35 protein-coding genes, 1 tRNA gene and 1 rRNA gene (1 of these 37 running past the window's edge) are annotated in these 43,994 nt (G+C 61.4%); 23 read left to right on the top strand and 14 right to left on the bottom strand.

Going from position 1 to position 43,994, the window contains the following annotated elements; all coding sequences use genetic code 11:
• Positions 1–290 precede the first annotated feature (290 nt).
• A 5S ribosomal RNA gene (rrf, locus tag ACR0EZ_RS16835) occupies positions 291–405 on the top strand.
• Between the two features lie 53 nt (positions 406–458).
• A tRNA-Met gene (locus ACR0EZ_RS16830) sits at positions 459–535 on the top strand.
• A gap of 215 nt (positions 536–750) precedes the next feature.
• Here ACR0EZ_RS16830 and ACR0EZ_RS16825 read toward each other — a convergent pair.
• The 3 genes from ACR0EZ_RS16825 to ACR0EZ_RS16815 all read right to left on the bottom strand — a co-directional run bounded on the left by ACR0EZ_RS16825 (position 751) and on the right by ACR0EZ_RS16815 (position 4,011).
• The gene (locus ACR0EZ_RS16825) at positions 751–1,014 is read right to left on the bottom strand and encodes a hypothetical protein (protein WP_480615233.1); all 264 of its coding nucleotides are present in this window, start codon (positions 1,012–1,014) and stop codon (positions 751–753) included.
• The gene (locus tag ACR0EZ_RS16820) at positions 1,011–2,378 is read right to left on the bottom strand and encodes an arylsulfotransferase family protein (protein ID WP_480615231.1); all 1,368 of its coding nucleotides are present in this window, start codon (positions 2,376–2,378) and stop codon (positions 1,011–1,013) included. The genes ACR0EZ_RS16825 and ACR0EZ_RS16820 overlap by 4 nt, the downstream gene beginning before the upstream one ends.
• A 544-nt stretch (positions 2,379–2,922) precedes the next feature.
• Entirely contained in the window at positions 2,923–4,011 is a 1,089-nt protein-coding gene (locus ACR0EZ_RS16815; protein ID WP_480615229.1) for a hypothetical protein, read from the bottom strand.
• Positions 4,012–4,193: 182 nt separating this feature from the next.
• Between ACR0EZ_RS16815 and ACR0EZ_RS16810 the strand changes: the two genes are divergently transcribed.
• From ACR0EZ_RS16810 to ACR0EZ_RS16800, 3 genes are read left to right on the top strand one after another with little or no spacing between them, the layout of a single operon-like run.
• Positions 4,194–4,850: a PepSY domain-containing protein gene (locus ACR0EZ_RS16810; protein ID WP_480615227.1), complete on the top strand. Its 657-nt coding sequence runs from the start codon at positions 4,194–4,196 to the stop codon at positions 4,848–4,850.
• 34 nt (positions 4,851–4,884) lie between these two features.
• On the top strand, positions 4,885–5,544 hold the full coding sequence (locus tag ACR0EZ_RS16805) for a response regulator transcription factor (protein ID WP_480615225.1): 660 nt from the start codon (positions 4,885–4,887) through the stop codon (positions 5,542–5,544).
• Complete coding sequence (locus tag ACR0EZ_RS16800) at positions 5,544–6,890, top strand: ATP-binding protein (RefSeq protein WP_480615223.1); 1,347 nt, start codon at positions 5,544–5,546, stop codon at positions 6,888–6,890. Before ACR0EZ_RS16805 ends, ACR0EZ_RS16800 begins: the two co-directional genes overlap by 1 nt.
• 17 nt (positions 6,891–6,907) lie before the next feature.
• On the opposite strand, the gene ACR0EZ_RS16795 is transcribed toward ACR0EZ_RS16800, so the two are convergent.
• From ACR0EZ_RS16795 to ACR0EZ_RS16760, 8 genes are all read right to left on the bottom strand, one after another.
• On the bottom strand, positions 6,908–8,644 hold the full coding sequence (locus ACR0EZ_RS16795) for a Mur ligase family protein (RefSeq protein ID WP_480615221.1): 1,737 nt from the start codon (positions 8,642–8,644) through the stop codon (positions 6,908–6,910).
• Positions 8,645–8,658: 14 nt separating this feature from the next.
• Positions 8,659–11,463: a cyanophycin synthetase gene (cphA, locus tag ACR0EZ_RS16790; RefSeq protein WP_480615220.1), complete on the bottom strand. Its 2,805-nt coding sequence runs from the start codon at positions 11,461–11,463 to the stop codon at positions 8,659–8,661.
• Positions 11,464–11,486: 23 nt separating this feature from the next.
• Entirely contained in the window at positions 11,487–12,374 is an 888-nt protein-coding gene (locus tag ACR0EZ_RS16785; RefSeq protein ID WP_480615218.1) for a cyanophycinase, read from the bottom strand.
• A 235-nt stretch (positions 12,375–12,609) separates the two neighbouring features.
• On the bottom strand, positions 12,610–13,620 hold the full coding sequence (locus tag ACR0EZ_RS16780) for an Ldh family oxidoreductase (RefSeq protein WP_480615217.1): 1,011 nt from the start codon (positions 13,618–13,620) through the stop codon (positions 12,610–12,612).
• Positions 13,621–13,631: 11 nt separating this feature from the next.
• Entirely contained in the window at positions 13,632–14,261 is a 630-nt protein-coding gene (locus tag ACR0EZ_RS16775; RefSeq protein WP_480615215.1) for a DUF3726 domain-containing protein, read from the bottom strand.
• Positions 14,258–15,943 carry a hypothetical protein gene (locus ACR0EZ_RS16770; protein WP_480615213.1) on the bottom strand — a complete coding sequence of 562 codons (1,686 nt, stop codon included), beginning with the start codon at positions 15,941–15,943 and terminating at the stop codon, positions 14,258–14,260. Before ACR0EZ_RS16770 ends, ACR0EZ_RS16775 begins: the two co-directional genes overlap by 4 nt.
• Complete coding sequence (locus ACR0EZ_RS16765) at positions 15,940–16,917, bottom strand: membrane dipeptidase (RefSeq protein WP_480615211.1); 978 nt, start codon at positions 16,915–16,917, stop codon at positions 15,940–15,942. Before ACR0EZ_RS16765 ends, ACR0EZ_RS16770 begins: the two co-directional genes overlap by 4 nt.
• A complete protein-coding gene (locus tag ACR0EZ_RS16760; RefSeq protein ID WP_480615209.1) occupies positions 16,917–18,362 on the bottom strand; it encodes an aldehyde dehydrogenase family protein in 1,446 nt (481 codons plus the stop codon). Before ACR0EZ_RS16760 ends, ACR0EZ_RS16765 begins: the two co-directional genes overlap by 1 nt.
• 102 nt (positions 18,363–18,464) lie before the next feature.
• Here ACR0EZ_RS16760 and ACR0EZ_RS16755 point away from each other — a divergent pair, with 102 nt between their 5' ends.
• The 11 genes from ACR0EZ_RS16755 (at position 18,465) to ACR0EZ_RS16705 (ending at position 30,619) form a co-directional block, all read left to right on the top strand.
• Positions 18,465–19,367: a LysR family transcriptional regulator gene (locus ACR0EZ_RS16755; RefSeq protein ID WP_480615207.1), complete on the top strand. Its 903-nt coding sequence runs from the start codon at positions 18,465–18,467 to the stop codon at positions 19,365–19,367.
• A gap of 115 nt (positions 19,368–19,482) precedes the next feature.
• Positions 19,483–19,998: a ferredoxin-type protein NapF gene (gene napF / locus ACR0EZ_RS16750; protein WP_480615205.1), complete on the top strand. Its 516-nt coding sequence runs from the start codon at positions 19,483–19,485 to the stop codon at positions 19,996–19,998.
• Positions 19,995–20,285 (top strand): chaperone NapD, encoded by a 291-nt coding sequence (locus ACR0EZ_RS16745; protein WP_480615203.1) that lies wholly within the window; start codon positions 19,995–19,997, stop codon positions 20,283–20,285. The genes napF and ACR0EZ_RS16745 overlap by 4 nt, the downstream gene beginning before the upstream one ends.
• Entirely contained in the window at positions 20,285–22,777 is a 2,493-nt protein-coding gene (gene napA, locus ACR0EZ_RS16740; protein WP_480615201.1) for a nitrate reductase catalytic subunit NapA, read from the top strand. The genes ACR0EZ_RS16745 and napA overlap by 1 nt, the downstream gene beginning before the upstream one ends.
• 27 nt (positions 22,778–22,804) lie before the next feature.
• Entirely contained in the window at positions 22,805–23,626 is an 822-nt protein-coding gene (gene napG / locus ACR0EZ_RS16735) for a ferredoxin-type protein NapG (protein ID WP_480615199.1), read from the top strand.
• Positions 23,623–24,540, top strand: coding sequence for a quinol dehydrogenase ferredoxin subunit NapH (napH, locus tag ACR0EZ_RS16730; protein WP_480615197.1), 918 nt, complete (start codon positions 23,623–23,625; stop codon positions 24,538–24,540). The genes napG and napH overlap by 4 nt, the downstream gene beginning before the upstream one ends.
• A 12-nt stretch (positions 24,541–24,552) precedes the next feature.
• Positions 24,553–24,990, top strand: coding sequence for a nitrate reductase cytochrome c-type subunit (locus tag ACR0EZ_RS16725; protein WP_480615195.1), 438 nt, complete (start codon positions 24,553–24,555; stop codon positions 24,988–24,990).
• A 29-nt stretch (positions 24,991–25,019) separates the two neighbouring features.
• Positions 25,020–25,721 carry a NapC/NirT family cytochrome c gene (locus tag ACR0EZ_RS16720; RefSeq protein ID WP_480615193.1) on the top strand — a complete coding sequence of 234 codons (702 nt, stop codon included), beginning with the start codon at positions 25,020–25,022 and terminating at the stop codon, positions 25,719–25,721.
• A 13-nt stretch (positions 25,722–25,734) separates the two neighbouring features.
• On the top strand, positions 25,735–25,992 hold the full coding sequence (locus ACR0EZ_RS16715) for a hypothetical protein (protein WP_480615192.1): 258 nt from the start codon (positions 25,735–25,737) through the stop codon (positions 25,990–25,992).
• Between the two features lie 159 nt (positions 25,993–26,151).
• The gene (locus ACR0EZ_RS16710) at positions 26,152–29,427 is read left to right on the top strand and encodes an adenylate/guanylate cyclase domain-containing protein (RefSeq protein ID WP_480615190.1); all 3,276 of its coding nucleotides are present in this window, start codon (positions 26,152–26,154) and stop codon (positions 29,425–29,427) included.
• A 19-nt stretch (positions 29,428–29,446) separates the two neighbouring features.
• On the top strand, positions 29,447–30,619 hold the full coding sequence (locus ACR0EZ_RS16705; protein ID WP_480615188.1) for a hypothetical protein: 1,173 nt from the start codon (positions 29,447–29,449) through the stop codon (positions 30,617–30,619).
• On the opposite strand, the gene ACR0EZ_RS16700 is transcribed toward ACR0EZ_RS16705, so the two are convergent.
• Positions 30,616–34,263: a flavoprotein gene (locus ACR0EZ_RS16700; RefSeq protein WP_480615186.1), complete on the bottom strand. Its 3,648-nt coding sequence runs from the start codon at positions 34,261–34,263 to the stop codon at positions 30,616–30,618. The genes ACR0EZ_RS16705 and ACR0EZ_RS16700 overlap by 4 nt on opposite strands.
• Before the next feature lie 390 nt (positions 34,264–34,653).
• Here ACR0EZ_RS16700 and ACR0EZ_RS16695 point away from each other — a divergent pair, with 390 nt between their 5' ends.
• Together ACR0EZ_RS16695 and amaB are read left to right on the top strand one after the other, a co-directional pair.
• Entirely contained in the window at positions 34,654–35,760 is a 1,107-nt protein-coding gene (locus ACR0EZ_RS16695; RefSeq protein ID WP_480615184.1) for a saccharopine dehydrogenase family protein, read from the top strand.
• An 18-nt stretch (positions 35,761–35,778) separates the two neighbouring features.
• Positions 35,779–37,275: an L-piperidine-6-carboxylate dehydrogenase gene (amaB, locus tag ACR0EZ_RS16690; protein WP_480615244.1), complete on the top strand. Its 1,497-nt coding sequence runs from the start codon at positions 35,779–35,781 to the stop codon at positions 37,273–37,275.
• 32 nt (positions 37,276–37,307) lie between these two features.
• Here the strand turns inward: amaB and ACR0EZ_RS16685 are convergent, their stop codons facing one another.
• Positions 37,308–38,885, bottom strand: a complete 1,578-nt coding sequence (locus tag ACR0EZ_RS16685) for a DUF5928 domain-containing protein (protein ID WP_480615182.1) — start codon at positions 38,883–38,885, stop codon at positions 37,308–37,310.
• Between the two features lie 143 nt (positions 38,886–39,028).
• Between ACR0EZ_RS16685 and ACR0EZ_RS16680 the strand changes: the two genes are divergently transcribed.
• Together ACR0EZ_RS16680 and ACR0EZ_RS16675 are read left to right on the top strand one after the other, a co-directional pair.
• Complete coding sequence (locus ACR0EZ_RS16680) at positions 39,029–39,847, top strand: sulfotransferase family protein (protein ID WP_480615180.1); 819 nt, start codon at positions 39,029–39,031, stop codon at positions 39,845–39,847.
• Positions 39,848–40,001: 154 nt separating this feature from the next.
• Positions 40,002–40,397, top strand: coding sequence for a hypothetical protein (locus ACR0EZ_RS16675; RefSeq protein WP_480615178.1), 396 nt, complete (start codon positions 40,002–40,004; stop codon positions 40,395–40,397).
• A 134-nt stretch (positions 40,398–40,531) separates the two neighbouring features.
• Here ACR0EZ_RS16675 and ilvD read toward each other — a convergent pair whose 3' ends face one another.
• Positions 40,532–42,364 carry a dihydroxy-acid dehydratase gene (ilvD, locus tag ACR0EZ_RS16670; protein WP_480615176.1) on the bottom strand — a complete coding sequence of 611 codons (1,833 nt, stop codon included), beginning with the start codon at positions 42,362–42,364 and terminating at the stop codon, positions 40,532–40,534.
• Between the two features lie 106 nt (positions 42,365–42,470).
• Here ilvD and ACR0EZ_RS16665 point away from each other — a divergent pair, with 106 nt between their 5' ends.
• The 3 genes from ACR0EZ_RS16665 to sseA form a co-directional block, all read left to right on the top strand.
• Entirely contained in the window at positions 42,471–43,025 is a 555-nt protein-coding gene (locus ACR0EZ_RS16665; protein ID WP_480615174.1) for a helix-turn-helix domain-containing protein, read from the top strand.
• Between the two features lie 33 nt (positions 43,026–43,058).
• On the top strand, positions 43,059–43,328 hold the full coding sequence (locus tag ACR0EZ_RS16660; protein ID WP_480615172.1) for a CBU_0592 family membrane protein: 270 nt from the start codon (positions 43,059–43,061) through the stop codon (positions 43,326–43,328).
• Between the two features lie 79 nt (positions 43,329–43,407).
• Positions 43,408–43,994, top strand: partial view of a 3-mercaptopyruvate sulfurtransferase gene (sseA, locus tag ACR0EZ_RS16655; RefSeq protein WP_480615170.1) — the 5' portion only. Its footprint extends 268 nt past the window's final position; the window shows 587 of its 855 coding nt (coding positions 1–587); its start codon is at positions 43,408–43,410; its stop codon lies off the right edge, out of view.

The raw sequence follows: 43,994 nt of genomic DNA, 5'->3' as shown, positions 1-43,994 counted from the left end.
ATAGGCCGGAGATGTAAGCGCAGTAATGCGTTCAGTTGACCGGTACTAATCGCCCGATAGGCTTGATTTGATCCAGTAATGGAAAGACAAAATCAAACCAAAAGCATACACCGACCTTGAATTGGACAATTACGTCGCTTTTGCTACGCAAACAGCGACGGTGTTGATTGATGTGAAACCCCGTAAGGGGTGACATAACAACCGAGTGGCACCGCGCATCCGCTTCGCGAATACGCTGCCTGCCACCTGTCGCTTTTGCTCCGCAAAAGTCGACATGGGCTTTTCCTCGGTTTGGTGGTCATAGCGCAAGTGAAACACCCGGTCCCATCCCGAACCCGGAAGTTAAGCACTGCCGCGCCAATGGTACTTGGGCTTAAGCCCCGGGAGAGTAGGTCACCGCCAAACCTAGAAAAAGCCCACACAATCTCTCTAACGATATCGCACTTATTCGACCCTGCCGCGGGATGGAGCAGCCCGGTAGCTCGTCAGGCTCATAACCTGAAGGTCGTAGGTTCAAATCCTACTCCCGCAACCAAACTTCTCAGCAAGATATCAAACACTTAGCACCCAAAGGGGCGATTCACGTGTTTAGGTCTGCAGCTCTTGGTGCTACACCAGTGCTACGCCACGCAGCAAAGATTAGATACATTGCACGCCCGTACGGACGCCCATGTGACCGGACAATTTCAAAGGTCGGGCATTGCAACGCTTAGCCCGACCTGTCGGGCGCAAAACGACCTTCGTTTTTTGTCAATGCGCCGGGTCGGTCTCGTTCCCCGCGTCAGCCCGGCCTTTCTTGCCGCTCAGCAGCCGCTTGAGCGGAAACCAGACCAGTCCGACCAGAAGGAAAAGACCGCCCAGCACCACGGCAATCGTGACCGCTATCGCGCCCAGCCCGGCACCGGGGCCGATATAGGCGTGTGCCGGGTTTGCCAGTGTCAGAAATGGCACCCCTGCGAGCAGCCACAGCGCCATCACACGTCCCGCCACCCGGGCTTTCATGAGCCATTTCATTGCGTGCATTCCTTCCAATCGGTTTCAAAATAGGTCAGGGGGTAGAGCTTCGCATTGGTGATCTCACCCACAAACGCATCGTCGTATTTATTGACAAACTCCCAGACCACATTGCCGGTGCGATCCACTTCCAGCACCCGTCCGGCGTCGAATTCGGTGATCAGAATGCCGCCGTCGTCCAGTATCTCGTGCTGTCCCCGGATAACCGAGAGCATTTCCTGACCGGGCTTGCTGCCGAAAACAACCTCGGTCTGCCGGCTGACCGGGTCGATGGTGATAATGTTGGTATCCCGGGCCGCATCCAGCCGGGTTTTGTCGCTCCGTGTGTAGGAGGTTAGATACGCGTTGTTGTTGAAGACAGAGATTTTGCCATCCGGGCGAAACTCGGGGTCGTGTTGCCGGATCCAGGGGCCGGTCTGATGCCATTTCACTTTCCGGGTGGCGGGGTCCACCACGATGACCAGATTCAGCCCCCGCATTGAAATAACCCAATCCCCGGCCTCGAACAGGGGAAACCTGTCGGCCAGGTGCGATGGCAGCTCATCGATCTTGTTGGCGTGAAGTAATTCGCTGCGGACGACCCCCTTCGTTTCGAAGTCCTGATTGTTGGCGGTCAGCAGCGCGGTCAGGCCGCTGCCGATGATCATGTCGGGGATCGATATCCGTTCCAGAACCTGACCCTGATCATCAAGCCTTAATACCACGTCTTCCCAGATCGGCTGGTCCTTGGCCGCTGTGAAAAACGGCGGGAAGCGGTCGACAACCTCGGCGGCGGTCCAGCTGTCGCGGCCCACGGTCAGATACCCGCCCCGTTCGGATGCAACCATCGAATGATGGGAATTTTCATCAAGCGTCCAGAGCAGGTTGGAACACTGATCCAGCTTGGCCGCCCCACAGTATTCGTAGCTGAACACAAGCTCGCCCTTCGGTGTGAGCAGCGCCCCGTGCACATCTGTTTCTAACGGGGTGACAAGATTGCTGCAGGGGCGTGTCTGAGCGTCGGGGTAATGGTCGAAGTAGTTCAACGACCATTTGCGGATCACACTGCCGTCACGGTTAACCAACCGGGCCTGGTTTTCCCCGTCAAAGAACCCCATCAGCAGGATGGCGTCCTTGCGGTCAGGCCTGTCGTTGATCATGACGCCGTCACCTTGCCCGCGCGCGGGCTGGAGGTGCTTGTGATAGGCCGCGCCTGTCAGGGACTGATCGACAAATATCGCCCTGTAGGCCATTCGAAACTGCGGGGCCGGTGGCCACTGTTTCGTTTGCGCTAGAATTCCGTAAAGGACCGATGCGCAAATGATGGTCAGAAACAGGCAAATCCAGAACAGCCGCTCGGGCAGGTTCTCAAGGGAACGCTTCATTCTTCACTCGTTGAACTCTTTAACACAAAACTAAAAACTACCCTTTCAAATTAAGGGTCTAAGTGGAGGTTCCTGGCTTGAGACAGCTGTTTGTTCCTAAAAATGCTGATGAGCGCTGTTTCGATAGGGGGAAAGCGATTTCCATCCGGTTGCGCGGTGCGCGGCAGCTGGCAGGATGCTGCGGAACCCGATGGCTTTGCCCCTTCTGAACTGTTTCGACGTGCAACCAACGTGGTGGTCTGGTCCATGCCTTTCCCCTTCGGTTTGATCGAACAAAAGTCTTGTTACCCGAAATCTCGACCTTCAGTATGCCCCAGCGTCGTTGAATGCTGAGAGAATGTGCCGTTCACTTTCGGTTAATCTTGTTCTTTGCCGGTGAAACCGGACGCCGCGGAGATTGCACCGGCAGGACACAAGCCAGGCTCAACGCGTATGCGGGCGGAAACAAAAAAGCCCGCTCCCTGGGGGAGCGGACCCGCCCGGACATGAGGGTAGAATCAAGCCGGGCTTGCACCGCCGTAAGTGGTGGCTTCGGTGCTCTTGATCAGTACAGACCCAAAAGCGCTTTGACGGTCGCTTCAACCTCGTCCGTCACCGGTTTGTTCGCCGCATTCTCAAGCGCCTCGCGTTCGGTGAGCGCCTGATCTTCGACCTGGTCTTCCAGATCGGCGACTTCCGTAAGCGCGTCTTCGTATTCGACAGCCTCGCGCCGTTCATCGGCCAGAGCTTCGGCCTCTTCGACCGAGTCCTGCAGATCGGATCTGGCGGCATCCAGTTCAGCCTCGATATCCGGGTCGGTGCCGCCGATATCTTCCAGCGCCTCTTCAAGTTCGGTGACACGGTCCTGGTTGGTCTGAACATCCGACAGGGCGTTTTCAAGATCGGCGTCGATTTCACTTACAGGCCGGTCCGGCCGGTTCAGACCTTCGAGCCGTTCCTTGGCGTCTTCAAAGTCTTCCCGCAGCGCATCCCCGGCCAGAACCGTATCACGATAGGTTGCGATGCGGCCGACCCGGGAATTGGGTGATGCATTCTGCAGCGCGGTTTCGCTGGCATTGGCGGCGTTCAGCGCACCCAGTTCAGACGGGTGAGCGCCCAGAAGCGCGGCGATTTTGTTGCCTTTCGTCCGGGCTGTGGGTCGAACAGATTCCGTTACGTGGGCGGATTTCGTGGATTTGCGCGTCGTAGTTTGGGTTTTGTGCCGCGTTTTCGCGGTTTGGGTGCGGGTCTTTTTGCCACCAAACAGGCCTTTCAGCGAAAACCCTTTGCCTTTCGAAGCCCCGGCCCGCGCGCCGCCGGATTTCGAGCTGCGGCTGCCGGACTTGCCGGCGCGGGACTTGCCTGCGGATTTCTGGCCGTCGTCCTTGGCAGCGGCTGATCCGCCGCCCTTGCTGTTTCCTTTGCCATTGCCGCCGCCATTGCCCTTGCCGTTCCCACCACCTTTGCCGCCATCATTTCCCTTACCGCCGCCGTTCCCGTTCCCGCCGCCATTTCCATTGCCGCCGCCGTTGCCCTTACCTTCTTTCGCGTAGGCGAAATCAGGAACGACGACGGTCGCGACAAATGCGGCGGACCCGAGCAGGGCGATTGCGATGGCAGAGGTTTTCAGAAGGCCGGTTTTCTGGGGTTTCATAACGGTTCTCGCAGATCAAAGGCTGGTTTCATTGACTGGGTTCAAATGGCTTGCATTGCGCTTACACAGCGTCTCTATTTCACCGCATCTTGGTTGAACTCACGCGGAACCGGTTGTTCATCGTCAGTTCATATAGAAATAGGTAGGCTTGTAAGAGGTTTGTGCGGTTCAGAGTGACAGAAATGTGGAAGCTCCTGACGATGGTGATGGTGGCAGGCCTTCTTCTGATCGGAGAAGGGCAGGCTGCCACGCGCGAACTGAACCAATCCGAGCTGCGCAAGGCCACAACCTCAGGCGATGCCATTCGGCTGAACCGGGTGATCCGGGGCGTTGAAAAGGTCTTTGGCGGCACCCCAGTCGATGCGCGCGCGTTCCAGAATGACAAGGTTTACTACCGTATTCTGGTGAAGAAACCGAACGGCAAGATCGTCAGCGTCATCGTCAATGCTCAGACCGGTGTTGTTGTTCCGAACCGGTCCAGTGTTGGCCGTCAGATCACCGAGGCCGCCCGTTCGAAACCGGGCAATTCTTCCAGTTCCAGCTCCCAGGGAAACAGCGCTTCCAAGAGCAACAACAGTAGCAACAGCAACCGCGGTGGGAACGGCGGCGGCAATAGTGGCGGCAATGGCAACAGTGGCGGCAATAGTGGCGGCAACGGGAACGGTGGCGGCAATGGTGGCGGCAACGGAAACAGTGGCGGCAATGGCGGTGGCAACGGGAACAGTGGTGGCAATGGCGGCGGCAACGGAAACAGCGGCGGCAATGGCGGCGGCAACGGGAACGGCGGTGGCAATGGAAATGGCGGCGGGAATGGGAACGGCGGTGGCAAAAATAAGTGATGAACCAACGCCCGAACGCCTGTAGTTTCAAACCATGAGAATACTGCTGGCAGAAGACGAGCCGCACCTGTGCGAGCAGATCAAGAAGCTGTTGAATGCCGAAGGGCGGGTTGTGGATGTCGTCCATAGCGGGGTGGACGCCTTGCATCTGGGATCGACCGAGCCTTACGACATGATCATCCTCGATATCGGCCTGCCGGAACGCGACGGCATTTCCGTTCTGCGTGAATGGCGCAGCGCGGGTGTAAAGACGCCAGTGCTGATCCTCACCGCCCGCGACGGCTGGAGCGAGCGGGTCGATGGGCTGGATGCCGGGGCCGACGACTACATGACCAAGCCTTTTCACATGCCGGAACTTGCCGCGCGCGTACGCGCGAATCTGCGGCGGCAAAGCGGCCAGATGAATACGGTGATCGAGATGGGCAGCGTGGTTCTGGATACCAGAAACGGGCGCGTCACCTCGGACGGCGTTCCGGTCGATCTGACCGCGCAGGAAATCGCCGTGCTGACCTATCTGGCCCATAATCCCGGACGGCTGATTTCACGCACGGAACTGTCCGACCACATCTACGAATATGACGGCGACCGGGATTCGAACACGATTGCCGTTTTCATAACCCGCCTGCGTAAGAAACTGGGTCCCGATCTGATCACAACGGTGCGGGGCCGCGGATACATGATCGATTCAAACTGATGCTGTCACTCCGACAACGGGCATTGCTGGGGGGGATCGCATCCGGGGCAGTGTCCGTGGCTGTCGGCACGCTTGCGGTTTTTTCCTATATCGATTCCCGCGTATCGGACCGGTTCGACAACACGCTGCGCGACCGTCACACGCAGCTTGTCGTGGGGCTGAGCGTCACCACCGACACCCCCGAGGCGCTGCGTGATATGATCTTCGATCCGGCCTATGGAACGCCGTATTCCGGGCGATACTGGCAAGTGACCAACAGTGATGGTGAGATTTTCACCTCGGCCTCGCTGTTCGACGAAACGCTGGCCGAGCCAGACGGATCCCCCGATACCCCGACATTCTGGAACACAAGGGGCCCGGAAAACGACCGGGTTCGCAGCATTTTCCAGAAAATCACCTATGAAGACGGGTCTGTCTGGGGCATCAGCGTGGCCGAAAGCCGGGCGCAATTGGTCGGCGAACGGCGCGCGGCGCAGCGAAGCCTGTTGCCGGTCTTCGCGCTGGTCGGGGTGATCGGTGTCGGCGGCTCGCTGCTGCTGATGTCCGCCATCCTGGGCCCGCTGCGAAAGCTGCGATCGGATGTTGCCCATCGATGGGACCGGGACGAGGATCTGAAACCCTCGGACTACCCGGAAGAGGTGGCGCCGCTGGTCGAAGACCTGAATCGGCTTTTAAGCCGAAACCGGGACATCATAGCCGGGTCGCGCCGACAGGCGGCGGATCTGGCCCATGCCCTGAAAACGCCGACCGCCGTTCTGCGAAACGAGCTGACCAGCCTGGCCGCAACCGACGCGGCGACTGAGGCCGCACAGGACGCGCTTGATCGGATCGACGTGCAGATCAGCCGCTCGCTGGCCCGGATGCGGGCCATGAACACCGCAGAACTGACCCATTCCCGGACTGACCTGTCAAACTCCATCGACCGGCTGGCGCGGCTTTTTTCCAACATGTCCGAGCGGGAAGGCAAGTCCTTGACCGTGACACGGGATCCGGGCCTTTGGGTTCGCATGGATGCACAGGATATCGAAGAGGTTCTGGGAAACCTTCTGGACAACGCACTGAAATGGAGCCGCAGGACCGTCACCCTGACGGCCGGCCTCTGGGGTGACGCAATCGAAATCTGCGTCGAGGATGACGGGCCGGGCGTCCCGGAAGACGCGCGTCGCGAGGCGTTGCGATCCGGGGGGCGGCTGGACACCTCGGTCGCGGGCAGCGGATTGGGGCTGACGATTGCCGTCGATCTGCTGACGGCCTATGGCGCAACGCTGGATCTGGGGGCGTCGGAGGCGCTTGGCGGCTTGAAATGCCGGGTCGTGATCCCGCCTGTATCCGGCGCAGACGGCTAGGGCGCCTGACTTGGCCGTCACCCGTCGAGCATGGCGAGCACCGCGTCACGCTCGGAAAGTACCAACAGCAGGGCAAGATCACCGGGCTGCAGCCGTTGCAATATCATCGATGCCGCCTCAGAGGGTGAAGACGCTCTGAGCGCCTGTTGCGGGTCATAGCCCCGATCCGACACCGTTTTTTCGATCAGATCGGGGATTTCTCCCAAAGCGCGGCCCCTCAGATAGCCTTCCAGTTCGGCGGCGACGATGAAGTCGGGTTGGAAATTCAATGCGGTTGCAGTGACGTCTCGGATGTCCTGATCGGACCGGTCGCCGGCATGGCTGAGCATGATGAACCGCCGCTTTGCCGGCAGGCCGGACAGCGCGTCGCAGACTGCCGCAATCGAATGCGGGTTATGGGCGAAATCGACAAAAACCCGCGCGCCGTTATGGCTGAACTCGTTGCACCGGCCCGGATTGTCCTTGGCGTCGGGTTTGAACCCGGCCAGACCAGCGCGAACCGCCTGCTGGGGCAAATCCAGCGCCAGCGCAAGGCACAGGGCTGCCAGCGCGTTCTGGATGTTGTATTTCGCGGCCCCGCCCATGGTCAGGGGTACGTCGGCGACAGGCAGGATCACCTGCTCAGCCGTGCCGTCGAAAAAGACGATATTGCCCTGCTGCACATAGGCGCAGCACCTGCCCGCGTCGCGCGCCTGACAGATCAGATCGTTCTGCGCATCCAGCGAGAACCACCAGATGTTTGCCTCTGTGCGTTCCGCCTCGGCCCGGACATAGGCGTCATCGGCGTTCAGGGCCAGCACGCCGCCCTTGGCCAGCGTGCGGTAGACGGCGAACTTGGCCTGCGCCAGTTCCGGCACCGTGTTGACGCCGAACTGGCCCAGATGATCATTCGCCACGTTGGTCACCGCCGCAGCCGTCGCGGCCCGGGTCGGCAGGCCACGGCGCAGGATGCCGCCACGGGCCACTTCCAGACAGGCGACCTCGAGCCGTTTGTCGCGCAGCAGCATCCGCCCGCCGCCGGGGCCTGAATAGTCGCCCCGGTCCAGAATGTCGTCGCCGACCCGCACAAACTCGGTCGAGGTCAGCCCCGCCACCTTGCCCGAGGCGCGGGCGATTGCTTCAAGCAACCGGGTCGTCGTGGTTTTGCCATTGGTGCCGGTGATGAAGGCGACCGGGATATTGTGAAGGCTGGGCCAGTCCACATCTGCCGGGGCGGGCAGGGCATCGACCGGCCAGACCTGACTGCCGGTGCCGTGCCCGATTGAAATCTCGTCATCATCACACAGGATATCGACGCCATGCGCTTCGGCGGCCGCAATCAGGGCGATCAGAGGGGGGTTGGCCTCTTTGGCCATGACACTTTTGACATCTGCCACCATCTGATCGAAATCGCCGGGGGTGGCCCCCAACAGTTCGGCGGCGCAGAAATGCCAGGCGGTCTGCGCTGCGAAAATCGCGGAATAGAGCTGATCCATCGGGGCCGAGATTGCCAGATTGACGCCGCCGGTGAAGGTGCGGTGGGTCAGGTTCTGATCCTGCCAGCCAAGCGCATCCAGCACCCGGCGGGCATGCACCTGCCACAGTCCGGTAACCTGCGCTGCGTCGATATCGGTGAAAAACACATCCATTACCGCGCCGGGCCTGTCCCATAGCAGGCCGGGGCCGGTCAGGCGTCTGGCATCGCCCACGCGGATATGATCGGCGGTCGCGCTTTCGATGGGCAGCGAGGTTTCAAGCTCTTCGATCCGGTCCATTCCGGTGCCTCCGCCTAGTCCGCGTCTTCGCTGATGTCACGGGCCAGACGCACGCCGCGTTCGTCCCGGATCAGGGTCTGGTCGCTCTCGATCATATCCTCGAACGAGGTCTCGGCCGGGCGGGCCGCTGGTGTCGGCTCGGCCTTTGGGGCGTCGCCTTCCGAGTTGAAATAGATGATCTGTTTCCAGCACCGCGCGGTGTCGTCGCCGAAAATCACCAGCAGATCGCCGGGCGCGGCCATGTTCAGCACGGCGTTCACCGCCTCGACCTCATCGGGAATGATCGAGATCCTGTCTTCGGGCGTGGCATTGTCGATCAGCGACTGGCGCAGCATTTGCGGAACCTCGTCATGCCCGCGTCCGCGGCGGCGGTCATCGGCCTTGCAGATGAAATGGTCGAAATGCCCGGCCAGCGCGGCGGCGGCGTCGGCAATATCCTCGTCCCGCCGGTCGCCGGGCATCGAGGCCACGCACAGCCTGCGGCCTGCGACCTCCATCTGATCGGCCAGAGACGCCAGCGCCTTGAGCGCGGCGGGGTTGTGGCCATAATCCAGGATCACCTTGAAAGGATGTTCGTCATAGACATTCATCCGCCCCGGCGCCTGGAAATAGCTGGTGTCAAAGGTCCGCAACCCGTGGCGGATATTGTCCAGATCCACCCCGAAACTATAGGCCATCGCGGCGGCGAACATGGCGTTCTGCACATTGAAGACCGCCTTGCCCTCAAGCGCGGCGGGGATGAGATGCGACCACAGAACCGGGATATGCAGCCCGTGATCATAGATCGTCAGCATGTCGCCATTCATGCCCTTTTCCAGCACGATGGCCTTGCCGCCCGCCTTGATATGCTCTTTCACCAGGCTGTGGCCGGGGTTTGTCGTGACATAGAAAATCTGATCGGCCCCGGCGTAATCGGCCATTTTCAGACAATTGATATCATCGGCATTCAGCACCGCCGTATCCGTCGCGCTTTCGACGACGACGCGCTTGACCACGGCCAGTTCCTCGACCGTGTTGATGCCGCCAAGGCCCAGATGATCCGCCGAGACATTCAGACAGGCCGCCACGTTCGAGCGCTGATAGCCCAGCCCCGAGCGCACCAGCCCGCCGCGCGCGGTTTCCATCACCGCGAAATCGACCATCGGATCGCGCAGCACGATCTGGGCCGACTTGGGCCCGGTCATGTCGCCCTTGACGCTCAGCTTGCCATCCACATAGACGCCGTCGGTCGAAGTCATGCCAACGGTCTTGCCGCTGGTCTTCATGATATGGCCCAGCATCCGCGAGGTTGTGGTCTTGCCATTGGTCCCGGTGATCGCGGCAATCGGGATGCGGGTTTCTTCATTGGCGGGGAACAGCATGTCGATCACCCTGCCCGCCACATCGCGCGGTTCCCCTTCGGACGGGGCCACGTGCATCCGGAAACCGGGGGCGGCGTTCACCTCGACAATCGCGCCGCCGATATCCTTGTAGGATTTGGTGATGTCATCGATCAGGAAATCGACACCGCCCACATCCAGCCCGACGGCCATGATGGCACGCTCGGCCATGTCGCGGTTGTCGGGGTGGACCACATCCGTCAGGTCGATGGCGGTGCCGCCGGTCGACAGGTTTGCCGTGGAGCGCAGATAGAACACCTCTCCATCCGGCAGAACGGTCTGGTCGGTCACGCCTGCATTTTCCATCAGGCGCCTGGCCTGGTTGTCGATCTCGAGCATGGTCAGCACTTTTTCATGTCCGATCCCCCGCCGGGGGTCTTCGTTCACGATGGCGACCAGTTCGGCAATCGTGTGCATACCGTCACCGACCACATGGCCCGGCACCCGTTTGGCCACCGCGACCAGCTTGTTGTCCACAACCAGCATGCGGTGATCGAAGCCGGTGATGAAGCTTTCCACCAGAATGGCCCGGCTGCGGGAGTGTTCCCGGGCTTCAGCGAAACCGGCCTCGACCTCGGAGGCCGAATTCAGGTTGATCGAAACGCCGCGCCCATGATTGGCGTTGAGCGGCTTGACCACGACCGGAAACCCGATGCGCCCGGCCGCCTGAACCGCTTCGCGTTCGGTGTAGACCATGCGCTGCTGCGGCACCGGAAGGCCCAGATCGTTCAGCAGGTTGTGGGTGTCTTCCTTGTCGCATGAAATCTCGACCGAGATATGCTTGGTTTCCGAGGTTATGGTCGCCTGAATGCGCTTTTGAAACTTGCCGTGCCCGAACTGCACCAGCGAGCCGGAATTCAGCCGGATCCACGGGATATCGCGCTCCTGCGCCGCCTTGACCAGCGATCCGGTCGAGGGGCCGAATTCCTTGCGCTGCGCCCGCAGGACAAAGCTGCGCAGCTCGTGGTCCCAGTTGAACTCGGGGTCGAACTCGTAATCATCCACCTGATCTTTCAGGGATTGCGGCAGCAGATGCATCAGCAGCCGCAGCGCCAGCTTGCCCGCCGCCAGACCGACATCGCGCTGGCGGTATTCATAGACCATGTTGTACTGGCCGGGTTCACCCGTGCCACGGGTCCGGCCAAAGGTCACATCGGTGCCCGCCACATTCTGTATCTCGATGGCGCAATGTTCCAGCACGTGGCCCAGCCAGGTGCCGTCATCCTCGCGCAGGCGGCGAATGAAGCCGCCAGGTTCGCGATAGGAACAGCCATGTTCCGCCAGTCCGGGCAGCGCCTCGATCAGTGCGTCGACAAACTCGGAACCAATTCTTGCCGAGGGCCATTCTTCCAATACGCCCAGATCGATGACGTGGCGGATGACCGGAAAACTTGCCCAGACATTCGGGCCGACAAAGACATTGGTCGAGATGATTTTCATGAGGCTCCCCGTTGGTTAGCGTGTTATCCCCTCCCGCCGGCGGTCTCGTCGCCGGATAAATTCGGCAACGTGCAGAACGCCAGATGCTCATCCGGCGGAAAAGCCTGGCGAGCCGTCAGATCATAACGGCACCCTTCGCCCAGAACGTCAAGCCGAAGTCCCAGAAGGCTCAGCGCTTCGCCACGGCGGGCATCCCACATCGACGAATGGGTCAGGTTGCTGGCATCGACCACCGTGACCGAACCGCTGCCGACAACTTCGAAGACATTGTCGGGCCCGATGAAGGCAGCGGTGTCCTCGTCAATGCCCAGACCGATCAGAAAAGGGTTGAAAGACGATGCGGTTAGCAGTCGGCCCAGCCGGTTGCGCTGGGTAAAATGCTGGTCGATGATGACCGCGTTGGTCAGACCCATGCCCGGGGCCAGCGTGATGTTGCCTTCCGCCGGGGCGGAGTTGCTGCTGCCCCCGGCCACCATGTGCTCCGACATGATCGAAGCCCCCGCCGAGGTTCCGGCAACCGGCACGCCCGCCGCGTTCCGGCGGCGGATTTTCTGCGCGACGAGAGTGCCGCCCAGAATCGCCGACAGGCGCAACTGGTTCCCGCCGGTCATGAAAATCCCGGTGGCGCGATCCAGCACGTCGGCATAATCGGGGTTGTCGCAATCGGCCCGCCGCGAGATGGGCAGAAACTCGACCTTGCCCGCGCCGAGCTCCGAGAAGATGCGGTTATAGTCCGGCCCGGTTTCTTCCAGCATCGAGGCCGTCGGGATCACCACGATATCGGCATCCGCGCCGCCGGACAGTTCCACGAATTTGCGGTGAATCTGCATTTCCTTGACACGGTCTTCACCGCCGCCGATCGGAATGATGAACCCGCGCGGGGTCTCTGCATCAACGGGTGCAGGGCACATATCTCAACTACCTTCCGGTGCTAAAGCGGGCAGCCACCGGGGGCCGCGCGGACGTTTGAACCTGATCTGACATGCCGCGCCGCGCCAACTGGCCTTCGCAGACATGCCATTCCCCCCAAGGGCACTCACATGCCGCACAGCAGGGTTTTCGTCAAGAACCGAGGGATCGGCGAGGGTTGGGGGGGGGACCCGGATTGGCGAGGAAGGGCACGACCATGGGCGGCCCGCCGAACCCTCACCCCAACAGGGCTTCGATTTTCTCCAGCGTTGCCGCGTTGACCTCAACGCCGTTTTCCCCTGCCGACACGCGCTGCAAGCGGCGGCCATCGCCGGGCAGGTGGGCCCCCTCCTGAGATCGCACCGCCGCGACAAGCGAGGCGATCCCGCCCGGGTAGCCGCCCGAGGATGTCGCCTCGGGGTCAATGGCGATAAAGAACTGGCCGGTTTTGGGCGGGCCACCGGCAGTTCCGGAAAACGGTGAGGCGTAAACGCCCAGCGTCGCCCCGGTCAGTGTTGCCGCCATGATTTCCGTCAACAGTGCTACGCCGACGCCTTTGTAGCCACCGGACGGGGCCATGCTGCCCCTAAGCGCGACATTCGGGTCCGTCGTCGGGTTGCCATCGGGGTCAAGCGCCCAACCAACCGGTATCGCCTTGCCCTCGCGCGCATGTTTCATCACTTCGCTTTTGGCAATCGTGCTGGCGCTTTGATCGATCAGCACCGCCGGCTGCCCGTCATCCCCCGGGGCGGCGATGGAAAACGGGTTGGTTCCGACCACGGGTTTCGAACCCCCGGACGGCGCAATCGACGCCGGCGCGTTGGTAAATCCGATGCCGACCAGCCCGGCCTGCGCCAGACGGTAGGTGTGATAGCCCAGCACGCCGCAATTGTAGCTGTTGGTGATCGCCAGCGCCGCAATGCCTTGCGCACGGGCGGCGGGGATCAGGGCGTCGAACCCCAGATCGATCGCGGAATGGGCAAACCCGGTTGCCGCATCGACGCGGAGAACGCCGGGCCTTGGCACCTCGAGGGTCGGAACCGCCTGCCCGTCGACCTTTCCGCACTGCACGTGTTCGCAGTAGATCGGGATATAGGCCAGGCCGTGGCTGGCAACCCCATCCGCCTCGGTCGCCGCTGTCGCAACGGCCAGCGGGCGGGCGTTGGCTTCGCTTGTTCCTGCGGCGATCAATGCCCGGAACGCCAGGTCTTCGATCTGTGCCAGCGAGAGTCTGCGCCTTTCAACCATCTTGGTCCCCTTCATTCATTGTCGGACAGCCCCGACCCGGCCCCGAGCCTGCGGGATTCCTCGGTTGCGGGCGCATAGGTGCGGTGGGCAAAGCCGGTAAGGATGCGCCAGCTTTCCCCGTCTGGCGTGGCGCGCGTTGCCTGAGGTCGCGGATCGCCCGGTCCCGGACCCGTAGCGACGCGGACGTGGCTGGACTGGGTGGGATGGCCGTGCGGCAGGGACAGCGAAACCCCATCCGTTGCCGCGACGCAATCGTCGAACGTGACGGTCAGGCTTGCATTCAGACGCCGGGCGACATTGGCGGCAAAGGGAAGCAACAGCGCCGGGGCGGCGACATTCCGGATCAGAACCGGCCCGGTTTGCAGGGTGGCTGCATGATCCGACAGCGCTGCTCCGGTCATCAGCGGGCAAAGATCACCGTCGCCCCGCCAATCCCCGTCTACAACCCTTGGGATGTGCCGGGTCAGCGCGTCGGCATAGCCCCGGTCCAGAACTGCAGCCAGTTCTGCCGCTCCGTCCAGACCCTGCGCGCACAGCCAGCGCGTGGCTTTCGCCGCCTCTTCCGAAAGACCCCATGTGTACCCGGCACCGCGCGTGGCGCGCTTGGCAGTGGCTTCGATCTCGTTCAGGGAAAAGCTCATGGCGTGACCTCGGGATAGACCCAGAGATCGGCGTTATCGAGGGTCAGTTCCTCGGGGTAAGGCGCGCCGGAATACATGCAGATACGCACCCAGCGATCTGACCGGGGATCAAAATGCGTTGCGCCAAAGAAGGACAGTTTGGCGCGCAGCATGTCGATGGGCAGAACGGTGGCGCTGATCGTGTTGTCGCGCACCTCGCCATAGGGGGCGAAGGGGGTCATCTGCGCGCGGCGGACCGTGTGGCGGTGTTCGGGGTGGCGCAGCAGGAAAGCGGCAACCGGTACGGTGTCATCCCATCCGGTCAAACATCTGTGGGCCAAAGCCGCATCCCGCGCCGGGGCCAGAGGTTGTTCGTAGTCGGCAATCGGTTCCTCGAACCGTTCCCCCAGTCTGGGTTCCAGCTTTTCTTCCGAGACATACCACGCCCGGGCGCAGTTCTCGGGGGCGTCCCAGTCCAGATCCAGCGCCCAGTCAAAGCTTTGCCGGATCAGCGCCCGCAAGTCCGAGATCGCCATCGCGCCATCGATCACCTGCGCGCCGGAATGGGTGTCGGCCATGCAGCTTGCCAGACCATCCACAAGGTCAGGATAGGGTTCAAGGATCAGCGAGGCGATCAATTCCTGCCCCTCGGGGCTCAGCGCGGTTTCGGACCAGCGTACCAGCCGGTCCCAGGGGTGGTTTTCGGTCAGGTTGTCTTTTTCGAGATAATCCGAGATTGCCGACAGATCAGCCTTCAACGCTGCCAGCTTCTCGATCTGAACCGGATGCTCGGACTGCCACCATGAGATCGACAATCTGCTGCGCTCGAAAATGGTCCGAAAGGCACGGGCCGCGGCCACAGATGCCGTTTCGACCGACCGCACGCGCGAGATCGCCTCTTCCCGCGCCATGATCCAGTTGTTGAACAGGACCGGGTGGTTGACGATGAACGGGGCCATGCCCAGACCGGTGGAATTGCCGATCCCCAGCCAGCGGGCGATTTCGGGGTTCAGGTCTGCGGTTTTCTCGCCACCCTTGGCGCGGGCCATATGCTGTACCAAATCGCGAACGAAGGTGCGGGTCAGGTAGACCGACAGCATCTCGGCCTGAAACGGCGCGCTGGTTTCCGGGCGGTCCGCGATCTTCTCGCGATCCGCCGCCCCGAACTTGCCCGAGCCGTATACAGCGGTGGTCCGCATCAGGTATCCAACCTTGTAAATCTGCTGCAAATCCGGCTGTTGTCCCGTCGCCAGCCTGTCCACCACATGCGCCCACAACCGGACCGAGCGGTTGGCGCGTGACAGGGACAGCTCGCGTTCGCTGACGCGGCCCGCCTCTTGCAGCGGCACGTTTTGCGACAGCCGGTCGATATCTTCCGCCGTCGGCACACCGTCGAACAGGGCAAAGGTCGCGTCCCACGCCACGGCGATCACCCGGTCAGAACGCTGTTCGGGGGGCAGGTCATGGGCGAAGGCGACCAGAGAATAAGCGCGCTCTGGCCCCTGCGCCGTGTAGACGGCATGGCCGACGCCGCTGTCGTCAATCTCGAAGACCGGGCGCGAGAAGGTCCAGCGCTCATTTGCCATGCGCCGGGTCAGTTGCCGCATGAAGCTGAGCCTGCATTGATGCAGCGACCCCAGCCGCGACAGGCGCATCACCTGCGCCGGATCGCGCCGGGGGATATGCGTGCCGCTGCGGGTCATTCCGCCTGCTGTCCGAAGTTTTCGGCGAAGAAGCGATACCAGTTGCCGCCCATGATGCCCGCGACCTCATCGGCGCTCATGCCCACCGCGCGCAATCCGTCCTCGATATTGCCAAAGTCGCGGTTGTCCTGAAACCAGCCCGGCATCGGTGGGAAACCGGGGGCCGAGGCTGAGCCTTCGCCATAGTCGATTTCCTTGGTCCAGCGCCCCACGCGCATCCATTCCACCACGCTGTCGGGCTGGTCCTGACACAGATCGGTGCCGATCCCCAGATGCTGTGCGCCATATTTATCAGCCGTCCGGGCGATCATTTCGCAGAAACTCTCCAGCGTGCAGGCGGATTTGTCCTTCAGGTGATGAGGGTAGACCGAAAAGCCCAGCATCCCACCCCGTTCCGTAACCGCCCGGATCACCGCATCGCGCTTGTTGCGCAGCGCAGGGGCCCAGTCATGCGGATTCGCGTGGGTGATGGCAATGGGCCGCTCAGACAGGTCGGCGGCCTCGATAGTCGAGCGGTCGGCGGAATGGCTCATGTCGATGACAAGGCCGACACGGTTCATTTCGCGGATCACCTGTTTGCCCATACGGGTGATGCCGGTATCTTCGGCCTCATAGCAACCGGTCGCCAGCAGGGACTGGTTGTTATAGGTCAGTTGCATGAACCGCGCGCCCAGATCGTGCAGGATTTCCACCAGCCCGATATCGTCTTCGATGGGTGAGGGGTTCTGGAACCCGAAGAACACCGCCGTCCGCCCGGTTTCCCGCGCAATGTCGATATCGCTGGCCCAGCGGCCTTTTATGATCAGGTCCGGGTATTGCTCGAACCAGCGGTTCCACTTCTCAAAATTCAGGACGGTTTCGCGGAAATTCTCATGATAGGCGATGGTGACATGGATCGCGTCCACGCCGCCCTCGCGCAGTTGGCGAAAAATCTTCTCGGACCAGTTGGCGTATTGCAGCCCGTCGATACGCATCAGACCGGTGTCCCGGCGCTGATATAGGCGGTTTTTACCGTTGTGTAGAACTCGGCCGCCGCCTTGCCCTGCTCGCGCGGGCCATAGGAACTGTCGCCGCGTCCACCGAAGGGCACGTGATAGTCGGTGCCTGCGGTCGGCAGGTTCACGGTGACAACGCCGGTACGGGCGTTGCGGCGGAAATGGGTGGCGCGGGCAAGGTTCTGCGTGACGATGCCCGAGGTCAGGCCGAAATTGGTGTCGTTCACCACGCTTAGCGCTTCGTCATAGCTGTCGACCCAGATGACGCTGGTCAGCGGCGCGAACATCTCTTCGCGGTTGATGCGCATATCGTTGGTGGTGTTCAGGAACACACCGGGGGACATGTAGAACCCGTCATGCGGCATCTCCAGCCGTTGTCCGCCGCAGGCCAGTTCCGCGCCCTCAGACTGGCCCAGATCGACATAGGCCAGGTTCTCGTGCAATTGCTGTTCGCTGACAACCGGCCCCATCTGGGTGCCGTCCTCAAGCGCATGCCCGACCTGCATCGCCTGCGCGCCCGCGACCAGCTTTTCGACAAAGGCATCGTGAATGCCCGCATGCACCACAAGGCGCGAGGAGGCGGTGCATTTCTGACCTGTCCCGCCAAACGCGCCGCCCAAAGCCAGCGAAACCGCCAGATCCAGATCGGCATCGTCCATCACGGCCAGTGCGTTCTTCGACCCCATCTCCATCTGCACCTTGGTCAGGTTCTGGATCGCTGCCGCTGCGATGCCCTTGCCCACTGGAACCGAGCCGGTGAAGGAAATCGCGTTGACCGATGGGCTTTCGACCAGACGCTGCCCGATGCTGCGCCCCGAGCCCATCACAAGGCTGAACAGACCTTTGGGGATGTCCTGCCGTTCGATGATCTTGGTCAGCGCCACGGCCGAGGCCGGGGTCAGGTTCGCAGGTTTCCACACCACCGCGTTGCCGTAGCAAAGCGCCGGTGCAATCTTCCATGATGCGGTCGCGGTGGGGAAATTCCACGGGCTGATGATGGCAACTACGCCCACGGGTTCGCGGCGCACGTCGATCTCGACACCGGGGCGGACGCTGTCGGCGTTTTCGCCGATCTGGCGCAGGCATTCGGCGGCGTAATAGGTGAAGAACTGACCGGCGCGATAGACCTCGCCCTTGCCTTCGGCCAGCGGCTTGCCCTCTTCCCGGCTCAGCAGCATTCCCAGCTCTTCGGCACGGGCCATCAATTCGGTGCCGATATTCATCAGGACCGCCTGCTTGCGCTCGGGCAAGTACGCGGCCCATTCGGCCTGCGCAATCCGCGCCTGATCCAGCGCCGCGTCCAGTTGCTCGGCGCTGGCTTGTGCGAACAGGCCAACCAGATCGCTCAGATCCGAGGGGTTGCGGTTTTCAATCTCGGAGTCGCCCGCCAGCCATTCGCCGGCGATCAGGTTCAGTTTGGTCACGTCAGGCCCCAAATGCACAGGTTCAGTTGGGAACAGGATGGATTTTGTTCGTTACATCAGTCAAACTCAAATAACTTTAACCCAGTTCAGGAAATCTGAAGCATGGCCATCAAGATCGAAATGCTGCGCTGCTTCTGCACCGTCGCACAGACCGGCAATCTGGCCGAGGCTGCGGACCGTCTGGGCCGCACCCAGTCCGCCGTGTCCATGACGCTGAAACAGCTTGAGGATCATCTGGGCAGGAAACTGTTTGAAGGGGAACGAAAAAACCAGCTGTCGCCGCTGGGACAGCAGGTGTTCGATCTGGCGCTGCGGCAGGTGCGCGAGTTTGATCAGACCGTCCAAAACATCGAAACGGCGGCTCTCGCCGAACATGGGTTGATCCGAATCGTCGCGGTGCCGTCGGTTGGGGCAGTGCTGTTCCCATCGCTGCTGGAGCATATGACGACGCGGTTTCCGGGCCTCAAGGTCGATCTGCGCGATGCGGATACGCAGCAGGTTCTGGACGCCGTGGCCGGGGACAGCGCCGATATCGGGCTTGCGTCCGGTCATCACCCGCTGAATGGGGTTCAGGCCGTTCCCTTGTTCGAAGACCGCTTTGGCCTTGTTGCCGCGTCGGATCACCCGCTGTTCGCGCGGGCCGGGCCGCCGAAAATCGTGGACCTTGCGGGCATCCCGTTTCTGCGAAACCCGCTATGCGATTCCATAACCTCGGACGCGTTTCAGGACGTGCTGAAAGCGTCCGGGGTCACGATCCACAATACGCATTCGCTGATCACGATGGTGCGCACCGGGCGCTTCGCCACGGTATTGCCGCAGACGGTGGCGCAGTTTCTTCCCGACAACGTGGTATTTCGCCCGATTGCAGACGTATCGGAAATGCGCAGAGTTTACCTTTATGCCCGCGAAAGGGCGCGTTTCAATGAGATCATTGACGCCTGCCGGTCGTTTATTCTGACGAACACACCGCCCCGCGACCGCGCCGGGCGGCAGCGATCTAATTAATTTGCCTAAAGACCAGGCGTCTGCCACATTGACCTGTATCAAATCTGAGCATCTAAAAAGCTGCTACGACGGCGAAATCACAGTATGATGTTGCCAGAGGATTGGTCGCCAGCGCATGAGCCAGTTGACCACAAGACGCGCGTTTCTAAGCGCCCGCATGCTCCGCGAGGATGCTGATGCGGTGCGCCCGCCCGGTGCGGCCGAGGCGGGGTTTTCCGATCTGTGCACGGCCTGCGGGGATTGCGTAAGCGCGTGCCCCGAAGGCATCATCGCCGTCGATGATGGCGGTTTGCCCGTGGTGCAGCTGAACACCGGCGCCTGCACCTTTTGTGGCGAATGTGCCCGGTCCTGTGCCACCGATGCCCTCGATCCCGAGCGGGTGCCGGACTGGCCATGGCGGGCGGCGGTTCAGGGTGCGGATTGCCTGTCGATGAACGGTGTCAGCTGCCGCCTGTGTCAGGACAGCTGCGATCAGAACGCCATCGGGTTCAGGCTGCAACTTGCGGGTCGCGCCGACCCGGTCCTGGACCTGGACAGTTGCATCGGATGCGGCGCATGCGCCGCTGCCTGCCCTGTCGGTGCGGTGTCCTTTGAACGCGCCACCACCCCTCAAACGGAAGTGATCCAATGAATATCTGCGGTTGCCTTGTCCATGTCGCCCCGGACCGCACCGACGCGGCCCGCGCCGAGATGACCGGCGTTCCGGGCGTGGAAGTGCATGCCGAGGCCGAAGACGGCCGTTTTGTTGTTGTCGTCGAAGATACGCCCGACCGTCTGGCGTCGGAAATCATCATGGATCTGCACCAGATCCCGGGGGTGATCTCGCTCTCGCTGACCTATCACCATTTCGAAGAACTCGCGGGGCCCGCTCCGCAAACCAACGCTCCAAGCCAACCGCCCAGCAGGAGGCCCGTATAATGACTGTTTCTGAATCCCGCCGCACCTTCCTCAAGGCGTCTGCGGCTGCCGCAACCGCCTCGGCCGCAGGCATCCCGATGGCCGCAGGTCAGGCCAACGCACAAGTCGGCAACCCCGACATCCGCTGGGACAAGGCGGCCTGCCGGTTCTGCGGCACCGGCTGTTCGGTTCTGGTCGGCACCAAGGATGGCCGCGTGGTCGCCACGCAGGGCGACCCGGATGCGCCGGTCAACCGGGGCCTGAACTGCATCAAGGGCTATTTCCTGTCCAAGATCATGTACGGCAAGGACCGCCTGACCACGCCGCTGCTGCGCAAGACCAATGGCGAATATGACAAGAACGGTGAGTTCGAACCCGTCAGCTGGGACGAAGCCTTTGACGTCATGGCCGCCAAGTGGAAAGAGGCGCTGGCCAAGAAAGGTCCGACCAGTGTCGGCATGTTCGGCTCGGGGCAGTGGACCGTCTGGGAGGGCTATGCGGCGTCCAAGCTGATGAAAGCGGGCTTCCGGTCCAACAATATCGACCCCAACGCGCGCCACTGCATGGCCTCGGCTGTGGTGGGGTTCATCCGCACCTTCGGCATTGACGAGCCGATGGGCTGCTATGACGATCTGGAACACGCCGATACCTTCGTGCTCTGGGGCTCGAACATGGCCGAGATGCACCCGATCCTGTGGTCGCGCCTGACCGATACCCGCCTGACCAAGCCGGGCTGCGAGGTGCATGTGCTGTCGACCTTCGAACACCGCTCGTTCGAGCTGGCCGATAATGGCATGGTCTTTGCGCCGCAGACCGATCTGGCGATCCTGAACTATATCGCCAACTACATCATCCAGACCGGCGCGGTGAACCAAGAGTTCGTCAACAACCACGTCAACATCACCAAGACCGCCACCGATATCGGCTATGGCCTGCGCGACACCAACGCGTTGCAGCAAGAGGCCGCGAACCCGAACTCGGGCAAGATGGAACCGATCAGCTTTGACGAATACGCCGAAGCGGTCGCACCCTACACGCTGGAATACACCGCCGAACTGTCGGGCGTTCCGGCGGACAAGCTTGAGAAACTGGCCAAGCAATATGCCGACCCCAACCGCAAGGTCATGAGCCTGTGGACCATGGGCTTCAACCAGCACACGCGCGGGTCCTGGGTGAACTCGCTGATGTACAACGTGCATTTGCTGGTGGGTAAGATTTCGGAACCCGGCAACTCGCCGTTTTCGCTGACCGGTCAGCCCTCGGCCTGTGGCACGGCGCGCGAGGTCGGCACCTTTGCCCACCGTCTGCCCGCCGACATGGTGGTGGCAAACGACAAGCACCGCGAGATTTGCGAAACCGCCTGGAAGATACCCGCAGGCACCATCCCGCCCAAGCCCGGTTTTCACGCCGTGCTGCAGCACCGCAAGCTGAAAGACGGCGATCTGAACGCCTATTGGGTGCAGTGCAACAACAACATGCAGGCCGCGCCCAACATCAACGAAGAAGGTTATCCCGGCTATCGCAACCCCGATAACTTCATCACGGTCTCTGATCCTTATCCGACGGTCACCGCCGTGTCTGCCGACCTGATCCTGCCCACCGCCATGTGGGTCGAGAAAGAGGGCGCCTATGGCAATGCCGAACGCCGCACCCAGTTCTGGCGGCAGCAGGTACAGGCCCCGGGCGAAGCGAAGTCCGACCTGTGGCAGCTGATGGAGTTTTCCAAACGCTTCACCGTCGAAGAGGTCTGGGGCGAGGAACTGCTGGCCAAGATGCCCGAACATCGCGGCAAGACCATGTTCGACGTGCTCTATGCCAACGGTCAGGTCGACAAGTTCCCGCTGTCGGAAACGGCAGAAGGCTTCCACAATGACGATGCCGAGCATTTCGGGTTCTACGTCCAGAAAGGCCTGTTCGAGGAATATGCCGAGTTCGGGCGCGGTCACGCGCATGATCTGGCACCCTTCGAGATGTACCATCAGGCGCGCGGCATGCGCTGGCCGGTCGTGGACGGCAAGGAAACGCTCTATCGCTTCCGCGAAGGCTATGACCCCTATGTGCCCGAAGGGGCGGGCGTGAAGTTCTATGGCAAGAAGGATGGCAAGGCCAATATCATCTTTGCCCCTTATGAACCCGCCGCCGAAGAGCCGGATGAAGAATACGATCTGTGGCTGTCCACGGGTCGCGTGCTGGAACACTGGCATTCGGGCTCGATGACGCGCCGCGTGCCGGAACTGCACCGGGCGTATCCCTCGGCTGTGGTCTACATGCACCCCGAGGACGCGCGTGATCGCGGTCTGCGCCGCGGGCAGGAGATCGTCCTGTCCACCCGCCGGGGCGAGGTCACCAGCCGGGTCGAAACCCGTGGGCGCAACAAGGTGCCGCGCGGTCTGGTATTCATGCCATGGTTCGACGAGCATCAGCTGACCAACAAGCTGACGCTGGATGCCACCTGCCCGCTGTCGAAAGAGACCGACTTCAAGAAATGCGCCTGCAAGGTCGAGCGCGCGTAACCGGCAAGGATCGCAAAGGTCGTCCCCATGTCCCCCCTTGCCGACAAACCCCTTTCGCCGCAACGGCGCCGTTTCCTGCAGGATTCGGCGCGGGCAGCGGGCGGCTGCGCGGTCGCCGGGTCGCTGCTGGCCTGGCTGGCCCGCGACGCGCGCGCGCTGCCGGCCGAGGCCCTGCGCCCGCCCGGTGCGCTGCCGGAAAAGGAGTTTCTGTCGGCCTGCATCCGCTGCGGGCTGTGCGTGCGGGACTGTCCTTATGACACGTTGAAACTGGCCGAACTGGGCGTGGATGCGGTGGCGACCGGCACGCCCTATTTCACCGCCCGCGATGTGCCGTGTGAGATGTGCGACGACATTCCTTGCGTCGCCGCCTGTCCCACCGGGGCGCTGGACCCCGGACTGGATGATATCGACGAAGCCGAAATGGGCGTCGCCGTACTGGTCGATCAGGAAAACTGCCTGAATTTCCTCGGGCTGCGCTGCGATGTCTGCTACCGGGTCTGCCCGGTGATTGACGAAGCGATCACGCTTGAAACCGCGCATAACGCCCGCTCGGGCCATCACGCGCTGTTCATCCCGACCGTGCATGCCGACCGCTGCACCGGCTGCGGCATGTGCGAAAAAAGTTGCGTTCTTCCTGAAGCCGCGATCAAGGTTCTGCCCGCCCGTCTGGCCCGAGGCTCCGGCGCCGATCACTATCGCAAAGGCTGGGAAGAGAAAGAGGCCAGGGGCGCGCCGCTGGTCGAAGGCGTCATCGACCTGCCGGACCGCCTGCCGGGACCGGGCATCGACAATCTGGCCGCGCCGGGCGGTTTTGAACCGGGGTATGGCTTGCCGGGGGTAGGACAATGAGCGCCCGCACCCATATGCCCGTGGGTCAGGAGGCTATTGAGGCCAAAGGCTGGCTCGGGGCTCATAAATACCTGCTGCTGCGCCGCGCCAGCCAGCTGTTCTTTCTGGCCCTGTTCCTGCTGGGGCCGTGGTTTGGCATCTGGATCGTTCAGGGCACGCTGGCCGGGTCTCTGATTCTGGGCGTGCTGCCGCTGACGGACCCGTTGGTTCTGTCGCAAAGCGTGATCGCCGGGCACTGGCCTGAGCTGACGGCGCTGATCGGCGGGCTGATCGTTCTGTTGGCCTATGCGTTGATCGGCGGGCGGGTCTATTGTTCCTGGGTCTGCCCGATCAACCCGGTGACCGATGCCGCCAACTGGCTGCACCGCAAGCTGGACCTGCCGAAAGGCTGGCAGCCCAAACGCGGCACCCGCCTGTGGATATTGGCGACGGTTCTGATTGTCTCGGGCCTGACCGGCGTGATTGCGTGGGAGTTGATCAACCCGATCACCATGCTGCACCGCGGGCTGGTCTTTGGCATGGGCTTCGTCTGGGCCATGATCGCCGCGATCTTCGTCTTCGATCTGTTTGTCGCGCGCCACGGCTGGTGCGGGCATCTGTGCCCGGTCGGCGCGTTCTATGGGCTGGTGGGGTCCAAAGCGATGCTGCGCGTCAGTGCCGCCAACCGCTCTGCCTGTGACGACTGCATGGATTGTTATGCCGTCTGTCCCGAAAATCAGGTCATCTCGCCCGCGCTGAAGGGCAAGCCGGGCAGCACGCCGGTCATCCTGTCGCCCGACTGCTCCAATTGCGGCCGCTGCATCGATGTCTGCGCGGTCGACGTGTTCACCTTTACTCACCGGTTCGACGACCATGTCGCCGCACCTTCCGATCCAGTTGCCGCGTCCGATACACGCGCCGCCAGACCTATTTAAGGGAGTGCCAAGATGAAAAAATCAATCGTGACAGGCGGATTTGCCCTGATCCCCGTTTTGCTCCTGAGCGGGTTCGCCCTCGCGCAGTCAGCCCAGGTGCAGACTTTGCGCGGGGCCGAAGTGGACGAGCCGATTCCGCTGGATCAGATTCACGGCAATATCGAAAAGCGGATGCAGCGGAACTATCGCCACCAGCCGCCGCTGATCCCGCATTCGATCGAGCAGTACCAGATCGATATCCGGACCAATCAGTGCCTGTCCTGCCATGACTGGACCAAGGCGGGCGAACGCAATGCGCCGACCCTGTCGATGACCCACTATCTGGACCGCGAAGGCCGCGAGCTGGATCAGATTTCCGGCACCCGGTATTTCTGCAACCAGTGCCACGTGCCGCAGGCCAACGCCCCGGCGCTGGTCGATAACGTCTTTCAGCCGTCCTCCGGCAACTGATCCAACGCAAGATTGAAAGGAGCCGCGATATGGCAGACTCCCCCGAAAAACGCGGTTGGATTGGCCGCCTCTGGACCTGGATCTGGACCCCGGCGGTTGCCTTCAGTTCAGGCTTCCTGATCCTGGCGGGCTTTCTGGCCGGTATCCTGTTCTGGGGCGGATTCCACTGGACGCTGGAACTGACCAATACCGAGGAATTCTGCGTCTCGTGCCACACGATGGAAACCAATCTGGGCGAGTATCGCGAGACCATCCACTACAACAACCATTCGGGCGTCCGTGCGATCTGTTCCGATTGCCACGTGCCGCATGAATGGAACCACAAGATCAAAGCCAAGATCATGGCGGTCAAGGATGTCTATCACGAACTGGCCGGCACCATCAGCACGCCCGAGAAATACGAGGATCACCGGCTGGCGATGGCCTCTGCCGTATGGAAAAAGATGAAGGCGTCGGACAGCCGGGAATGCCGCAACTGCCACAATTTCGACTATATGGACTTTACCATTCAGGAAGCCCGCGCCGCATCCGAACACCAGCGCGCGATTGATGAAAACATGACCTGCATCGACTGCCATCAGGGCATCGCGCACAGCCTACCGCCGAATTATCTGGAGGAATACCAGAACGTTACCGAAGCGCTGAATGGCGAAGCAGACACGCCGCTGGAACAACAGGCGGCGGCAGACAGCGACGAAATCCGGTCATTTCTGGCCACGCGTACGGAATAAGTGAGGGCACAGTATGCTTGATATTCTTGGAACCATCGGCGGCAATGTCATCAGCCTGCCGGGCATTCTGGGTCTGGCGCTGGGCATGATGACCCGCAAGCTGTGGCTGGGTGCCCTGCTGGGCGGGCTGGTCGGCGTGTTCGAGACACTGGTTTTTGCCGGTTTTCAGTTCGCCCATGTCGAAACGCTGGAACTGCTGATCGCCGTCATCGTCGGCGTCTGCGCCGGTAGCCTGGGCACCGCCATTCGCCTGAAAGGGGCGACGGTCTGAACGCGCCTGTCTTCTGAACCTTGACGGAAAGCCCCCGCTTTTGGTGGGCTTTCCGATAATAACCCTGATCAAAAACATTAATTTATTCACTACATGCAGACTCGGCGGGTTTTGCTGTGCTAGGTTGCGCCTTGAAGCTGGGGACTTCAGAGGGGCGACATGTCTCAGGACCTTGGGGGATGGCTGAGCGCGCACGGATTGTCTGACTACGCGCAAGCTTTTTTGGATAACAAGATCGATTTTGAAATTCTGCCCGATTTGACGGGCGACGATCTGATCGAAATTGGGGTAACTGCTGTCGGCGACCGCCGGCGATTGCTGCGCGCCATTGCCGAGCTTGAAAAGAGCATCGAGGAAACGGGGGCCACGCCCGAGGCCGCTCTGGAACCGGCGCGGCGGCAGGTCACGGTGATGTTTGCCGATCTGGTGGGGTTCACCAAACTGTCCAGCGAACTGGACGCCGAAGACCTGCACGAGTTGCTGAACGACTTTTTCAGCAAGGTCGACAGCGTGGTCGAAAAATACGGCGGCCGTATCGACAAACATATCGGCGACGCGGTGATGGCGGTGTTCGGCGCGCCGATTTCGCACACCAACGATACCGAACGGGCGGCGCGGGCGGCGCTGGATATTCATGCGGTGCTGCCCTCGCTGAGCCGCCCGCTGTCATGCCATATCGGCATTGCCTCCGGGCAGGTCATCGCCAGCACCACCGGCAGTCAGGCCCATACGGAATACACCGTCACCGGCGACGGGGTGAATCTGGCCTCGCGGCTGACCGATATATGCGATCCGGGTGAAACGCTGGTCTCGCATGACATCCAGCGCGCGCTGGGGCCACTGTTTGTCGGGGAAACCCTTGGAACCAAACCGATCAAGGGGCTGAATGACCCGGTCGAGGTCTGGCGGCTGGCCCGGCTGGCCCGCAACATCCGGACCCGGCGGCACAGGTTCATCGGGCGTGAACGGGAACTGTCGCTGTTCTCGGCAACGTTCGAGCGTTGCCAGCGCCATGGCAAGGGCGAGGTTCACATCGTTCTGGGCGAACCCGGCATCGGCAAGACCCATCTGTCGGAACAGGTGGCCGAGATGGCACAAAGCCTGTCTTATTCCACCCACAACGGCGTCGTTATGGATTTCGGCGCGCGCGAGGGGCATTCGGCCATCCAGTCCGTGGCGCGCAGCATTCTTGGGCTGGAACCTTCGGACGATGCGGCGACCGGTGCGGCGGTGGCCAAAGACGCCATCGCCAAGGGCTGGGTCAGCCCCTCGAGCGCGGCGCATCTGAATGCCTTGCTGGAACTGGAACAGGACCCCGGACTGGCCGAGGTCTATGCGGCGATGGACAACAAGGCGCGGCTGCGCGGGCGGCGTCAGGTGGTCGACGAATTGCTGTCCAGCCGCAGCCAGCAGACGCCACTGCTGATCCAGATCGAGGATATCCACTGGGCCTCGGCCGATATCCTGACCGCCTGTTCCCATATCGCCGCCGCCACGCGGGATCTGCCCTGCGTGCTGATGATGACCAGCCGGGTCGAGGGCGATCCGATCAACCGGGACTGGCAGATGGGCACGGATGGCGCGCTGATTTCCAAGCTGGAACTGGCACCGATGGGCGAAGACCAGGCCCGCCGGCTGGTCGAGGAATTCACCGGCGTCGACCCCGAGCTGCTGGACGCCTGTGTCGAACGCGCCGGCGGCAACCCGCTGTTTCTGGAACAGCTTCTGCGCAACATTGATGTGCTGAAACGGGAAAGCGTGCCCGGCAGTATTCAGGGCATCGTGCAATCCCGTCTGGACGCTTTGGATCGCAAAAGCCGCACGGCGATTCAGGCGGCCTCGGTCCTGGGGCAGCGCTTCTCGCCCGAAGTGCTGAATTTCACATTGGGCGAGGGGCATTTGGACACGACCAACCTGATCCGCTCGGCCCTGATCCGCGAAGCGGATGCCGATCTGATGTTTGCCCATGCTCTGATCCGGGACGGGTCTTATGCCACACTGGTCAAATCGGAACGCGCGCGCCTGCACCGGCAGGCGGCGAAGTGGTTCGAGGATCGCGACGCCACCCTGCGGGCGCGGCATCTGGATCGGGCGGGGGCGAACAATGCCGCGCAGGCCTATCTGGAAGCCGCCGAAAACCTGATACAAGCCTTCCAGTTCGACGATGCCAGCACCCTGATCGACCGCGCGTTGGAACTGCCGTCGCCCGCCGGTGTCCGGTTCGACCTGCTTTGCGCGCGCGGCGAAACGCATCGCCTGCAAGGGTTGTCGGACGGGGCGCTGACCGAGTTCAAGGACGCCGCCCAGCATGCCGAGACCGACGAACAGATCAGCCGGGCCCATATCGGGCTGGCGCAGGCTGCGCGGCAGGCGAGCCTGTATCAGGACGCGCTCGAGGCGCTGGATACCGCCGAGGCTGCGGCGGAACGCTGCGGCTCGGAACGGGATGTGGCGCAGATCAATTACGTGCGGGGCAACGTCTACTTCCCGCTGGGCCGCGTCGAAGAGGCGCTGCAGGCCAACGAACGCGCGTTGTCGCTGGCGCGCAAGCTGGAATCGGCCCGGCTGGAAGTGGGCGCGCTCAGCGGTTTTGGCGATGCCAACTTCATGAACGCCACCATGCAGACCGCAACCGGGTTTTATACCCAGGCGGTGGAACGGGCGCGGGAAAAGGGGCTGGTGCGCGATCTGGCGGCCAATCTGCACAACCTCAGCGTGGCGCGGAGCTATACCGGCGATGTGCGGCAGGGCATGGCGGATGCGAATGAATCGATCGAGGTGTCGCAGAAGTATTTTGCTTTCATCCCGGAATGCGTCGCCCAGACCTGTCTGGGGGTTGCGCAGATCTTTTTGGGCGAGGTGGATCAGGCGCTGGACTCGTTCCGGGTCTCTGCCGAGATCGCCAACCGCGTCGGGGCCAAACGGCTTGAGGCGCAGGCGCTGGAACATCTGGCCCGCACACAGGTCTATGCCGGGCAGATGGACGAAGCGCGCAAAACCGGACGGCAAGCGGTTGAGATCGCGCTGGAACATGGCCGCAATTTCGTGGGCCCCAAGGCGCTGTCGGCCTTGGCGATGGCCGAGACCGACCGGGACGAACAGGATCGCCTGCTGAAGCTTGGGGCCGAGATCATTGCCGAGGGCAGCGTCGGCCACAGCCACCTGCATTTCTACCCCGATGCCAGCGCCGTCATGCTGTCGCGTCAGGATTGGGATGCAGCCCTGCACTATGCCGACGGGCTGGCACAGTTCACTGCCGGTGAGCCCTTGCCGATGGTCGATCTGTCGATCCGGCAGGCGCGGCTGCTGGCCGAAAGCGGACAGCAAGACATCGCGCCATCCTCCCACGAAGATTTTGCCGCGTTGCAGGCCGGGTTCGATCAGATGGGCATCACCCAATCCTTGCTGGGGCGTGTGGATTTTCTGATCACCTGATCCGGGGGCCAGCGGGCGCATGAGCGTAGAAAAGAAGGTCTGGCTGATTTCCATCCTCGTCACGCTGGGTCTGGCGGGCCTGCTGTTCAAGCTGTGGGTCGATCTGAACCATTTCGAAGGCGACCCGACGCAATTGCACGATCAGGCTTTGGTGGACCGGTATCTGGCCTCGCTCGACAATCCGCCGGATTACCGGGTCAATACCGGGATATTCATCAAGTCCTTCGGTTTCATCGGGGCCAGCGATATCCGTGTCAGCGGCTATATCTGGCAGCACTACCAGGACGGCGTGCATGACGCGATCAAACCAGCGGTGGGCGAAATCGGCTTTATCCTGCCCGAGGCGGTCGATGCCGCCAATGGCACCATCCAGGAAGTCTACCGGATGCCCCAACCCCAGGGGGAACTGATCGGCTGGTATTTCGAACAGACCCTGCGCCAGAGTTTTGACTACACCAGCTATCCGTTTGACCACAAAACCGTCTGGGTGCGGTTCTGGCCGGCCCCGTTCGATATCGACGTGGCGCTGATCCCGGATTTCGCCGCCTATCCGGCCACCGGGCCAAAGGACATTTTCGGCATCGACAACCAGATCGTCATGGGCACGTGGGAGCGTGAGAATACCTATTTCGACTATAAACTCTCCGATCTGGATACCACGCTGGGGATCAGCCAGAACGACTTCAAAACCGGCACGCCCGAGCTGCATTATAACTTCGTCATCAAGCGCAATTTCGCCAACGCTTTCATCGTGCACATGATCCCGCTGATCGTGGTGACGATGCTGCTGTTCGGAGCGGTGATGACCGTCACCCGCCGCGAAGGGCTGATGGAGCGGCACAATTTCAACACCTCAAGCGTGATCGGCACCTGCTCGGTCCTGTTCTTCGTGATCCTGCTGGCCCATGTGCAGCTGCGCGAAGGCTTCGCGGGCTCACCGGTGATCTACATGGAATCGTTTTTCTTCCTGATGTATTTCCTGCTGCTGGCAGTGTCGGTGAACACCTATCTGTTCGCGTCCGAGGCCGCGCCTGCGCTACGGATCATCCATTACAAGGACAACCTGATCCCCAAAGCCGGATTCTGGCCTTTCGTGCTTTTGTGCATGGTGGCGATCACCGCCTATAACCTGAGCCTGAAGGAAGAACCCGACCACGGGGCCGAGTTCTTAGGCCTTGAGGCGGGCGGCTAGACCTTGGCCTCGCGCCCCTCTTTCAGAGTGCCGGTTGCCATGTCCAGCGTATATTCCTCGACCACCTGCGAGGCACCTTTTTCCCATTCGCCCAAATACTTCTCGGGGTGGGCGATCACATAGGCATAGGCGGGCTTTTTCACATCGCCGATCATCACGTTGATGCGCTTGCGGATATACACGTTGTCCGGCGAATCCGGCCCATGAAACCCTTCGAGCTTGTCCAGCTCTTTCAGGCCCGAGGAGCTAACGCGATAGACCTCGCCCCGGATCTGCTTGCCCCGGCCTTTCTGACCGACCAGCGTGGCCATGCGATGCAGGTAGTCGCAATTGGGGTTGTCGCAATAGGGCTCGTTGGGAACGATCAGCGGCATCGGCTGGCGGGTCGTGGCCTCACCCACGAAATCGCTTAGCACTTCGGCATGGGCCGCGTGGTTCGGGAACCCTTTCTTGAGCGAGCCATAGGTGAAATAGAGGTACGTTTTCTCGCGATCGCGCACCAGATCGACGCCGCTGTCTTCCGGTTCAGGCGGGGGCACCGAATTGGCCTGCGCCCAGGCCTTTAGCCTGTCCTGGATTTCATCCAGTATCCGGATGTTCTCGTCATTCCTGGTGTCTTCGACAAACTGCAGGCAGGACGAGGCATCGATACCGTCGGCGGACAGCAGCAGATCGACCATCCCGGGTGAGTTGTTCATGGCTGCCACATGCAGGGCGGTAAAGCCGTGGTCATTGGTGGCGTTGACGTTGATGCCGCGTTTGATCAGCTCTTTTGCGGCCTGATGATCCGGTTTGCCCAGAATATTGCAGCCTTCCTCGTCATTCTCGTTCAACTCGCCTTCGCCGCCTGCGGCGTAGTGCAACAGCGTGTCGCCGTTCTGATCGTCCACGATGTCAACGCCCGCCACGCCGTTATCCAGCGCATCGAACACCGGCTGCCACTTGTCGAACGTGTCCGAGGCTGCGGCCTCCTGCGCCCAGCGGCAGATGTTGTGTTCGTGATCTTCCAGCTCTTCCAGCGCCTCTTCCAGCACATCCATGATCTGATCGGGCAGGGCCATCATCCCGATTCCCATCATGCCGTTCGACAGCCGCCCCTTGCGGGGCCCGACCAGATCGACCCCCAGCCTGCGCAGCTTTTCGACATTGTTCTGCGTGGTGACATTGTTCCACATGTTGGTATTGCAGGCCGGGCACAGGATCACCGGCTTGTTGCGGTACTGCCAGGCGACAAAGATCGAGGTCAGCAGATTGTCGGCGATCCCGTTGGCGATCTTGCCCATTGTGTTGCAGGTCACCGGTGCCACGATCACGCAATCCGCCCAGTCGCACAGCGCCAGATGCGAGGCGCGCACCGGCATGTCGAACTTCATGTAGCGGAAGTTCCATTCGTCATCGTCGCGGTAATAGTCATTCGGCCCGACCCGCGCGGCGATGCGCTTTTCCCCGAAATCCTTGAAGAACTTCTCGGCCGACACTGACGGAATCAGCTTCACGTTGTGACCGGCATCGGTGATCTTTTCGACCAGCGTCGGGATTTTATCCGCCGCCGAAGACCCGCAGGCGCAGAGCAGGATATTGCGCCGCCCGGTCGGGGCGTCGGTCAGGCCGCCCTTGGGATAGCCGAAGATATTCTTGTCCAGGCTGGGCGATTCCGCGCGCGCGGACACCGCCATATTGGCCTCGCGCATCCGATCCTGCAGGATGCCTTCGTCGACCATGTCCAGAATATCCTGAAGGTCGTCGCGTTTGCTGATGCATTTCTTGTCGAAAAACAGATAAGGAACCGAGCTTTTGCTAGTGGTTGCGACCAGATCGCGCCGCATCTTGCGCGCCGTGGGATCGCGCCCGGCGACGTTTACCAGCACCACATCCGTTGCGCCGATATTGGATATGACGCTTTTGAGCATGTAGGACATCGGGTCCTCATCCTCGTAAAACAGCACCGCCGTGTTGTTCGCGATCAGGGATGCGACATCGTTCGGGTCTTCCGGCGGATCGACCTCTTCAATCACCAGCAGCTCGGGGCTTTCGACGAAACGCAGGCCGCGGAAGATGTTGCCGCGCGGGGCCTGCCACACCTGCGAGGTTGCGGGGCTCATGTCCACGATCGTCACCAGATCGGTGTCTTCGTCATAATCAACGCACAGGCACCAGAATTCCTCGAGCAGCGCGGTTTCCAGAAAGACCTTTTTGGGCCGTTGAATGGCTTTCGAGCCCAGAACGCGGTTGAAGTCGATATTGATCATCAGGTGGCGCTTTTTCGTGCCCTTCAGGTTTGTCTCCTTGTCCTGCAGGCTTTGCAGATGGGATTTGAACCAGTCCTCGGCGGATTGGATCGCCTTGTCTTGCCGGGTCGCAAAGCTGTGGTAGGAACTGCCCAGATGCGTGTCTTCGGCCTGGCTCAGGTATTTGTCCGCCATGTCGTGCATTTCTTCGGCAGTGGCCACCCGGCTGACGGCATCCTGAAAGGACGAACCGGTCAGCCGTAGCAGCTTGTCTTCATCCACCTGATGGTCGCCGTGGATGGCCAGACTTTCGACCAGAACTCCCAGACTGTTCATGTTCGGGCTGGCACGGCGGAACAGGTTGCGCCGCTTCTTGGGGTCTTCGGCCATATAGTGGGTGGGGTCGATGTAGTTGCAGGGCTGATCGAAGGTTTTAAGATGGGTTTTGACCGCCGCGCGGGCCGAAAAACGCAAGATGCCGCGCGACCGCATCGAGGTTCCGTCGCGGTCCGACATCCCCTCCCACAGGCGGGTGGCGGTTGTGACCCACAGCTTGCCGTATTTCTCGGGGTGGACATCCATCATATGCACCAGACCGGTGCTGGGGTTGCACTTGGCGATGATGGCAAAGTGACCGCCGGGCATGTTGTCTTTGCCATGGGCAACGCCGACCTGAAAATTTGCCACCAGAATGTCATTGTCGCCGCCAAAACGGTTGGATTCGTCGATGGCGTCCAGCAGTTTCTGCACGTCGGTCCGGTCTTCATCCATGAAATAGGCCTGAACCTGCACCCGGTCCCGCAGCCCTTGCGAATGGATATAGGTGCAGGCGACATCGAACAGCTCGCCCAGCGAAATCCCGTCATTCACCACAAAGGACGAGGGCAGCGCGCATTCGCGGAAAATATCGTTGACCTCGCAGCTGAACCCCAGCGCCGACATGCTCAGCGCGGCGGCAGTGACGCTGCAGCAATTGATCGGCTGCTGAAACTCATGCAAGTGGACATTGACTAGATCGCCGAACATCGTGCCGATACATGGCTTGCGAATGTCTGTGGGGATCTGCTTCCAGTTCTGGCTCGACAGATAGGCCAGCCGGGTCCCGTCCAGCGCCAGCGCTTCAAGGCTGACGGGGATATCGGAAATCTCAAGATGCTCTTCGTAGAAATAGTCGCCAACATCGGCGCTGGCCAAAGGGGTGCCGTTCTGGCGCAGCTGGACGCTGCCGCGCAGCACCACATACATGCCATGCGCCGGCAATACCGCATTCGCGGTCACTTCGATGAACTCGAACTGCGGCTTGATCGCGCTTGTGTCCACGTCCACGCCTTCGCCGGGTATGACGGCATAAATCAGGCTCAGGTCTGCATCGGTTGGGTTAAAGGCTCTCGACTCGGCGATTTGATCTGTAGACACGACTGATATCCCCCCTGAAGTGTGTCGCAAATATCGTCAATCAACCAGCGCAGCGTGTTGATATCAGGTGCGGAGATGTTCGGGCCAAACAGCAATACAGACCCGTCCGTCGATATGTCTTGCGCTGGTCGGGCCGGATTCCTGCTGCAAATACAGCGAACAAAATGGCCCAATAGCCTGCACAGTATCCCATTCCAAAACAAAAATCACCGATGCAGTTCAGCGGGCCGGGTTTGAACTGCGGGTCAGTTTGAAGTGGGCCTGACCTGTCGTTTTTCCAAAACTTCCATCATAATGACGGCTAAACCGTCTGTTTCGTCAAGATTGGCCCTGCAAAACGACGGAATTTTACCCCATTCTTAATGAAAACCATGAATAAGGAGGCGCGCAATGTCCTGGAATGTTTGCGTTGTTGGGGCTGGCAAGATCGGGCAGATGATCGCCACGCTGCTCAGGGGATCGCCCAATTATCACGTCACGGTCGCGGATCACGACCTGAAAGCGCTGGCCGAGATCGCCCGGATGGGCATCGCGACCATACAGATCGACGCCAGTGACGATACGGGTCTGGCCAAGGGTCTGACCGGGTTCGACGCGGTGATCTCGGCCGCCCCGTTCTTTCTGACCCCCGCCATCGCCGCCGCCGCCAAAGCCGCCGGGGCGCATTATTTTGACCTGACCGAGGATGTCGCCGCGACCAACGCCGTGCGCGAACTGGCGGCAGACAGCGACACCGCCTTTATGCCGCAATGCGGGCTGGCACCGGGCTTTGTCGGCATCGCGGGTGCTTCACTGGCGGCTGAGTTCGACCAGATCGACAGCCTGCATATGCGGGTGGGGGCGCTGCCGCTCTATCCGACCAATGCGCTGAAATACAACCTGACATGGTCCACGGACGGCTTGATCAACGAATACTGCAACCCCTGCGATGCCATCGTGAACGGCGAACGGGTCAAGACCGCGCCGCTGGAAGATTATGAGGTTCTGGGCCATGACGGCGTGGAATATGAATGTTTCAACACCTCGGGCGGTTTGGGCACGTTGCCCGAAACGCTCGAGGGCAAGGCGCGCGCGGTGTCCTACCGCTCGATCCGCTATCCGGGCCATTGCGAGATCCTGAAGCTGCTGCTGCATGATCTGGGGCTGGAACGCCGCCGCGATCTGCTGAAAGAGATTTTCGAAGCCGCCCTGCCGCGCACCGATCAGGATGTGGTGCTGGTCTATTGCACCGCCAAGGGCCTGATCGACGGCACGCTGCGCGAGAAATCCCTGATCAACAAATCCTTCGCGCGCGAGATCAACGGACAGGTCTGGAGCGCCATTCAGGTCACCACCGCAGCGGGTGTTCTGGGCGTCGTCGATCTGATGCGCAGCGGCGCGCTGCCCGCCAAGGGCTTTGTCCGGCAAGAGCAGTTGAAGCTTGCCGATTTCCTGAACACCGAATTTGGCCGGCTCTACCGCGCCGGTGATGTAACCCCACAGAACAAGGCGGCCTGAGACATGAAAGACATCGTGATGACAGCAGAAACCACCCTGGCAAAACTGGACCTGACCGCGGCAGAGCTGACCGGCGGCAGTCTGAAAGTGACCTCACCCATCGATGGCCGCGTGCTGGCCGAGCTGCATGAAACACCCGTGGCCGGGATGGAGGCCATCTTTGCCCGCGCCAAATCGGCCTTCAAGGCGTGGCGGCTTGTTCCCGCGCCGCGCCGGGGCGAACTGATCCGCCTGCTGGGCGAAGAACTGCGCGCCGCCAAGGACGATCTGGGCGCGCTGGTCAGTTGGGAGGCGGGCAAGATCACATCCGAAGGTCTGGGTGAAGTGCAGGAGATGATCGATATCTGCGACTTTGCCGTGGGCCTGTCGCGTCAGCTTTACGGTCTGACCATCGCCTCGGAACGCCCCGGCCACCGGATGATGGAAACCTGGCATCCGGCAGGCCCGGTCGGCGTGATCACCGCTTTCAACTTTCCGGTCGCCGTGTGGTCGTGGAACACGGCGCTTGCGCTGGTCTGCGGCGATCCGGTGATCTGGAAACCGTCCGAGAAGACGCCGCTGACCGCGATGGCCTGCCAGAAGATCTTCGAACGCGCGCTGGCCCGGTTCGGCGACGCGCCCGAAGGCTTGCTGCAAACGCTGATCGGTGGCGCCGCGCTGGGCGAGGCTTTGGTCGCCAGCGAGGACGTCCCGGTCATCTCGGCCACCGGATCGACCCGCATGGGCCGGGCGGTTGCGCCCATCGTCGCGCAACGCTTCGGCAAGTGCATTCTGGAACTGGGCGGCAACAACGCGATGATCGTGGGCCCCTCGGCCGATCTGGAAATGGCGGTGCGCGCCATCGTGTTCTCGGCTGTCGGAACGGCGGGTCAGCGCTGCACCAGCCTGCGCCGCCTAATCGTGCACAATTCGATCCGCGAGGAGCTGGTCGCACGGCTGAAGAAAGCCTATGCCGGTCTGCCCATCGGCGATCCGCTGGCCGAAGGCACCCTGATCGGACCACTGGTGGACGAAGCCGCCGGCGCTGCGATGACCGCTGCGCTCCAGGCAGCAGAAGGCGAAGGCGGCACAGTCTTCGGCGGCAACCGCGTGACCGAGGGCGTGCCCGCAGGCGTCTATATGGAACCCGCCATCGTCGAAATGCCGGACCAGACCGCGACCGTGAAGACCGAGACCTTTGCCCCGATCCTCTATGTCATGGGCTACGATGATTTCGACGATGCGCTGGCGTTGCAGAATGACGTGCCGCAAGGCCTGTCCTCCTGCGTGTTCACGCTGAACATGCGCGAGGCGGAACAGTTCCTGACCGCAGCCGGGTCGGATTGCGGCATTGCCAACGTCAATATCGGCCCCTCGGGCGCCGAGATCGGCGGCGCCTTTGGCGGTGAGAAGGAAACCGGCGGCGGTCGCGAAAGCGGCTCGGACGCGTGGAAGGCCTATATGCGCCGTCAGACCAACACGGTGAACTATTCCGCCGAGCTGCCGCTGGCGCAGGGCGTGAAGTTCGACATTTAAGTTATAGCCCGGCGGTTTTCGGGCCGCCGGGCTTAATCCGAAAACAGGTAGTCCAGCCGCATCACGGCCTGCGCCTTTTCCGGCCCGACACCGAGAAACGCGGCCATCGCAGCCTCATTCTCGGCTGCCTCCGCCGTCTGGCGAATGCGCAGATAGCCGTCGATCCCGGCCCCCCGGATCAGTTCCGATTCATGCGCCAGATCGTTGCGAATGGTGGGCAACAGCCGCGCGACGGTGTCCTCGGGGCTGTTTTCGCCCGCCAGCCCGATGCGGCGCGCATGGCCGATCAGATACTCGTCCGAGTATTCGCACTCGATCTCCAGCACCCGCGTCCGGGCCGTGTCGCCACAGAAATCCTGAATGACGTCCAGATTGGCCGGGTCCAGACACAGGACCAGCCTGTCGGTCTCGAAATGCGCAAACAGCATGCCCACCACCGCGCGCCGATGGCGGGAGCGCTTTTTCAGGGTCGTCTCGATGCCGCCCAGATCGGGCAGGGGGGTTTCTTCTTCGTTGAACAGGTATTCGATACAGGGAATATCGGTTTCGCTGGCGATCTGATCGACCAGCCGCTTGGCGACATGCCATTTCTTGCAGACCACCAGAAACAGCTCGCGCTCGGGGCCCAGAGTATTCGCGGCCTCCCAGAACCGCTGGCCGAAGCGGCGGCCGACCCGCCCGCGACCGGTCAGAAAGGCGTGCAGGTTGCGCCCCTCTCCCGAGATCGGAAAGTCGATCCCGTCGCGGGCGTAAAGCGCTCCCAGCCGCTCTTTCAACTCCAGCGCCTCGGGGCTGATTTTGCGGGCGAACAGGTAATCCTGACCCAGCAGCATGTCATAGTGGTCGTTGTAGAAGGTCACCGGCATGCCGTAGTCGGAAAACATCAGAAATGTCAGCGTGCGGTTTTCGATCTCGCGTTTCGGCACAAGATGGCGGACGAGGGTCTGAAAGAAGGTCTCATCCGGGATCCAGGTGGTCGAGAAGAACCGGATCACATCGCGGCGCTGTTGCAGGAAATCCAAGATCATCTCGACCGTGCGGCGGCGCAGGCACCACCACTGGCTGCCGATCATCACCTGAATATCCGCCGGAATCTCGCGGATCAGGCCAAAGCGTTTCTGCATCTCATAGGCGGCATAAAACCGACCGGCCTGCGTGCGTTCGTTGAAATAGTGACGATAGATCAGCCGGTCTTCCTTCATGCCGGTCTTGATCCAGTTGCTGTCAAAGAAGTCGTGGCTTTCGATGAAATCCACGTCGTTTTCATCCAGAAAGCGATGCGCGTATTCCGCCGTTTTGATCGCCATGCAATCGCCCGACAGCATGTAGAAATGCGTGGCGCGCGGAAACGCGTCCACCGCCGCCTGCAACGCGTTCAGTGAGGCCTGAACCAGCGACCACTCGCCCCAGCCGCATTTGATCCGCTTGGCGGCAAAGGTCACGTTCGGGTTGTCCTTGAACGCGGTCCGGATGCGGTCATAGCTTTCCGCCTTGGCGCGCGCGTCGAAGTGAATCGCGATGCAATCCCCGGCGGCGGTCAGTTGCTCGGCCTGCGCGATGATCGCGTCAGGGTCTTTGTGGCACAGCAAAATATAGGCAATCTTTGCCATCGAGGGTACGCAATTTCCGTTTCTGCCCGTTTGCATCCGTGATACTGAGGATGAGCGATTGAATAAACAGAATATTTTTGGTTCTTTGGCACCAGATGCTGGCCTATCACCCTGATATCTGACCAGCGCAGGAGGCACAGCAGATGGGTTTTCCCGGCACCTGGATGACCGAGAGCGAAAGCATGGTGTACCGTGTGGTGCCGAAATGTGCCTGCTCGACCATCGGTCAGATCATGTATTATTCGGATCACGGCCGGTTCTTTGACGGCGACATTCATGATGCCAAGGATGGCATGCATAAATGGGCGTTTGATGGCAGTCAGGGCCAGATTTCCAGCAATGTGCGCAACCATGCCTCGTATTCCTTTACCTGCGTGCGCAATCCCTACACCCGGATTCTGAGCTCATTCTTCGACAAGATCTGCGGCATCCAGCGCAACGGCAAGCGCTATCGCGGCAATCTGGTGCCGACGCTGATCTACAATTACGGGATCGAGGTGGGCGGCGACGATGGCAAGGGCGAGTTCGACCAGATCGCCAGCTTCCGCCGGTTCCTGCTGTTTGCCCGCGACACGATCCGTTGGCGGCGCCCGATGGACCCGGATATTCACTGGTCGGCCATGTCGGGGCATGTGTCCACCTTCATCGTGAATGGCGGGCGGTATGACCGGATTTTCTGGACCGAAGCCTTCAATGACGGCATGCAGGGCGTTCTGGATTACGTGGACACCGCGCATCGGGTGACCTTGTCCGATATCCCGCGCTTCAACGAATCCGAAGGCCATGGCCCCAAGCGGGCGCATCCGGTCGAGGATTACTTCGACGACCTGTCGATGCATCTGGTCTATGAGATCTACAAACAGGATTTCGAACTTTTCAGATACGATTTCGAAAACCCCGCCAACAAGATGCCGGTGGGCGAGATCGATCTGGATGAGGTGCACGCGAAGCTGGGCGATTGACGGGCAATGGATGACCCCGGCAGAGGTGCATCTGCTTGGAACTTGATTTGCAGGTGAGTGACTGCTGCGAGCCCTTCGCAACAAATGCTGCGAACGTAACGAATGGCTGCTATGACGAGTTGGCTAGGATGCAGTATGAGGTTTACCAAATTCAATGTTTGAAAAGGTTCTGTGTCTTTGGGCGTGGGGATCACCTGAAACACCTATGCAGCGATTAGGTGCATTCTTGATGATGTTGGTGTCTGTTTTTGCCGCTGCAATCACATTGGGTGCTGTTTCTCAGGCTTTCGACAAAACTTGGACCGTCTCAGGAGTAGCCGCAAGTGTATTTGGTGTCGGAGTGATGTCGCTCTTACTCCCTACCGGGCTGGCTCACGGTTTTGCGGCGGCTTTTCCTCTGGTTTTTGATCGTTGGAAGCATAAGCGAAACATGCGATTGGGAGACTATGTGATGCTACAGCTGGATGGTCTTAAGTTCTTTTATTCGCTTTTAGGTTGGACTAGCTCAATTGGATTGGTCGCACTTATTGCCTATCTGCTAGTGTCCTAGGTCGCATAGCCCGTCGCGTTTCGTCAAACACTGCAGCCATTTGAGGGTTTGTTCCAAATGACCGCAAAGTCCGCACGGCAGAACAAAAACAGCCCACCGGATAGGTAGACCGTTTTTGTTGAGCGGTTTCTAACTCAGACCTGACGCACAGCCCCTCTGGCTGCGCTGGTGGTCAGCTTGGCATAGGCTTTGAGAGCCGTGGACACTTTCCGTTTGCGCGGCTCCGCCGGGTGCCATCCCTTTTCGTCCTGCTCTTCGCGGCGGGCGGCGAGGTCTTCGTCGGACACGGCCAGATGGATCGTGCGGTTGGGGATGTCGATCTCGATCTTATCGCCGGTTTGCACCAGGCCGATCTCGCCGCCTTCGGCCGCCTCGGGTGAGACGTGACCGATCGACAGCCCCGAGGTGCCGCCCGAGAATCGCCCATCCGTCAGCAGCGCGCAGGCTTTGCCCAGACCTTTGGATTTCAGGTATGAGGTCGGGTACAGCATTTCCTGCATCCCCGGACCGCCGCGCGGGCCTTCGTAGCGGATCACCACCACGTCGCCTTCGACCACCTTGCCGGTCAGAATATCGCTGACCGCCTGATCCTGGCTTTCGCAGACATAGGCCGAGCCGGTGAATTTCAGGATGTTCTCATCGACCCCGGCGGTTTTCACGATACAGCCGTCGCGGGCGATGTTGCCGAACAGAACCGCCAGACCGCCATCCTGACTGAACGCGTGCTCTTTCGACCGGATCACGCCGCCCTCGCGGTCGGTGTCCAGCTCTTTGTACCGGTTCGACTGGCTGAACGCCTGCGTCGTGCGTACGCCGCCCGGCGCGGCCTTGAACAGGTCCTGCGCCCGTGGGTTGTTGGCGATCTTGATGTCCCAGTTGGCAATCGCCTCGCCCATGGTGGCCGAATGCACCGTGTGGCAATCCTCGTGCAGCAGGCCCGCGCGGCTAAGCTCGCCGAGGATCGAGAAGATGCCGCCAGCGCGATGAACATCCTCCATATGCACATTCTCGGTGTTGGGCGCGACCTTGCACAGGCAGGGCACCTTGCGGCTCAGATGGTCCATATGGCTCATGTTGAAATGCACCTCGCCCTCGTGCGCGATGGCCAGAAGGTGCAGCACGGTGTTGGTGGACCCGCCCATCGCAATGTCGAGACTCATGGCGTTCTCGAAGGCTTCAAACGTGGCAATCTCGCGCGGCAGGAAGCCTTTCTCGTCCAGATCGTAGTGCCGTTTGGTGATCTCGACGATGCGGCGACCGGCTTCAAGGAACAGCTCTTTGCGGTCCGAGTGCGTCGCCAGCGTCGACCCGTTGCCCGGCAGCGCCAGACCCAGCGCCTCGGCCAGACAGTTCATCGAGTTGGCGGTGAACATGCCCGAGCACGAGCCGCAGGTGGGGCAGGCGTTCTCTTCGATATGTTTCACCTGCTCGTCGGTGTATTTGTCATCGGCGGCGGCGACCATCGCGTCCACAAGGTCGATCTTTTTCACGTCCAGATCTTCGATGTCGATCTTGCCCGCCTCCATCGGCCCGCCCGAGACAAAGATCGCGGGGATGTTCAGGCGCATCGCAGCCATCAGCATGCCCGGCGTGATCTTGTCGCAGTTCGAAATGCAGACCATCGCATCGGCGCAATGCGCGTTGACCATGTATTCCACCGAATCCGCGATCACCTCGCGCGAGGGCAGGGAATACAGCATTCCGTCATGGCCCATGGCGATGCCGTCATCCACGGCGATGGTGTTGAACTCTTTGGCGACACCGCCTGCAGCCTCGACCTCGCGCGCGACCATCTGGCCCAGATCCTTCAGATGCACGTGGCCCGGCACAAACTGGGTGAACGAGTTGACGATGGCGATGATCGGCTTGCCGAAATCGTCGTCGCCCATACCGGTGGCGCGCCATAGGCCGCGCGCGCCCGCCATGTTGCGGCCATGGGTCGAGGTTCTGGATCGGTAAAGTGGCATGATGCTGTTTCCCTAATGCTCCGGTTGCGGTATCCGGGGTTTGTGCGTTATAGCGCACGTATCACATGTGCGCTATAACGCACAAGAGGATTCGCGGGACGGGGACATGAGCTCGGACGATATTACACTGAAACTGCGGGACGTGCGGGCCGCGTCGGGGCTGAGCCTGTCGAAAGTGTCGGAACTGACCGGCGTCAGCAAAGCCATGCTGGGCCAGATCGAGCGCGGCGAATCCAGCCCGACGATTGCCACGCTGTGGAAGATTGCCAAAGGGTTCCAACTGCCGCTCAGCGCGCTGATCGGCGCGGCGGCGATGCGGGCCCCGGCAGATGCGGGCGTGTTCCAGTCCGTGACTTTTCCCGGCAGCCTGCAGGTCAAGATCGTCTTTCCCTTCGATCCCGCGCTGGGGGCCGAGACCTTTCACGTGGAACTCTCGCCGAACCAGAGCCACGATTCGCCCGCCCATGAAACCGGCATGACCGAAGAGGTGTTCGTTCTGGACGGCACGCTGGATGTGCTGCGGGACGGGGAGTGGGTTGCGTTGGCGGCCGGTCAGGGGTTGCGGTTTGCGGCGGACCTGCCCCACGGGTATCGCGCCGGGGCCGAGGGCGCGCGGTTCCTCAACATGCATCACTACCGGCAACAAGCTGCGGCAGGCTAAGGCCGGTCGGGCAGGGCCAAAATAGGGACAGATATGGCGGACTTCATCGAAACACTGACGCTGGCGGATGCGGTGGGGTCGTTTGGCGCCTTGCTCGTGGTCGCCGCCTATTTCGCCACACAGATGCGGATGATGAACTCGGACGATCTGGCCTTTCCGGTCGTCAACCTGCTGGGGTCGGTCCTAATCGTGTATTCCCTGCTCGAGAATTTCAATCTCGCCTCGATGCTGATCGAAGGTTTCTGGATTGCAATCAGCCTGGTCGGCATTGTCCAGTTTTTCCGCCTGCGCCGCGCCCGCTAGGCCCGTTGCGCCCATCCAGCCTTGAACCCGCATGCGCGCGCGTATAGGGAAAACCCAAGCGCGCTTTGGGGAGGCTTTGATGCAGGACGATCCGAAAACCCTCGTTTCTACCGAATGGCTTGCCGCCCATCTCAAGGACCCGGATCTGCGGGTTCTGGACGGGTCGTGGTATCTGCCTGCGCAGAACCGGGATGCCAGGGCCGAATACGACGCGGCCCATATTCCCGGCGCGCGGTTCTTCGATATTGACGAGATCTCCGATCACCGCTCGGACCTGCCGCATATGGCCCCGCCGGTCGAGAAATTCATGTCGCGCCTGCGGGCGATGGGCGTGGGTGACGGGCATCAGGTTGTTGTCTATGACGGCGCTGGCCTGTTCTCGGCGGCGCGGATCTGGTGGCTGTTCCGCCTGATGGGGCAGGAAAACGTCGCCGTTCTGGACGGCGGTTTCCCCAAATGGCAGGCCGAAGAGCGTGTGGTCGAGGACCTGCCCCCGATGATCCGCGACCGCCACATGACCGTGCGCGTTCAGAACCATCTGGTGCGCGACGTCACGCAGGTGTCGGCGGCATCGAAGCTGAACGATCACGAGATCATCGACGCGCGTTCGGCCACCCGGTTTGCCGGGGGCGAGCCCGAGCCGCGCGCAGGGTTGCGGGCCGGACA

The organism is Ruegeria sp. AK4, assembly GCF_056541025.1.
This window is presented reverse-complemented; position numbering and strand designations above follow the sequence as displayed.

Bases quoted from the DNA above. Each gene is read 5' to 3' on its own strand.
- ACR0EZ_RS16820 (WP_480615231.1), bottom strand. From the start codon at position 2,378: ATGAAGCGTTCCCTTGAGAACCTGCCCGAGCGGCTGTTCTGGATTTGC.
- ACR0EZ_RS16755 (WP_480615207.1), top strand. From the start codon at position 18,465: ATGGCCATCAAGATCGAAATGCTGCGCTGCTTCTGCACCGTCGCACAG.
- ACR0EZ_RS16745 (WP_480615203.1), top strand. From the start codon at position 19,995: ATGAATATCTGCGGTTGCCTTGTCCATGTCGCCCCGGACCGCACCGAC.
- ACR0EZ_RS16785 (WP_480615218.1), bottom strand. From the start codon at position 12,374: ATGTGCCCTGCACCCGTTGATGCAGAGACCCCGCGCGGGTTCATCATT.
- ACR0EZ_RS16710 (WP_480615190.1), top strand. From the start codon at position 26,152: ATGTCTCAGGACCTTGGGGGATGGCTGAGCGCGCACGGATTGTCTGAC.
- ACR0EZ_RS16815 (WP_480615229.1), bottom strand. From the start codon at position 4,011: ATGAAACCCCAGAAAACCGGCCTTCTGAAAACCTCTGCCATCGCAATC.
- ACR0EZ_RS16805 (WP_480615225.1), top strand. From the start codon at position 4,885: ATGAGAATACTGCTGGCAGAAGACGAGCCGCACCTGTGCGAGCAGATC.
- napG (WP_480615199.1), top strand. From the start codon at position 22,805: ATGTCCCCCCTTGCCGACAAACCCCTTTCGCCGCAACGGCGCCGTTTC.
- ACR0EZ_RS16780 (WP_480615217.1), bottom strand. From the start codon at position 13,620: ATGGTTGAAAGGCGCAGACTCTCGCTGGCACAGATCGAAGACCTGGCG.
- ACR0EZ_RS16660 (WP_480615172.1), top strand. From the start codon at position 43,059: ATGGCGGACTTCATCGAAACACTGACGCTGGCGGATGCGGTGGGGTCG.
- ACR0EZ_RS16675 (WP_480615178.1), top strand. From the start codon at position 40,002: ATGTTTGAAAAGGTTCTGTGTCTTTGGGCGTGGGGATCACCTGAAACA.
- ACR0EZ_RS16725 (WP_480615195.1), top strand. From the start codon at position 24,553: ATGAAAAAATCAATCGTGACAGGCGGATTTGCCCTGATCCCCGTTTTG.
- ACR0EZ_RS16665 (WP_480615174.1), top strand. From the start codon at position 42,471: ATGAGCTCGGACGATATTACACTGAAACTGCGGGACGTGCGGGCCGCG.
- amaB (WP_480615244.1), top strand. From the start codon at position 35,779: ATGACAGCAGAAACCACCCTGGCAAAACTGGACCTGACCGCGGCAGAG.
- ACR0EZ_RS16795 (WP_480615221.1), bottom strand. From the start codon at position 8,644: ATGGACCGGATCGAAGAGCTTGAAACCTCGCTGCCCATCGAAAGCGCG.
- ACR0EZ_RS16765 (WP_480615211.1), bottom strand. From the start codon at position 16,917: ATGCGTATCGACGGGCTGCAATACGCCAACTGGTCCGAGAAGATTTTT.
- ACR0EZ_RS16800 (WP_480615223.1), top strand. From the start codon at position 5,544: ATGCTGTCACTCCGACAACGGGCATTGCTGGGGGGGATCGCATCCGGG.
- ACR0EZ_RS16715 (WP_480615192.1), top strand. From the start codon at position 25,735: ATGCTTGATATTCTTGGAACCATCGGCGGCAATGTCATCAGCCTGCCG.
- cphA (WP_480615220.1), bottom strand. From the start codon at position 11,463: ATGAAAATCATCTCGACCAATGTCTTTGTCGGCCCGAATGTCTGGGCA.
- ACR0EZ_RS16775 (WP_480615215.1), bottom strand. From the start codon at position 14,261: ATGAGCTTTTCCCTGAACGAGATCGAAGCCACTGCCAAGCGCGCCACG.
- ACR0EZ_RS16680 (WP_480615180.1), top strand. From the start codon at position 39,029: ATGGGTTTTCCCGGCACCTGGATGACCGAGAGCGAAAGCATGGTGTAC.
- ilvD (WP_480615176.1), bottom strand. From the start codon at position 42,364: ATGCCACTTTACCGATCCAGAACCTCGACCCATGGCCGCAACATGGCG.
- napF (WP_480615205.1), top strand. From the start codon at position 19,483: ATGAGCCAGTTGACCACAAGACGCGCGTTTCTAAGCGCCCGCATGCTC.
- ACR0EZ_RS16770 (WP_480615213.1), bottom strand. From the start codon at position 15,943: ATGACCCGCAGCGGCACGCATATCCCCCGGCGCGATCCGGCGCAGGTG.
- ACR0EZ_RS16720 (WP_480615193.1), top strand. From the start codon at position 25,020: ATGGCAGACTCCCCCGAAAAACGCGGTTGGATTGGCCGCCTCTGGACC.
- ACR0EZ_RS16810 (WP_480615227.1), top strand. From the start codon at position 4,194: ATGTGGAAGCTCCTGACGATGGTGATGGTGGCAGGCCTTCTTCTGATC.
- ACR0EZ_RS16825 (WP_480615233.1), bottom strand. From the start codon at position 1,014: ATGAAATGGCTCATGAAAGCCCGGGTGGCGGGACGTGTGATGGCGCTG.
- ACR0EZ_RS16705 (WP_480615188.1), top strand. From the start codon at position 29,447: ATGAGCGTAGAAAAGAAGGTCTGGCTGATTTCCATCCTCGTCACGCTG.
- napH (WP_480615197.1), top strand. From the start codon at position 23,623: ATGAGCGCCCGCACCCATATGCCCGTGGGTCAGGAGGCTATTGAGGCC.
- ACR0EZ_RS16685 (WP_480615182.1), bottom strand. From the start codon at position 38,885: ATGGCAAAGATTGCCTATATTTTGCTGTGCCACAAAGACCCTGACGCG.
- napA (WP_480615201.1), top strand. From the start codon at position 20,285: ATGACTGTTTCTGAATCCCGCCGCACCTTCCTCAAGGCGTCTGCGGCT.
- ACR0EZ_RS16695 (WP_480615184.1), top strand. From the start codon at position 34,654: ATGTCCTGGAATGTTTGCGTTGTTGGGGCTGGCAAGATCGGGCAGATG.